Genomic DNA, 57,671 nt, shown 5'->3' with positions numbered 1-57,671 from the left:
GTTTTAAACCTGAAGATATTATTGGAAAACGCGTAACTGTTTTAGTAAACTTAGCACCAAGAAATTTACGTGGCGTAGAAAGCCAAGGTATGATTTTGATGACTACCAATGCAGAAGGCCAACTCGTTTTTGTTAATCCAGATGCGGAAGGAGTTACTAACGGAGAAACGATAAATTAATTACCAGTAACTATAACAAAACTTTATACTTTGTTCCCAAAACTTTTTGGCAAACTTTGTAACTTTGCAGTCAAAATTTAACTAAAAATTAAAAGATATGTATCCACAAGATATGGTATTACCCATGCAAGCTGAATTAACTTCGGCAGGTTTTCAAGATTTACACAATGCTGATGACGTAAATGAAGCCATTAAAAAAGAGGGAACTACGCTAGTTGTAGTCAATTCTGTTTGTGGTTGCGCAGCTAGAAATGCACGTCCAGGAGCCATTTTGAGTATCGATGGAGCAAAAAAACCAGATCAATTAATCACTGTTTTTGCAGGTGTTGATAAAGAAGCGGTTGATGCGGCCAGACAACATATGTTTCCTTTTCCTCCTTCTTCACCTTCTATTGCTTTGTTCAAAAATGGTGAGTTGGTACACATGCTAGAACGCCATCATATTGAAGGTCGTCCAGCCGAAATGATCGCCGACAACTTGAAAGATGCTTATAACGAAGTGTGCTAAGTACGTTCAACATAAAACAAAAAAACATCCTTTTAACGGGATGTTTTTTTGTTTTATAGCGTTTGAATTATTTAATTCCAACCTCCACCAAGCGCTTTGTAAAGTTGCACCATAGCGGTCAATTGACGTTGCGACAATTGTGACAAACTAATTTCGGCATCAAATAAAGAACGTTGAACATCTAATACTTCTAGATAGGATACATAGCCATTATAATATCTTGCATAAGACAATTCATAGTTCTTCTTGGCAGCTGCCACTTGTCGACTTCTGGCTTCGTACTCTTCTTTAAAAGTGGTGGCGTTTTGAATAGCGTTTTCCACTTCAGCAATCGCTACCAAATAGGTCTTTTCATAATTCAATTTGGATTGTTCCGCCAATTGTCTATTAATTTCTACACGTCTTCTATTTTTACCAAATTGAAATAATGGTCCAGTTATTCCGACTGAAGCATTATCTCTATACGCACCACTATCAAACAAATCACCAATTTTTGGAGTTGCAAATCCAGCAATAGCAGCAATGTTAAAAGAAGGAAAGCGCATGGCTTGCGCCACTCCAATGCGTTCGTGAGCTGCCACATATTGCAATTCTGCTCTTTTTACATCGGGACGATTTTGCAACAACGAAGACGGAATTGCTGTTGGTAAGTCGCTAACCATTAATTGGTCCTTGTTTTGCTTACCTCTTTCAATAGGTCCAGGCATTTGACCCAGCAGAATTGAGATCGTGTTTTCTAGTACCGTGATTTGTCGTTTTATGTTAGGAATTGCAGCTTCAGCAATAGCCACCTGTTGTTCGATTTGCACTTTGTCCAATTCAGAAGTATACCCGCTATTGAAACGATCTGAAATAATTACGTAAGAATCCTGGCGCGTTTTTAGCGTTTGTTTTGTGATTTCTAACTGATTGTCTAGATCTCTTAATTGAAAATAAGCGGTGGCAATATCGCTAACAATTCCAGCCATGACCGTTTTGCGTGCTTCTTCAGTAGCTAACAATTCATTTTGAACCGCTCTATTTTCGTGGCGTAATTTGCCCCAGAAATCAATTTCCCAGGACATACTTCCAATTAATGATGAATTTTGAATGAAATTTTGAGCCGTATTAACTCCAGCACTATACTGAAAAGATGGAAAAACATTGGCTTTAGTAAATCCTAAATTAGCTTTGGCTTGCTCTAAACGAGAAACTGCGGTTCTTAAATCAAAATTATTTTCAATGCCTTTGTTGATCAATCCTTTTAGTACATCATCATTAAAAATATCAAACCATTTTACATTAAGTACTGTTCTTGTAGTATCCGCATTTTGTGAAAATCGATATTTGCTTGCTTCCTGTAACTCTGGCGCTTTGTACTTTGGCCCTACCAAACAACTTACTGGTAAAAACGCAAGCAGTACTAATAGTAGCCCTAATTTAAATTTATTCTTCATGACTGATAGATTTTGTAGATTCAACCGCATTTTCTTGATGTTTCTTTTTTCCAATTCTTTCCACAAAAACGAAAAGCACTGGAATAAAACATACACCCATTATAGTAGCGACTAGCATTCCGCTAAACACGGTCATTCCCATTACTTTTCGCGCTTGAGCTCCCGCTCCAGAAGCAGTTAACAAAGGAACAACTCCCAAAATAAAAGCAAAAGCGGTCATCAAAATTGGACGAAATCGGAGCTTAGCTGCGGTTAAAGCTGCTTCAACCAATGGCACTCCTTTTTCATACTCAGCTTTGGCAAACTCAACAATAAGAATAGCATTTTTGGCAGCTAATCCAATAAGCATCACCAATCCAATCTGTGCAAAAACATTGTTCACATAATCAGGACTAAACAACTTACAGAGGTATAATCCCAAAAAGGCGCCAAAAACAGCGAAAGGCGTTCCTAACAATACACTAAAAGGTAATTTCCAGCTTTCATATTGGGCAGCAAGAATTAAGAAAACGAATAAAATGGCCATAATGAAAACGGTAGCTCCTTTTCCTTCAGCTTGTTTTTCTTGATAACTCATCGCCGACCATTCGTAGCCCATATCAGAAGGAAGTATCTTGGCAGCTGTTTCTTCTAGCGCTACCCTTGCTTCAGAAGAGGTGTATCCAGGAGCAGGTGTCCCGCCTATTTCAGCAGATCGATACAAGTTGAATCGGGTAGTAAACTCAGGACCACTTTCTTTTTTGATAGTAGCAATACTAGAAATAGGGATCATCACATTGTCTTTGTTACGAACAAAGATTTTGTTGATATCGTCAGGATTTAAGGTAAAACTTGGAGCGGCTTGAATCAATACTATATATTGACGACCGAACCTGTTGAACTCATTAACATATTGTCCTCCCAAACTCGCACCAATAGCCAAATTCACATCCGAAAGCGACAAATTCAACTCGGTTACTTTTTCACGATCAATATCCAAACTAATTTGCGGCACATAAGGATTGAAAGTCGTTCTTACACTACCGATTTCAGGTCGTTTTCGAGCTTCAGCCATAAAACGTTGCGCATTATCAAAGAGATATTGCGGTGTTTTTCCAGCCCTATCTTGTAGCATCATAGAAAAACCTGCCGCATTTCCAATTCCACTAATAGGTGGTGGTCCAAAAGCAAAAACCGTTGCTTCAGGAACAGCGTACACTAATTTCCCATTTAACTCTTGAATGATTTGGAATACGTCTTTTTCTCTTTTTTTCCACTCCTTTAGAGAGATAAAAAAGAATCCATTATTAGTAGCCATAGAGTTTTTTAACAAACTGTATCCTGATACGGTGGTATAATATTCGATACCTTCTGTAGTTCCTAAAATAGCTTCTATTTTTTTACAAACGGCTTCAGTCCTGTGCAAAGAAGAAGCCCCTGGCAATTCAACATTTACAAATAAATACCCTTGATCTTCCTCTGGAACGAAACCTCCTGGTATTTTAGTCCCCAAGATAGCGATAGCTCCTATAATTATTCCAATAAAAATAAAGCTACGAGCCATCTTCTTGATCAAAAACCCAGTAAATCCAGTATACTTATTGGTAAATGATTCGAATTTTTGATTAAATACTTTGAAAAACTTTCCTAACCAACCTTTGGATTCTTGGTTAGGTTTTAATAATATTGAACATAAGGCTGGACTTAAAGTCAATGCACTTATCGCAGAAAAGATTACTGAAATAGCAATTGTAATGGCAAATTGTTGGTACAAACGCCCCGTAATTCCAGGAGTCATAGCCACAGGAATAAATACGGCGGTCAACACCACAGCAATAGCTATTACGGGACCAGAAACCTCTTTCATTGCTTTGTTGGTCGCTTCACGCGGCGAGAGTCCATGTTCGATATGATGCATTACAGCTTCTACTACAACAATAGCATCATCAACCACAATTCCAATAGCCAAAACCAAACCTAAAAGTGACAATACGTTTACTGAGAAACCTAACAAAGGAAACAACATAAATACTCCAATTAACGACACAGGTACCGTAAGTAAAGGAATAATAGTCGCTCTCCAATTTTGCAAAAAGATAAACACCACGATAATTACCAGCAATATCGCTTCCAAAAGGGTATGCATAATTTCGCTAATTCCCTCTGTAATGGCCAAAGTAGTATCCAATGAGGTATCGTATTTAAGATCCTCTGGGAATTTTTTACTCAATTCGTCCATCGTTTTTTTACAGGCCGCTGCTACTTCTAGCGCATTAGAACCAGGCATTTGCTTGATTCCAATAGTCCCTGCAGGTTTTCCATTTAAGGCACCTTTTGACGCATAACTTTCAGTACCTAACGCTACTGTAGCGACGTCTTTCAATCGAACTTGTTGATTACCAATATTGGATTTTAAGATAATATTTTCAAAATCCTTAATATCAACCAAACGGTCTTTCAAGGTCACATTATAAGTGAACTCATTCCCATCCTCTGCAGGTGGCGCGCCAAATTTTCCTCCTGGAGCAATCGAGTTTTGATCCTTAATCGCACTCATAATATCTGGGATGGTCAACTTGTATTTAGCCAAAATATCAGGCTTTACCCAAATACGCATCGCATAGTTACTTCCTCCAAAAATAACTACTTCACCTACACCTTTTATTCTAGATAAAGCATCTACAATATTGATGTTGGCATAATTCGTTAAAAAGTCGGAACTATACGTATTATTGGGTGAAGAAAGTGAGAATAAAAGCAACGGCATCGACAGGGATTTTTTGGTAGTTACCCCTGTGTTTTTCACATCTACTGGCAAGGTTGAAGTGGCCGATGCTACACGGTTTTGCGTTAACATCGTGGCATTATCCAAATCGGTTCCCATATCAAAAGTTACCGAAAGCGACATACTTCCATCGCCAGTGTTGGTCGATTGCATGTACAACATGTTCTCTACACCATTCACTTTCTGTTCAATGGGAGTAGCAACAGCCTGCTCCACATTCAATGCATTAGCACCACGGTAACTGGTTTGAATTTGAACTACCGGCGGAGCAATTTCGGGATATTGAGCAATGGGAGTGTTTAGTATAGATAAACCTCCTATGATTACCATAAATATGGATAAAACTATGGCTACAATAGGTCTTCTTACAAAAAAATTATCCATAACTATTTCGCTTTTTTATCTTCGGTTACATAAGGAACAGGAGTTACTACGGAGCCAGGTTGAATAAACATACTTCCTGTAATAGCCACTTTATCTCCTGCATTGATACCTTTGGTGATTACCCAATCTTCTCCCACTTTGGTCCCTACTTCAACAATACGAACCTGAATTTTATTTTCCTTATCAATGACTAATACTTGGTAAATTCCTTGTAATTCGGTCACCGCTTTTTGAGGAATTGCGATAGCATTGCGTTGGTTTTCTATCAAAGCTCTTACTTTTGAAAACTGTCCAGAACGCAAATTATTCTCCGGATTAGGGAATGTGGTTTCAATAGTCATGGTTCCTGTAGTAGGATCAATTTTGGCATCCGAAAAATTCAGGACCCCTTTGTAAGGATGAACACTTCCGTCTGAAAGCAAAAGCTCAATATCATTTGCCTTGTTATCGCTACTTAAACTATTCTTTTTACGATACTCTAAAAATTCAGCCTCACTAATGGTAAATCGTACTCTAACTTTATCCAATCTAGAAACAGTGTTCAATTTAGAAGAACTTCCCATTCTAGAGATGTAATCTCCTACTCGAGCATTACTAATACCAATAATTCCATCAATAGGAGATAGAATATTGCAATAACTTCTCTCTAATTCTTGGTTTCGCAATGCTGCTTGGGTACTTTCTAAATTTGATCGAGCAGCTTTTGCTTTGGCCACAGCCGCATCATATTCTCGCTTGCTCACCGCATTCATATCAACTAACGGTTTTATTCGTTTTAATTCCTCTTCTGCATTCACAAAATTACTTTGAGAAGTAGCTACTTGTCCTTTCATTTGTTCCACTTTAGTTTCATACTCCAAAGGGTCTATGGTGTAAAGCAATTGTCCTTTTTTTACTCTTTGTCCTTCGGTAAAATGAATACCCGTTAAAATCCCATCGATTCTCGCTGTCAAAACAATATCCAAATCTCCAAACGTTTGAGCGGCAAATTCTTTATAAATCGGAACATCTTTGGCGACAACAGTAATAAAAGGAGCTGGAATTGGTGGTGGTGCTTGATTTTCTTTTTTATTACAAGAAACAAGAAAAACAAATGAAAAAAACAGTACGATACTCTTTTTATAATCCTTTACGAAGTCCATAGTATTATTTTTTAAGTTGCTAGTGAATTACAATTCTCTCAAAATTAACCAAAAAAACTATACTTAAAGAACACAAAAGGTTAATTTTAAAAAAATTAGGCAATTGTTACGCTTTATTTAAGAAGAATACAAAAAAAGAAATGACACCAAGTCATAGAATAAACTTAATTTTTTATGAAATCTTATCCTACAACATTCAATTTCATCCATTTCCAGTCCAAGTAGTTTTTTATTACCCTTAAAGAGAACCATTTTATAGCTTACCTTCTTTTTTAGCTATTTTTTGTGAGAATTTGATTTGTTTTTTATTGTATAATTTTTGAGACAACAAAGGCTTCAAGAAATTAAAATCTAAAAAAAAACGCGGAAGCAGCATAATACTGACCTCTTTTTTATAGCAATTTCTCGCTATCAAATCAAGTTCATCACACACAACATATGGTTTACTGAAAAAAAAACACTACTTTTGCGCCCGAATTCTTCCAATTAGAGTTCACTAAAATATTCTCACTTAAACGTTTATAGCATGCAACTGTATAACACCTTAAGCGCAGAAGAAAGAGCCGAGCTTATTGACCAAGCCGGAAAACAACGCCTCACGTTGTCTTTCTATGCGTATGCCAAAATTGAAGATCCCAAAAAATTTCGCGACGATTTATTTATCGAATGGAATAAACTCGATGCACTAGGTAGAACCTATGTAGCCAAAGAAGGAATCAACGCCCAAATGTCTGTACCTGCCGAAAATTTAGAAGCTTTTCGTGAAACGCTAGAAGCTTATGAATTTATGCGCAACATTCGTTTGAATGTAGCTGTAGAGCACGATGATCATTCGTTTTTGAAACTCACTGTAAAAGTGCGCGACAAAATTGTGGCCGACGGATTAAATGACGAAACATTTGATGTAACCAATATTGGAGTACACCTCAAAGCCAAGGAATTCAACGAAATATTAGAAGATCCCAACACGATTGTAGTTGATTTTAGAAACCATTACGAAAGTGAAATTGGACATTTTAAAGGCGCTATTACTCCTGATGTGGAAACGTTTCGGGAATCATTGCCTATCATCAACGAACAATTACAAGATTTTAAAGAAGATAAAAATCTAGTGATGTATTGCACTGGAGGAATTCGCTGCGAAAAAGCTTCGGCTTACTTCAAACACCAAGGTTTTAAAAATGTCTTCCAGTTAGAAGGAGGCATCATCAATTACGCCAAGCAAATCAAAGAAGAAAATCTGAAGAGTAAGTTTATCGGAAAGAATTTTGTTTTTGACCATCGTTTGGGTGAGCGCATCACAGACGACATCGTTTCGCAATGCCACCAATGTGGAAAACCTTGCGACAATCATACCAATTGCGAAAATGTAGGCTGTCATTTGTTGTTCATTCAATGTGACGAATGCAAAGAAGCCATGCAAAATTGTTGTTCCAACGAATGTTTAGACATCATCAACTTGCCATTAGTTGAGCAAGGAAAACTGAGGAAAGGAAAACAAGTAGGCAACAAAGTCTTCCGAAAAGGAAAATCGGATAAATTACCCTTCAAGCATTCTGGCGAGCTTTCGGATACACCATTGGCAGTCGCCACGACTCCAGTCAAGATTCGTCAAAGAATAAAAATCAAAAAAGCACTTTTAGGTAAAGCCGAACATTATTTTGTAAAAGCCCAAGTTGCTCTTTTCGTGATTGAAAATAATGAACTACAATTAGGCGATACCATTATAATTTCGGGTCCAACTACAGGAAACGAACAACTTGTGCTCGAAAAAATGTTGGTCAACGGCACCGAAAAAACGGTCGCACAACCTGGCGACAAAGTAACTTTTGAAGTGCCCTTTAGAGTGCGTTTATCTGATAAATTGTATAAGATTTTAAAATAGTTTTTCGAAACTTTTACCCATCACATTTGTCAAAGTTCTAAACTTTGACAAAGGTTCATAAAATAAATTAGACACAGATTTCACAAATTCACACAGATTAATATGTGAAAATCTGTGTCAAAACAATTCACACAATGACAACAAACAACAAAATAGAATTAATGGCGCCTGCTGGGAATTTCGAATCCTTGCAAGCCGCTTTAGATAACGGATGTGATTCCGTTTATTTTGGAGTAGAACAACTCAATATGCGAGCCCGCGCCTCGGTAAACTTCACTATGGATGATTTAGCCGAAATCGCCAAACGCTGTGAAGCCAAAAACGTTCGCAGTTATTTGACCTTAAACACCATCATTTATGACCACGACTTATCTGTGGTCAAAACCTTAATCAATAAAGCCAAAGAAGCCAACATCACTGCGGTGATTGCTTCCGATCAAGCTGTAATTGCAATGGCTCGAAGCGTGGGGATGGAAGTTCATATTTCTACGCAATTGAATGTGACCAATATCGAAACTATTAAATTCTACAGCCTTTTTGCCGATACTATGGTGTTGAGTCGCGAATTGAGTTTGCGTCAAGTAAAAAAAATCACCGAACAAATCGAAAAAGAACAAATCAAAGGCCCTAACGGGAATCTGGTTGAGATTGAAATCTTTGGTCACGGCGCATTGTGTATGGCCGTTTCGGGTAAATGCTATTTGAGTTTACATTCCAACAACTCTTCTGCCAACCGCGGCGCTTGCAAACAAAACTGCCGTAAAAAATATACCGTAATCGACCAAGAAACCGGTTTCGAAATCGAATTGGACAACGAATATATGATGTCGCCCAAAGATTTATGCACCCTAGATTTCCTAGACCAAGTCATCGATTCGGGCATTCAAGTCCTCAAAATCGAAGGTCGTGGTCGTGCTCCAGAATACGTAGCCACCGTAATCAAAACCTACCGCGAAGCTATTGATGCCTACTATGACGGCACTTTCTCCAAAGAAAAAGTTGCAACGTGGATGGAAGCTTTGAACACCGTGTACAACCGCGGATTCTGGTCGGGATATTATTTAGGACAAGAGCTAGGCGAATGGAGCGATGTTTCCGGTTCTGTGGCTACGCAGAAGAAAGTGTATGTTGGCAAAGGCACCCATTTCTTCCCCAAAGCTGAAATTGGCCAATTCAAAATCGAAGCCTACGACATCAAAGTGGGCGATAAAATTTTGGTAACAGGTCCAAGCACGGGTGCACAAGAAATGATTATCGAAGAAATGTTTGTCAACGATACTTCGGCTGAGCGCGCTACCAAAGGAGACGATTGCACCCTCAAACTGCCGTTTAGAATCCGTATGTCCGACAAATTATATAAAATAGTAGAAGCCTAATGGTCATCATCACCCTGCAAAGAGACAAATGCATCGGATGCAATTACTGCGTAGAAATGGCACCCGTACAGTTTCAAATGTCCAAAAAAGACGGTAAATCGGTACTCATTAAAAGTGTCAATGCCAAAGGTTTTTACACCCTAAAATCACCCGACCACACCATCGTAGAAAGTTGCGAACTCGCCGCAAAGGCTTGTCCCGTAAAAATCATTTCTGTCAAAGAAACCTAGCTTCTAGCTGATTTTTAGGAGCAGAAAAAATAGGTTTTTTTAAGGAACAATGGTCCCGCTATCCGTTGCAATCTTTTTTTTACACCCGAGCGATAGTGAACTAGCAAAGCAATCGGGCTAAAGAACCACAATTCGATTCTTTGTAGTCAATCATAAATCAAATAACACAAACCATCACAATCCTTTTTGTGATGGTTTTTATTTTACCCCAAACTTATATGTCCTTAAATACCTTAAATGGTACAAAAACATAATTATTTTGGAATTGAATCCAAAAAAAACATAATAATTTTGGAATTGAATCCAAAAAAAAGATAATAATTTTGGAATAGAAACTAAAACAACTACCTTTGACTTCTTAAAATCAATACTTTATGGTAACAAGAGAACAAGCCATATATGCCAAAGCCCGTTTATTCAAAGGCAAAGCCTTACTTATATTTGGTCCAAGACAAGTAGGCAAGACCACTTTTGTTCAACATCTAATTGCAGATCTAAACAAAAAAACACTTTTCTTAAACGGAGACGAATCGGATGTACTTACTTTATTCGAAAATCCTAATGTAACCAAACTCAAAAATATAATTGGCGACAACGAAATTTTAGTGATTGACGAAGCGCAACGAGTAACAAACATTGGCATTGTGCTCAAAATCATCGTCGATCAAATCAAAACCGTACAAGTCATTGCAACCGGATCCTCCAGTTTTGAATTAGCTAACAAACTCAACGAACCCCTAACAGGCAGAAAATATGAAATGTATTTATTCCCTATTGCCTTCTCGGAAATGGTTACCCACAATGGGCTCTTAGAAGAAAAGAGAAATATAGAACAACGTCTTATTTACGGTAATTACCCCGAGATTATCAACAATCCCGTTGATGCTAAAGAACACATCAAACTCATCGCTAATAGTTATTTATACAAAGATTTGTTTCTATTGGAGCAAATAGCAAAACCTGTCGTACTGCAGAAAATAGTAAAAGCATTAGCACTACAAGTAGGCAGCGAAGTAAATTACAATGAATTGAGCAAGCTCATACAAATAGATAATAAAACCGTTGAAAAATATATTGATTTATTAGAAAAAGCTTTTGTGATATTCAAACTACCCGCATTTTCAAACAATGTTCGAAATGAAATTAAAAAAGGGAAGAAAATATATTTCTATGACAATGGAATTATCAATGCAGTTACGGGGAATTTCAATGCCATAAACCAAAGAAACGACATAGGAAACTTGTGGGAGAACTATATCATAAGTGAGCGAATAAAACATTTAAACATCCAACAAGAAGAGGCAGATTGTCATTTTTGGAGAACCACGCAACAACAAGAAATTGATTATGTCGAAAAAAGAAATGACCAAATTTTAGCTTGTGAAATCAAATGGAATAGGGCTGCGAAATATAAAATTCCTACTACGTTTTTAGACAATTACAACAATGTAACGACAACAATAATAAACCCCGACAACTACGAAGATTTTTTATTAGCCAAGTGATACAATTTAAATTAGTTGATCCCATTCAAAAAAAAGAGTACTAATTAACCCCAATTATTTTAGTACAATTTTAAGAAGTATCCTTCATTTTTACGGTTGTAACATACAATTAAAATATACTATCTTTACGGATTAAATTTCAGTATGAACTCAAGTTGCTTTTTTGGCAACATCACAATATAATTATGGCTTGTACAAGTTGTTCAACTTCCGATGGTGGCGCACCAAAGGGGTGTAAAAATAATGGGACTTGCGGCACCGATAGCTGCAACAAATTAACCGTTTTTGATTGGCTTTCGAACATGAGTTTACCCAATGGCGAAGCGCCTTTTGACTGTGTCGAAGTACGTTTCAAAAACGGAAGAAAAGAATTTTACCGCAATACCGAAAAACTAACCTTAAGTATGGGAGACATCGTGGCAACGGTAGCTTCACCTGGTCACGATATCGGAATTGTGACGCTAACTGGTGAGTTGGTAAAAATTCAAATGAAGAAAAAAGGAGTCAACCATAACAGTGGAGAAATTCCAAAAATCTATAGAAAAGCCTCTCAAAAAGACATCGATATTTGGTCTGCTGCTAGAGATAAAGAAGAACCTATGAAAGTTCGTGCACGTGAATTAGCTATTCAGCACAAATTAGAAATGAAAATTTCGGATATCGAATTTCAAGGTGATGGTTCCAAAGCTACTTTTTACTACACCGCCAACGATCGTGTCGATTTCCGTTTATTAATAAAGGATTTTGCCAAAGAATTTAGCACCAGAGTCGAGATGAAACAAGTAGGTTTCCGTCAAGAAGCTGCTCGTTTAGGAGGAATAGGTTCTTGCGGAAGAGAGCTATGTTGCTCGACTTGGTTGACCGATTTTAGAAGTGTAAACACTTCAGCTGCTCGTTACCAACAATTGTCTTTGAATCCACAAAAACTAGCAGGACAATGTGGAAAATTGAAATGTTGTTTGAATTATGAACTAGACACCTACATGGATGCTTTGAAACATTTTCCAAATTTCGACACCAAATTAGTGACCGAAAAAGGAGATGCTATCTGTCAAAAACAAGATATTTTCAAAGGCTTAATGTGGTTTGCTTACACGAATAATTTCGCCAATTGGCATGTGCTAAAAATTGAACAGGTTCAAGAAATCATTGCCGAAAACAAACTAAAAAACAAAGTTTCATCGTTAGAAGACTATGCCTTAGAAGTGGTAGCCGAACCAGAGAAAAACTTTAACAACGCTATGGGCCAAGAAAGTTTGACTCGTTTTGACCAACCCAAAGCCAAAAAACGTCCCGCTAAAAAACGTAAAGCAGGAGCTGCCATAACCCCTAACACTTCGGTGAATGCGCCAAAAGCTCCAGCAAAAAATCCAGTTCCAGCAGGCAATACCAATAAACCAACTGGGTCAACGGGCAACAAAAAACGCCCCCAAAACAACAGAAACAGAGGAAATAATTCTGAGAAAAAGCCAAATACAAATCAACCTAATGAACCAAGAAAACCTATAATCATTACAAAAAATGGGGATAAGAAATAGTTGCCTTTTATTTTCAATTGTTATGCTTTTTTTGGCCTGTGACAAGAAAAGAGTTTTTGATGAATACCAATCAGTCGGCGAAGGCTGGAACAAAGACAGTATTGTTTCCTTCGATTTGCCTGTATTGGACTCCACGCAACAATACAATTTGTTTGTGAATTTGAGAGCCAATGACGATTACAAATTCAATAACATCTTCTTGATTGTGGCCATCGAAAAGAAAAATGGCTTTACCAAAGTAGATACTTTAGAATACCAAATGGCCAATCCAGATGGTACCTTGCTAGGCGATGGTTTCTCAGATTTAAAGGAAAGCAAGCTCTTTTATAAAGAAAAAATTAAGTTTAACGGACAATTCAAAGTTTACATTAAACAAGCAGTAAGAGAAAACGGTAAAGTCCCTGGGGTTCCTGTTTTGGATGGAATTACCAATGTGGGCTTTAGAATTGAAAAAACAGAATAACATTATGGCTGTCAAAAAAAACAACACATCGACTAAAGGAATTGATAAAGACATCAATTACTATAAAAAGAAATTTTGGAAAATCTACTTTTATGGTTTGGGGATAATTGCCCTGTTTTTCCTTTTTGCTTCATGGGGACTTTTTGGATCTATGCCTTCTTTCGAAGATTTAGAAAATCCAGACTCTAATTTAGCTACGGAAATCATCTCATCTGACGGAGTAGTTTTGGGTAAATATTTCCAAAAGAATCGTTCGCAATTAAAGTATTCTGATTTGCCTCAAAATCTAGTACAAGCCTTGGTAGCTACTGAAGATGCACGTTTTTACGAACATTCCGGAATTGATGGCAGAGGTACTTTAAGAGCTATTTTGAGTCTAGGAACCAGTGGTGGTGCCAGTACTTTATCCCAACAATTAGCCAAACAATTATTCCACGGAGAAGGATCGAAATTCTTGCCTTTCCGAATCGTACAAAAAATGAAAGAATGGATTATTGCCATTCGTTTGGAGCGCCAATATACCAAAAACGAAATCATTGCCATGTATTGTAATGTCTATGATTTTGGAAACAACTCGGTTGGAGTAAGCTCGGCAGCGAAAACTTATTTTTCAAAAGCGCCTAAAGATTTAAGCATTGAAGAATCGGCTATTTTGGTAGGTATGTTCAAAAATTCAGGATTGTATAATCCTATTCGTAATGCACAAGGCGTAAAAAATCGTCGTAATGTGGTTTTGCACCAAATGGAAAAAGCCAAAATTATTACTGAACAACAAAAATTGCAATTACAAAGTTTACCGATAAAACTCAATTTCAAACTAGAAACTCATAAAGACGGTATTGCTACTTATTTTAGAGAATACCTTAGAGATTATATGAAAAAATGGGTAGAAGAAAACAAAAAACCAGATGGTACAGATTATGATATCTACAAAGATGGTTTGAAAATTTATACTACCATCGACTCAAGAATGCAAACTTATGCAGAAGAAGCCGTAAATGCACACATGGCCAATATGCAAGAGGAATTCTTTTTACAACAAAAAGGAAACAAAAACGCTCCATTTATTAATATTACTGAAGCCGAAACACAACGCATTTTAAAACAAGCCATGAAATCCTCTAGCCGATGGAGCATCATGAAAGGCATGGAAAAATCTGAGGATGAAATAATCGCTTCTTTTAATGTAAAAACCAAAATGAAAGTGTTCTCTTGGAAAGGAGAAATTGATACCGTAATGACACCTATGGATTCTATTCGTTATTACAAACACTTTTTACAATCTGGTTTAATGGCTATGGAGCCACAAACTGGAAGTATCAAAGCTTGGGTGGGCGGCATCAATTATAAATACTTTCAATACGATCACGTAGGACAAGGAGCGAGACAAGTAGGCTCTACTTTTAAACCGTTTGTTTATGCTACGGCCATCGAACAATTGAACATGTCGCCTTGCGACTCTATCATCGACTCTCCTTTTATGATTCACAAAGGACGTCACCACGTTACTGAAGATTGGGAGCCAAGAAACTCTGACAACAAATACCGTGGAATGGTCACTTTAAAACAAGGTTTGGCCTACTCTATCAATACCATTTCGGCAAAATTAATTGATAAAACAGGTCCAGAAGCAGTAGTTGAATTGACCCATAAATTAGGCGTAAAATCTGAAATCATTAACCAACCTTCCATTGCCTTAGGCGCCGTAGAAATTACTGTAGAAGATATGGTGGCTGCCTACAGCACTTTTGCTAATCAAGGGGTTTATGTGAAACCGCAATTTTTAACAAAAATAGAAGACAAAAGTGGCGTAGTGATTTACGAACCTATTCCAGAATCGCATGATGTGTTGAATAAAGATATTGCCTTTGCCGTAATTAAATTACTAGAAGGTGTAACCGAAAGCGGATCAGGTGCTCGATTAAGAACCGAAGGTGGTGGTTCAGGCGATCATCGTTGGACAGGTTATCCATACATGTTCAAAAACCCAATTGCAGGTAAAACAGGAACTTCTCAAAACCAATCTGACGGGTGGTTTATGGGAATGGTACCCAACTTAGTTACAGGTGTATGGGTAGGTTGCGAAGATCGTTCGGCACGTTTCAAAACCTTAACCTACGGACAAGGTGCTGCAACCGCATTGCCAGTATGGGGTTATTTTATGAAAAAATGTTACGAAGATGCAACCCTTCAAGTATCTAAAGATCCTTTCGAAAGACCGGCTAACTTATCTATCAAAGTAGATTGTTATACCCCAAGAAAAAAAGTGGTAGTGGACACGACCGCTGTAGAACAAAGTACAGAAGAATTTGAACTGTAATCCATAATAAACAACGACAGTTCATCAAGTGGACTATCGTTGTTTTCATTTAAAATTAACATTACTTTCCTTTTACTCATTTTAAGCTAATTCGAAATCAAAACACGAAATCGATTTCGCGTGTAGCTACCTTTTAAACTATTACTTATGATAAATAAAACCGTTTCAAATGTTCAAGAAGCCCTTTCGGGGATTGAGAGCGGAATGACCTTAATGTTAGGCGGCTTTGGCCTTTGTGGTATACCCGAAAATGCCATTGCTGCTTTAGTCCAAAAAAAGACCAAGCAACTAACTTGTATCTCCAATAATGCTGGCGTAGACGATTTTGGCCTTGGCTTACTCTTGCAAAACAAACAAATCAAAAAAATGATTTCTTCGTATGTAGGCGAAAATGCTGAATTTGAACGCCAAATGCTTTCTGGAGAATTAGAAGTTGATTTAATTCCGCAAGGTACTCTAGCCGAACGATGCCGAGCAGCTCAAGCCGGAATTCCTGCTTTTTTCACCCCAGCTGGTTATGGAACTGAAGTAGCGGAAGGAAAAGAAGTACGCGAATTCAATGGTAAAATGCACATCATGGAAGAAGCTTTTAAAGCAGACTTTGCGATTGTCAAGGCTTGGAAAGGCGATACAGCAGGTAATTTAATCTTCAAAGGAACAGCTCGAAACTTTAATCCTTGCATGTGTGGTGCCGCAAAAATTACCATTGCCGAAGTAGAAGAATTAGTCGAAGCAGGCACTTTGGATCCGAATCAAATTCACATTCCTGGAATTTTAGTTCAACGTATTTTTCAAGGAGAAAAATATGAAAAACGAATAGAGCAAAGAACGGTTAGGAAAAGATAGTGGTCAGTGGTCAGTCCCGAAGTATCGGGATTAGTGTTCAGTCTGAAGCTAAAACTTAAATGTTCCAAATTCCTTATCTGATTCAAAACTATTTAGTAGGCAATACTAAACTTATATGACTTTTATGTTTCAAAAAACAAAATTATGCTAACAAAAGAAGATATAGCAAAACGCATTGCAAAAGAAGTACAAAACGGTTACTTTGTAAACCTTGGCATCGGGATTCCAACCTTGGTAGCCAATTATGTAAGAGAAGATATTTCGGTAGAATTTCAAAGCGAAAACGGGGTGTTAGGCATGGGACCTTTCCCGTTTGAAGGCGAAGAAGATGCCGATTTAATTAATGCCGGAAAACAAACCATTACCACCTTACCAGGCGCTAGTTTCTTTGATTCGGCCACAAGTTTCGGAATGATTAGAGGGCAACATGTTGATTTAACCATTTTGGGAGCTATGGAAGTTGCCGAAAACGGCGATATTGCCAACTGGAAAATTCCAGGAAAAATGGTCAAAGGAATGGGCGGCGCCATGGATTTAGTCGCCTCTGCGGAAAACATTATTGTGGCCATGATGCACGTAAACAAAGCAGGCGAAAGCAAAATTCTCAAAAAATGTACCTTACCACTAACCGGCGTAGGTTGTGTAAAAAAAGTAGTGACCGAGTTGGCCGTTATGGAAATCACACCTAAAGGTTTTAAATTATTAGAACGAGCGCCAGGAGTGAGCATCGAAGAAATAATCAAAGCAACGGAAGCCTCCTTAATTATAGAAGGCGATATCCCAGAAATGAATATCGCGTAATCACAGCACTTTTTTCAATAATAAATCATCAAATCCAAAGCAAAGAATCGTCTCATGCTTTGGATTTTTTTATGGCACTTGAATCATCTTTCAAACTCAAAAAAAACGAAATAATGCGATACTATTTTTTTTAAGTCAAAAATTTGATTTTATTAAAAAATTACATCGTTTTCGTTATTAATTAAGTATATTTTAATAGATTAAGCTAGAAAGCCGAAAGACAAAATAGTTTATCTTTGTGAGATAAGATTATAATTTACAATTAAATACTTTATATAATGAGAACATTAAACGATTTCAATTTCAAAGATAAAAAAGCGATTATCCGTGTAGATTTTAATGTGCCATTGGATGAAAATTTCAATGTAACAGACGCTAACCGTATCGAAGCTGCCAAACCTACAATTGACAAAATTTTAGCCGATGGTGGAAGCGTAATATTAATGTCACACTTAGGAAGACCAAAAGGAGCGGAAGACAAATATTCGTTACGTCATATTGTAGCAAAAGTTTCTGAAGTTTTTGGAGTACCTGTTCAATTTGCTTCAGATTGTATTGGTGAACCAGCAACAACAGCGGCAGCCAACCTACAACCAGGACAAGTACTATTGTTAGAAAACTTACGTTTTTACAAAGAAGAAGAAGCTGGTGATGTTGACTTTGCTAGACAATTAGCCGCATTAGGAGATATCTATGTAAACGATGCTTTTGGAACAGCTCATAGAGCACATGCCTCTACGACCATCATTGCACAATTTTTTGCAACTAGTAAATGTTTTGGAACGTTATTGGCTAAAGAAATTGAAAGCTTAAACAAAGTATTGAAAAATAGCGAAAAACCAGTTACTGCTGTTTTAGGTGGTTCTAAAGTATCTTCTAAAATTACAGTTATTGAAAATATTTTGGATAAAGTGGACCACATGATCATTGGTGGAGGTATGACCTTTACTTTTGTAAAAGCCTTAGGTGGTTCTGTTGGAAATTCAATTTGTGAAGATGACAAACAAGAACTAGCACTTGAAATTTTGCGTTTAGCGAAAGAAAAAGGAGTGCAAATCCACATTCCTGTTGACGTGGTTGCTGCAGATGATTTTTCAAATACAGCCAACACTCAAATCGTGGATGTAAAAGCAATTCCTGAAGGATGGCAAGGTTTGGATGCAGGTCCAAAATCATTAGCCAACTTCAAAGAAGTTATTTTAGCCTCAAAAACGATTCTTTGGAATGGACCACTAGGAGTTTTCGAAATGCCAACTTTTGCAGCAGGAACTATTGCATTAGGAGATTATATCGCAGAAGCTACTGCTAATGGCGCTTTTTCTTTAGTAGGTGGTGGAGATTCAGTTGCAGCAGTGAAACAATTTGGTTTCGAAGAAAAAATGAGCTACGTTTCTACAGGAGGTGGCGCCATGCTTGAAATGCTAGAAGGAAGAACTTTACCGGGTATCGCCGCTATTTTAGAATAAGATTATACTGCACAGCAGCAAATCAGAAGCTAAATGTGCTATTGAAAAATCTTACTTTAACTCTGTTTTTTAAAATAAAAGCACCTTAAAAACCATAAATGTTGTATATTTAACAATATTTATGGTTTTTTTTAGTTCTTACCAAGTATTTTTGCAATTGTCGTATGTTAAGCATTTGGAAAAAAGCACTTTGAATATAAAATCTATGAGTTTTAAAAATACCACATTAGGCTTCTTTTTTCTTTTTTCACTAACTGTATTTTCGCAGCAAGTTGAAGAAGTAAAAACAGCACCAATGATTGAAAAACCAGTGAGTTATCTCGATTCTATCAAACAAACTTTTGTGAGCCATTCCAAAACAGAAGTAATGGATAGCCTTTGGATGAAAGAGTTAGCAACCAGCGACATTTACAATGACTTAGCGACCGATATTCAGACTCTAAATACCGATGTAACCATCGATCAAGAATTACCAACGGCTTTACTTAAAGAACGGTTAGCCGCCTTGGATGCCAAATCACCCTTTCATATCGAATACAATCAAGGTCTTGAAAACTTAATAAAATCATTCTTAAAAAACAGACGGCATGCTTTTGGCAAATTAATGGCCACCTCCGAATACTATTTTCCCATTTTTGAAGAAGCATTAGCCAATAAAAACATTCCATTAGAAATAAAGTATCTTGCCGTTGTAGAATCGGCCTTAAATCCAAAAGCCGTGTCGAGAGTTGGCGCGACTGGACTGTGGCAGTTCATGTATCATACGGGCAAACAATACAATTTAAAAATTGACTCCTATATCGATGAACGATCGGATCCGTTAAAATCATCTGAAGCAGCAGCCCAATACATGGCCAACATGTATCCTCTATTTCAGGATTGGGATTTGGTACTAGCCTCCTATAATTCAGGACCTGGAAATGTAACCAAAGCCATAAGACGCTCTGGCGGTTATCACAATTTTTGGAAAATTAAAACCCATCTTCCAAAAGAAACACAAGGCTATGTTCCTGCCTTTTTGGCGACCATGTACTTATACGAATACCATAAAGAGCATGGGATAGTTCCACAACGTGCCAAATTAAAGCACTTTGAAACGGATACGATTCGTATTCAAAAAGAAATCACTTTTAAACAAATTGCAGATTTAATAGACGTTTCCATAAGCGAATTACAAGTACTTAATCCGTCTTATAAAATGAATGTCATTCCAGTTTACGACAATCAAGCGCATTATTTAAGACTACCTCATAGCAAAATTGGCCTTTTTACTTCGAATGAAGAAAAGATATACGCCTACACAGCATATGACAATGAAAAAAGGAAAAATCCAGTACAATGGAACACTCCTAGCGCTATTGCCGCAAATACCACTACTAAAGAAGCCACTACCACTATCAACGAATGGTATAAAATTAAAAAAGGGGATAATTTAAATACAGTCGCCGCCGATTACAAAGTATCGGTTGCCAATTTGAAAAAGTGGAATAATATCAAAGGGAATACCGTGGCAATGGGTAAAATTTTAAAAATAAAATCGACACGTCCAGCCCTCAACACTCCCGTTTTTACAACCCAGCAATCCCTAGCGGAAAACAAAACTACTAAAGATGATAAGTCAATAGACTCGCTGTTGGTCGCAGAAAACCCAACGCAACATATTGTTCAAAAAGGTGATAATCTCAATACTATTGCTACTAAATACAATATTTCTGCTGAGGATTTAAAAAAATGGAATCCAATTACAGCTACTAGCTTTACCCCTGGCGCAAGGATTAACATAACCAACTCCAATGCTGTAGTGGCACAAGTAGGCGTAAAACCTGAATTAAAAGACATTACGTATGTGGTGCAAGAAGGTGATAACTTGGGCACCATTGCAAAGAAATTCGGGACACCTACTACTGATTTAATTTCATGGAATTCAATTGTTAAAAATAAAATCACAGCAGGTAAGACACTAATTGTAGCTAAAAATGAAATTGCTATTGTAACCAATAACGCCACGGCTGATTCCTTTAAAAAGAGAGAAATTTATCCTTCAAAACCTAAAGGAATTACTAACGACTATTATGTTAAAAAAGGTGACTCATTGTATAGCATCTCAAAAAAATATCCAGGAGTTACTATTTCCGACTTAGAAAAATGGAATGGAATTAATGCAAGCGATTTAAAGCCCGGAATGAAGTTGAAAATAAACGGATAATACAATAAATTAGGTTACTTTTGGGTTTTATTTTTAATTTTAAAATTATGAATAAAGCCCATTTTTTATACCTCCTCTTTTTCACATTTATAATTTCTTGTTCCAAAAAACAAGACAACGTATTGCGCGAATCCTCTGGAGACATCAATACAATCTCGGTGATCATGAATGATGCGCTATGGAATGGTGAAGTGGGTGACACCTTGCGCAATAAATTTGCAGCTCCAGTTATAGGGCTTCCGCAAGAAGAACCACTTTTTACCCTGAATCAATACGCAGATAAATTAGTAGAAGGATTTATTACCGATAGCCGTTCTATTATCGTCATCAAAAAAGGAAAAAACACCTTTTTCGAAATCAAAAAAAACAAATACGCTACTCCCCAAACCGTCTTTCATTTGTCGGGCTCTACCACGGATACACTTTTATATCTTCTAGAAAAACACGCTCCCGAAATGATTCAAACGCTAAAGAAAGGCGAAATTGAAGTCGTTCAAAAAAACAATCGAGAGGCGCTATTAAACCCCAAAATATTCAAAAATAAATTTCAAATCGAAATAGAGGTTCCCGAAACCTTTACCTACGCATTGCAAAAACCTCGATTAATTTGGTTGAAAAAAGAAATCACTAGTGGAAGCATGAGTTTATTACTCTATCATGTACCGTTGGAAACCATTTCTAGCAAAGACCCCATTGGATCTATTATAAAAATGCGGGATTCAATTGGCAACTTATATATTAAAGGTAAGGACATTCAAATGCCCATGATTACCGAAAAAGGGTATGCACCTTATTTATCTACCATACAATTAGACAACTGCACCACCTATGAATCAAAAGGAACCTGGGAGTTAAAAAATGATTTCATGTCGGGACCATTTATCAATTATGTTATTTTTGACAAAGAATATAGGAGATTGATGGTGATTGAAGGCTTTTGTTATTCGCCAGCAGATGATAAACGCGATGTTATGTTTGAGCTGGAATCTATTATCAAATCGGTAAAAATTATTAAAAGAAAAAAATAAAAAATGGGGTTACACTGGCAAATTAAAGCATTTCATGATTTGACCGTAGACGAATTGTATGATATCTTGAGACTACGAAGTGAAATTTTTGTATTGGAGCAAAACTGCGTCTATTTGGATTTAGACGGAAAAGACAAAAAGGCACTCCATCTTTTTGGAACCTACGAGGACAAAATTGTAGCCCACGCCCGTTTATTATCACCAGGCATAAGTTTTCCAGAAGCTTCCATCGGACGTGTAGTGGTGGATTCCAATTATAGAGATAAAAAATGGGGACAAGAGCTCATGCAAAACGCTATTGCAGGCATTGCATCTCATTTTAAAGAAACTGTCATTACGATTGGCGCACAATTGTACTTGAAAAAATTCTATGAAAGCCATGGCTTTGTGGCCATTAGCGATATGTATTTAGAAGATGATATTCCACATATTGAGATGAAAAGAGGGTAATCCTATATATATTGACCACATTACCGGCTTTAAACGATTGCTATTTTTTGTCACCTCAAGCGCAGTCGAGATGCGGCAATGGTTCTCGACTGCGCTCGAACTGACACTAGTACTGTTTTTAAACTAGAGTTATGTTTTGTAAAACATTAAGAGAAGAATTTAATATCCATTAAAACTAACTTATATGACCTTAAATTTCTTATATGGTTCAAAAATTTCAGACATTGACTTGAATGCTTATATGCCTAATATGTTTAAGAATAGATGCTGATTTCTATTGGGTATTTCTTTTACATCTTCAAGATACTATTGTACTCCGCCGAAGTACTCAACACACTTACTGCCTTTTTGATTTCAGAATTATTTTTAATGTAGTATTGATACAATCCTTCTTGGTATTGGTAGCGCTTGATAATCTCATCCAGCAATAAATTTTTGATTTCTTTTTGATTTTTGTCCAAAGCGGTCCATTCACTTTTTTGGATGGCGTTTAACAATTGTTGGTATTCTGCAGTAATCGCTTCGTCAATTTTTTCTTTTTTGGCCGCTGCCAAAGTCTTTTTCAAATTCAACTCGGTTTCGGTATCCAAATTGAATTTTTTGGTTTTCAAAAATTGCTTAAAATCTGCATAATCTGCGTCGGTTATCGTAGGAATGGTAGTCCCGAGATTGGGATTTTTGTAATAATAAGTGGTAGCATAATCAAAGATAGCATCGTTTTTAATTACGGCATTGGCTATGGCACTCACTTGCGTTTCTGAAAGCTCAACATCAGGTTGAATGCCTCCTCCATCGTACACGGTTCTTCCTTTACGCGTTTTAAAAGCAGTGTAATTTTTTTCTTCGGTGCGTATGGCCGCTCCATTTTTATCTTTTCGAGCATAATCCAAGGCTTGGATGCAACGTCCTGAAGGTGTGTAGTAACGAGAAATAGTCACTTTTATTTGCGTACCGTAGGTCAGATCAATCGGGCGCTGAACCAGCCCTTTACCGAAACTACGGCTCCCCACTACTACCGCACGATCCAAATCCTGCAACGCACCTGCTACAATCTCTGAGGCAGAAGCGCTTCGTCCATTGACAATAACTACTACAGGTATGTTCAAATCTACAGGTTCGCGAGTGGTTTTATAGGTATTATTATATTTTTCTACTTTCGATTTGGTGGTAACTATAATCTCATTTTTGGGAACAAACAAATTGCAAATATTCACCGCTTCATTCAACAGTCCGCCGGGATTATCGCGTAAGTCCAAAACAATACGATCTGCCCCTTCTCTTTTGAGTTGTTCCAAAGCTTCTTTTACTTCCGAAGAAGCTTTTTTGGTAAAGCTAGTCAACACAATATAACCCGTTTTAGCGTCAATTTTTCCGAAAAAAGGTACCGCTTTAAGATCTACTTCATCCAAAACCAATTGCGTACTCAACGTTTTGCCTTGACGAATGTATTTGATGTCGATTTTGGTGTTTTTGGCACCTTTAAGCAATTGAGAGGCATCATCTTTAAAATCTTTCAGCATTACGTCACCAATTTGAATAATGGCATCACCTGCTTTGAGTCCCGCTTTATCAGCAGGGAAATTTTTATAAGGTTCTTTGATAATCAACTGTTCTTCTCTCCTACTGATTAACGCACCGATTCCAGTATATTCGCCCGTATTATTAATTTTGAATTTTACTACATCCGCCTCATTAAAATAATTGGTATACGGATCCAAACTGGCCAGCATTCCTTTAATGGCTTTATCCATCAAATCGCCGGGGTTTGTCTCGTCAACATAATTAGCGTTGACTTCTTTAAAAAGAGTAGTGAAAATTTCGATTTGCTTGGCGATTTCAAAAAAATCATTTTTGAAACTCACTCCAACAAACAAAAAAGCAGAAGCCAAAACAGGAATGATATATTTTTTTTGAAAAAAAGCGTTCATAAGTAAAGCGTTGATTGATTAATAGACTTCTAATTTAATAATAAAAGGGGAATAAATACTCGACCTGTTATTTTTGAGAGATATCAGTACAAGGTGAATCAGTACTTTGGGTAACTTTCTTCTGTGCAAGCTGTGCTACAAATTTTTCAAACAATTGAATGGTTTTGGTATTAATTTCTTCATACGTCAATCGCTCTTTGGTTTGATAAAAAAACATAAAACCATAAGGTTCTTCCAAAGCATCTAAAAGCAAATGTTTATTCAATCGATACGTTTCACGTAATACTCTTTTAAAATAATTGCGATCAACAGCTTTTTTAAAATACTTTTTGGATACTGACACTCCCATTTTTATAGGCTCTTGCTCGGTGTTATTCAAAGGACAATACACCAAACGCAACGGATATTTGGATACGGATTTCCCTTCGGAAAACAATAAACCGATAGTGATTTTACTTTTGAGCTTTTCTTCTTTTGGGTAGTTGAAATCCATTAAATTCAAATAAAAAGGGGATAATTTGTCTGCAAAGTTACAATTAAAGCCCAAACAGATTATTGTTTACGAATTAAATAGCATTAAATAATTTAATTTGTACTTTTGACGCTTATTTTAATCGCATGCAAAAAATAATTTCGTACCCCATATCCATAGTTTACTATTTGTGTTTTGGTTTGTGTTTAGTAATTTTCCACCCTATTCAGTGGCTTTGTTTCAATATATTCGGCTATCAAGCCCATAAGAAAAGTGTAGATTACTTGAATTTTTTTCTAGTGAAATGCACCAATTTATTAGGAACAACCTATCAGTTTAATAATTTAGATCACCTACCTAAAAACGTTCCTCTTATTATTGTAGCCAATCATCAAAGCATGTATGACATCATTGCCATGATCTGGTTTATGCGTCGTTTCCATTGTAAATTTGTAAGCAAAAAGGAATTGGGTAGTGGAATACCAAGTGTATCCTATAATTTACGCCACGGAGGTTCGGTGTTGATTGATAGAAAAGATCCTAAACAAGCCATTCCAACTATTAAAGGTTTGTCAGAATACATAGAAAAGAATACTCGTTCAGCCGTTATTTTCCCTGAAGGCACCCGAAGTAAAACAGGAAAACCAAAGGAGTTTGCACAAAGCGGATTAAAAATATTATGTAAATATGCCCCTTCGGCTTATGTGGTGCCTGTAACTATAAATAATTCTTGGAAAATGGTGCGTTTTGGCACTTTCCCAATGGGATTAGGCAACCGACTAACTTTTACTATACATGAACCCATGGCCGTAAAAGACTTTGCTTTTGCAGATTTAATTCAAAAAACCGAAGCAGCTGTCGTTAGCGAAATACGCTACTAAAATATAAAACCAATACCTAAATAATAAATACCATGTCAATAAAAAACATCCGATTAGAAGTGATGCAGTTTTTAGAAAAAAACGTCGACAGTTTTGTGGACCAATTTCTAATTCCGGTAGAAAAAATATGGCAGCCTTCTGATTTTTTACCAAACTCTGAGAGCGATACCTTCTTAGATGAAGTGAAAGAATTGAGAGAAATTGCCAAAGATTTACCTTATGATTTTTGGGTAGCGCTTGTAGGTGACACCATTACTGAAGAAGCTTTACCAACTTATGAATCCTGGTTGATGGAAGTAGAAGGAGTAGACAATCAAGAACGCAACGGTTGGTCCAAATGGATCCGTCAATGGACAGGCGAAGAAAACCGTCACGGTGATCTATTAAACAAATATTTGTATTTGTCTGGCCGAGTAAATATGCGCGAAGTAGAGGTTACTACGCAACATTTAATCAATGACGGCTTTGATATTGGTACTGGAACCGACCCTTACAAAAACTTCGTGTACACTAGTTTTCAAGAACTAGCTACTTATGTGTCGCATAACCGTGTATCGCAAATTGCTAAAAATTTTGGTGACAAAAAACTATCCAAAATGTGTAAAATGATTGCTGGCGATGAAATGCGTCATCATCATGCGTATAGTGAATTTGTAAACCAAATTTTCAAAGTAGACCCAAGCGAAATGATGTTGGCTTTTCAATACATGATGAAGCAAAAAATTGTGATGCCAGCTCATTTCTTGAGAGAATCTGGACAAAAAATAAGCTCAGCCTTCGAACAATTTTCAGATTCGGCACAACGAATTGGAGTCTACACCGCTTCTGATTATGTAGAAATAATGCAGAAATTGATTGATAAATGGGAAATTGATAAAATTGGTGGATTAACAGACGAAGCCGAAAAAGCTAGAGATTACCTAATGAAACTTCCTTCTCGAATGGCCAAAATATCCGAACGATTGGTGATTCCATCCGAGTCTTATATTTTCAAATGGGTTGAACCAGCTAGATTATAATCCTTCATTTTTAACTAATACAGATTAAAATTAAGCTCATAAAAACTGATTTTGAAGAACATCACTTTGAAATCAGTTTTTTTTTCAAATCAAAACAACTCCTATGAATCACGCCAAACTAATTCACGATACGATTCTTTTTGTAAAACAAACACTTGCCGATGCAGAGGGAGGACATGATTGGTTTCATATAGAAAGGGTCTATAAAAACACTTTACTTATTGCTTCATCGGAAATCTGTGACACACTTGTCGTCCAACTTGGGGCTTTACTACATGACATTGCCGATAGTAAATTTCATGGAGGCGATGAAACTATTGGACCCAAAACGGCTCGGAAGTTTTTAGAAGAACACCAAGTTTCTCAAGAAATCATTGAGCATGTGGTACAAATTATTGCTAATATTTCATTTAAAGGCGGCAAAACGGAGCGTACTTTTTCATCCATTGAATTGGATATTGTGCAAGATGCCGATCGTTTGGATGCCATTGGTGCGATTGGAATTGCGAGAGCATTTAATTATGGTGGGTTCAAAAATAGAGCTTTATATGATCCTGAGATTGCGCCTAATTTACGTATGTCCAAGGAAGAATATAAAACAAGCCAGGCACCAACCATCAATCATTTTTACGAGAAATTATTGTTGCTAAAAGATAAAATGAACACCAAAACCGGTGCAGCATTAGCATCGAAAAGGCATAAATACATGGAAAATTTCTTATCTCAGTTTTATGCTGAGTGGGAAGGCGAAATCTAGTGTTCAGTTGGCAGTTTTTAGTATTCAGTGATTATAGTACTGTAATAAGGTAAAACCAAAGAACACCAAAAATTACTTATTTTCACTAGCTTTTAATTCTAGCATAACATCCGAAGCATTTTTAAAAGTAGGCTCGCTTTCTGTCAAACTGCCTACTCTTTTTTTGTTCAATTTGAATGTCAAATCCATTTCTGAAGTAAAAAGCAAGGCGGTCAAAAAGGGATTATTCATGTACGGACTCAACACGAAAAACGTTTCGTCTATCGAATGAAAACTTTCAATTTCTTCAGTTTTATAGCGGGCAATTATTGAGAATTGCAAGCTGTTATCTTCTGCAATTATCGGTCGCGCGTAGATGTTTTTTAATTCCGTATCCCCAATGGTTTTAGCCAAAGTTAATTTAGCAAAAGAACGATCTTCAATACTGGCAATTACTTTTTGCCAAAATTCAGCAAATACAGGTTGAAAGGACATGACAAATAAGTTTATTTAATTTATAAAATGGGCTAATAAGAATTTGACATTCAAATATCAATAAAAAAAAATCTGATAGTTGAATGTCAAAAATGCAATAAGGTATATGAAAAACAAAAGGGGCTATTTAGCGTTACTAATCACCAAAAAAAGGCCCTTTACTCCCTGATTATTTACCGGTAAAATTGGCTTTTCTTTTTTCTAAGAATGCGGTAGTTCCTTCTTTAAAATCAGCTGTTCCAAAACATTTTCCAAAGTTTTTGATTTCGATTTCAAAACCATTTTTACCATCTTTATAATTAGCGTTGATGGCTTTTATTGCTCGACCAATAGCAAAAGGAGAATTTTTCATGATTTTTTGAGCAATTCCTTTGGCGAACTCCAATAATTCTGCTTGTGGTACAACATGATTTACCAAACCATAGTTTTTGGCGGTTTCGGCATCGATCATACTAGCAGTCATGATTAATTCCATAGCGCGACCTTTTCCGATGAGTTGTGGCAAACGTTGTGTTCCTCCATAACCCGGAATGACTCCTAAAGAAACTTCTGGAAGTCCCATTTTGGCATTGTCTGAAGCAATTCTGAAGTGACAAGCCATCGCCAATTCTAATCCACCTCCTAAAGCAAAACCATTGATAGCTGCAATAACTGGTGTTTTTAAATTTTCAATCAAGTCAAACAACTGGATTTGACCATCACTAGCCAAACCGGTTCCTTCTTCAATAGTAAATTCGGAAAATTCGGCAATATCTGCACCCGCAACAAATGCTTTTTCCCCACTTCCGGTGAGTAAGATCACTTTAACTTCCTTATTTTTTCCAAGAGTTTTTATGGCTTTATTTAAGTCATAAATGGTATTAATATTTAAGGCATTAAGCTTTGACGGCCTATTGATGGTAATGGTAGCGATATTATTTTCAACGTCAATTAAAATATTTTCGTAGTTCATAGTTTAGTTTTTTAGGGTTGAATGATGGGCAAAGTCACCCTAAAAGTGGTGCCTTTTCCTAATTGTGTTTCAAAGGTAATGGTTCCGTTGTAATTTTCTATAATGTTTTTAATAATTCCTAATCCAAGTCCCATACCACTAGATTTTGTGGTAAACTTTGGCTCAAATATTTTTGATATTGCATCTTGGGACACTCCTACTCCATTATCTTGAACTGAAATAACCACTTGATCTTGCGTTCTTTTTACGACTACTTTGATGGATTTTTCTTCCTGCATTTCTGGAATAGCTTGGATGGCATTTTTGACCAAATTGGTTATGACACGTATGAGTTGCGAGCGATCCATACTCGAAATAATTGCAGGATACTGACTCTCAAAAACAATATATTCTTCATTGAAAATATCCAAAGCCAATTCAACAACCTCAACCACATTCAATGTTTCGTTTTGCTGGGCAGGCATCGAGGCAAAGTTCGAAAAAGCCGAAGCTACAGCACTCATAATATCAATTTGCTGGATTAAAGTCTCAGAATATTCGTTGAGTTTTTGTTTGACATTATCGGCATTAGGGTCAAATTTTCTTTGGAAACTTTGTACCGTTAATCGCATAGGTGTTAATGGATTTTTAATTTCATGCGCCACTTGTTTGGCCATTTCGCGCCAAGCACCTTCTCTTTCGCTTTGCGCCAATTTCAGTGCGCTTTTCTCTAATTTATCGACCATTTCGTTGTAGGAACGAATCAATAAATTAATTTCACGGCTATTGGCATCCAAGACAATTTTTTCGTTTTTCTGCTCAATATTAGTTTGGCTCATTTTATCGGCAATAGTTTTCAGCGATTTGGTAATGTAGGTCGCCAAGAAATACGCCAAAGCAAAAGCGACTATGAGCATGAAGGAATACACTTGTCCCAAACGAATTAGAAAGCTTTGCAATTCCTTTTGATAAAAACTATCGTCTTCTGTATAGGGCAAATTCAACACCCCCAGCGGTTTGAATTTATCATCTTTAATTTGACTATAAGACGATCGCTTCTTGACTCCATCGACTGATTTGATATCCACAAAACGTTTATCAATAGAGGAACGCACTAACTTAAGTATGTATTTCGGAACTGGTGGCGCTTTTTTATCAATAGAAAATGATTCCTTGGAGGATTTCAAAAGATGTCCTTCTAGACTGTAAATATTGATCTCTACATTATGAATTTGAGACAATTCATGGATCTTATCTTTAAAAATTAAGGGTAAGTTATTCTGAATTAGCGGATAGGTTGTGGTCGATAACACATAATTGATATGCTCTTTTACTGCGGTTTCTTTCCGCTCCAAACGCTCTTGATGGTAATCTCGCGCTTCGTTTTTAAATTGTAAAATCGAAATTGACGCTAATAAAACACTTGAAACTACAATAACAACAATCATCGATAGGAAAATCCTAGTCCGTAAGGAAAGCATCGAAATGTTGAAGTTGTTTAGCATAATTTTATAGTATTCAGTGCTCAGACTGTTAGTGTTCAGTTATTTTGCAAACGAATAATTAGGTTTTTAAATTTACAAACAGGCAAAATTTTAACAGGCGCAGATTGGAAACTGATCACTAAAAACTGAATTCTGACCACTATTTCCTTTCTCTTATTCTTTTGTAAAAACGAAAGCCCAACATGATAATGATTGAAAATAAAAAAATACCAATCACGCCATACACCCAGTTGAAGGCATTTTTGAGCACTACCAAAAACACCACTGCAAATAAAATAAGTGTTGCTCCTTCATTCCAAATACGCATATAATTGGTGGTGTATTTTACTTCATTGCGTTGTAATTGTTTAAAAATTTGATGGCATTTAAAATGATACAAATACAATAAAAAAACAAAACCTAGTTTGACATGCATCCAAGGCATTTGCAACCAGCTTCGACCTAAATCGGTAAAAAGTAACAACCAAAAGGCCACAAAAAAAGTAATCACTGCCGAAGGCCAAGTAATAATGTACCACAACCGATAGGCCATAAGGTTGTATTGTTTTTGCAAAATCTCTTTCTCGGGAGAGGGTTTATCAGCGGCTTCTATTTGGTACACAAACAAGCGTACAATATAAAAGAGTCCCGCAAACCAAGTGACTACAAAAATAATGTGCAAGGATTTTAGGTAGTTGTAGAGTTCCATTTATTTTGATTTCAAGTTCAAGGTTTAAAGGTATTATAGCAACTTCAAACCTTAAACAAATTTAAACTTTCTTGAATTCGTTAATCCAATTTGCTACCACACCACACCATTCGTCTTCATCATTCATACAAGGAACGGCCATAAATTCTTCACCACCATGATGTAGGAACTGCTCATTGGCTTCCATAGCAATCTCTTCTAGCGTTTCTAGACAGTCGGCCACAAAAGCTGGGGTTACAACGGCTAATTTTTTAATCCCTTGTTCTGGCATTTTATTGATTTCAACATCAGTGTAAGGAGTAAGCCATTTGTCTCCTGCCAAACGAGATTGAAAGGTTTGACTGTATTTGCCTTCTGGAATACCTAATAATTTCACTACTTGTTTGGTCGTTTCATAGCATTGATGACGGTAGCAAAACTCATGTGCTGGCGAAGGCGTGTTACAGCAAGAACCATCAATTTTACAATGCGAATTGGTTACATCTGTTTTGCGAATGTGACGTTTTGGAATACCGTGATACGAGAATAATAAATGGTCATAGTCAAATCCTTCCAAGTGTTTTTTGATGGAATTTGAAAGTGCTTGAACATAATCGGGTTTGTTGTAGAATGCTGGAACATTAGTAAACGTCATTTCTGGGAAATACTTTTGACGTAATTCTTCAGCCAAAACGACAATAGTTGTTGTTGAAGCCATAGCGTGTTGCGGATACAAAGGAAAAAGCATCACTTCTGTTACGCCTTGGTCTTTGAGTTCTTGCAAGCCTTTTTGAATGGTCATGGTTCCATAACGCATTGCTAAAGCCACGGGTATGTCTACCAACTGTTTTACTTTTTGATGCATCTTTTTCGAAAGTACAATCAAAGGAGAACCTTCACTAGTCCAAATTCTGGCATAAGCTTCTGCCGATTTTTTAGGTCGGGTTTGTAAAATAATGCCTCGAACGAGTAAGGCACGCAATAAATAAGGAACATCTATTACGTATTTGTCCATTAAAAATTCGTCTAAATATGGTTTTACGTCCTTTGCTGTTGGACTTTCTGGAGAACCTAAGTTGACTAATAATACACCTTTCATGTTTTTTATTTTATTTTTTTGGGATGAAAACTAGCATTTATTGCTTTCAGTTTCAAAAATAAAGAAACCTTGTTTTTATCGGTTATGGTACTTATTCTTTTTTTTTCTGAGAGATAGTTAAAACTGATGGTTTATGGTATGGAAGAGTTAATCGACATCAAATATTTCTTCGGCGTGGTACCAAATTTCTTCTTGAAAGCAGCTATGAAATGACTTCCGGTACTGTAGCCAATTTTTAAACCCACCTCGTTCACATTATAAGAACCACTATCTAACAATTGACGGGCATAATCCATTTTGTAATCAAACAAAAAGCCGTAAACAGTATCGCCGTAAATTTGTTTGAAACCCATTTTTAGTTTTTTCAAATTCAAGCCAATTGTATCGGCAAGTTCTTGTAAACCCGGTGGTTCAGCCATATTGGCAATAATAATTGCTTTGGCTTTTTTAATTTTCAAGACATTATCTTCGTCTATTAAAAAAGGACATTGTTCCGCATCAGGATCTTCGGAACGATTAAAATACAAGCTCAGCAATTCATATCCTTTGCCTTTATAATACAAGTTTTTGATCGAAGGATTTAAATTGTAATGGAACAATTGCGTTAATACGATCGCCATCGAAGGACTAATATCACCTTCTTTATAATATTTTTTATCCTTGTTTTCGTCACTCAAAAAAGGAATGTGACTGGCTTCATTAGAAAATAGTCCATGAAATTTTTGTATCGAAATCAGAATCGAAATCATCCAAGTATTGGGAGCCAATTCTAGATTAAGCGGTAATTCTTTCTGTGGATTGTAGAACAGATAGGACTTTTCTTCATTCATTTCTAAAGCATAACTGCCTTGATTGAATAAAAATTTTGCTTTTCCTTTTAATCCAAAATGAAATTGAATTAAACCATTACTCACTTCATGTTGCATATGAAAGGGTATTGCACCGTCGTTTTGAAAGCGCAATAAAATAAAATCTTCTTCTATTTTTATGATTTCTTGTGAACCCATAGCGACATTTTTTTATTTGAAAAAAGTTTTTAACGAATCTTATTTATTTAGAATCACTCTAAATAAATAACTAGTTAAGCCTTGTAATTGCTACAAAAATAAACGTTTTTGCATTTAAATAACGAAATAAATCCAAAAAAGCATTGAGCGACACAAAAAGAACTTTTAGCGTTGTTTTTATACAAGCGATAGTTCTAGATTTGTTCCACTTTTACAGGAACTGTATTTATGGAAAAAAATCAAAGCGCTAAGCACCACTACTTTTACTCGGTTGGATTAAGCTATAAAAAGGCCGATGCTGCAATTAGAGGTAAATTTAGTTTGGATGCCTTAGCCAAAAACAATTTGCTACAACAGGCAAAAAACGAGGGAATTCCGGCATTAATCGTTACTTCCACTTGTAACCGTACCGAAATTTATGGGTATGCAGAGCATCCTTTTCAATTGATCAAATTGTTGTGTGAGAACAGCCAAGGTACCGTTGAAGAATTTCAAAAAGTAGCGTACGTTTTCAAAAATCAAGACGCTATTAATCATATTTTTAGAGTAGGAACGGGATTAGACAGCCAAATCTTAGGCGATTTCGAAATCATCAGTCAACTAAAAAACGGCTTTACCGAGTCGAAAGCCATGGACTTAACCAATGCTTATTTAGAAAGATTGGTCAATTCTGTCATTCAAGCTAGCAAAAAAATTAAGACCGATACTGATATAAGTTCTGGCGCTACTTCGGTTTCTTTTGCCTCAGTACAATACATTATGAAAAACGTTCCAGATATCGGGAACAAGAATATTTTACTTTTTGGTACCGGAAAAATTGGTCGTAATACCTGCGAAAATTTGGTAAAACACACCAAAAACGAGCACATTACACTCATTAACAGAACCAAAGACAAAGCCGAAAAATTAGCCGGAAAACTGAATTTGATTGTAAAAGATCATTCCGAATTGCATCTCGAATTGCAAAAAGCCGATGTGGTCGTAGTGGCTACAGGCGCTCAAAATCCTACGGTGGACAAAGCCATTTTGAATCTGAAAAAACCCATGCTGATTCTAGATTTATCCATTCCTAAAAATGTACATGAAAATGTTACCGAAATAGAAGGAGTGACCTTGATTCATTTGGATCACTTGTCGCAAATGACCGATGAAACTTTAGAAAACAGAAAATTACACATTCCAGCCGCCGAAGCTATCATTGAAGTCATCAAAAATGAATTCATGGTGTGGACCAAATCCAGAAAATTTGCGCCAACGATTCATGCTTTGAAAGAAAAATTGAATGGAATCAAAGAAGCCGAGTTGAATTTTCAAAGCAAGAAATTAGCCGATTTCAACGAAGAACAAGCCGAAATCATCAGCAATCGCATCATTCAAAAAATCACAACCCATTTTGCCAATCACCTAAAAGATGAAGACACCATGGTAGATGAAAGCATCGAATGGATAGAAAAAGTATTTCAAATAGAAACTAATGCGAAATAAAATTTTACCATTAAGGCATTAAGAGAATTAAGCAAAGCATTTTAAAAATATAATATAGAAAAAAATCAATCAACTTAATATCGTGAAGGTAAGAACAAAACAAAGCCTTGACTTAGAATATTTTTTACCATTAAGGTATTAAGAGAATTAAGTTTATGTGTTTTAAAACTTAATTAACTTACATTCATCGCAAAGCTTAATGCCCCTTAATACCTTAATGGTTAATAAACAAAGCCTTGGTTTAGAAATATTTTTATCATTAAAATATTAAGAGAACTAAGCAAAGCATTTTAAAAATATAATATACAAAAACTTAATTACCTTAATATCTTAATGGTAAAAACAAAAAAATATACGACAAAAAAAGAGGTTACTCAATTAGCATATGAAATTACAGGTCTTGCCATAAAAGTGCATAAAGCTTTAGGACCTGGACTTTTAGAAAGTATCTATGAGCAATGCCTTAAATATGAATTAGAACAAAACGGATATGATGTTAAACAACAATTAGTCGTCAAAATAGATTATTACGATCTTGAATTAGAATCTGATTTGAGAATAGATTTACTTGTAAATGATTGCGTAGTAGTTGAATTAAAAGCAATAGAAAATCTTTTACCAATTCACGAAGCACAATTACTTACGTATATGAAATTATTACAAAGACCTCAAGGGTTGATAATTAATTTTAATACTTTGAATATAACAAAATCGATGAAACCTCTTGTTAATGATTATTTTGCAAGATTAATAGATTAAATATAAATAGTATCGTGAAGAAATTGAACCATTAAGTGATTAAAAAATTAAGTCTAAAAGTTTTAAAACTTAATTTTCTTATATACAACACAAAGCTTAATGTCCCTTAATACCTTAATGGTAAAAAAACGTAAAATGGCAGAAAAAACAATACGTATCGGAACCCGCGATAGCGAACTCGCGCTTTGGCAAGCCCACACGGTCGAGAAAAAACTAAACGACTTAGGTTACAAAACAGAGATTATTGCTGTGAAATCAGAAGGCGATATCATTTTGGACAAACCATTATACGAATTAGGAATTACCGGAATTTTCACCAAAACTCTTGATGTCGCAATGATTAGCGGTCAAGTTGATATCGCGGTACATTCTATGAAAGACGTGCCTACCGCCTTGCCACAAGGCATTGTGCAAGCCGCCGTTTTAGAGCGAGCGAACACCCTAGACATTTTGGTACACAAAGGCAATCTAGATTTTCTAGAAGGTAGCGGCACCATCGCCACCGGAAGTTTGCGTCGTCAAGCCCAATGGCTCAACAAATATCCCAATCATCAAGTGGTAGACCTGCGAGGCAATGTCAATACTCGTATGCAAAAATTGCAAGACAATGACTGGAGTGGAGCCGTTTTTGCCGCTGCAGGATTAGAGCGCATCAATTTAAAACCAACGGATTTTATCAATTTGGATTGGATGATTCCTGCACCAGCACAAGGTGCAATGGTAGTGGTAGCCATGGCCGAAGACGAGTTTTGTCGCGAAGCTGTATCCGAATTGAATGATATCGAAACCGAGGTGTGCACCCACATCGAGCGTCAATTTTTACGCCGTCTCGAAGGAGGTTGTACCGCACCCATCGGAGCTTTGGCAACATATAACGAGGAAGAAGATACCATTCATTTCGAAGGCGTTCTTTTTTCCATCGACGGACAACAAAAAATAGCCATCAACAAAGTCGTACCCATCGAAGAGTGGAAAAACCTAGGCTACCATTCAGCCGAAGAAATCCTCAATAATGGCGGCACCGAATTGATGAAAACGATAAAAGAAAAACTAAAGAAATAATGAATTCAAAAGCAGTTATTTTATCAACTAAAACACTTTCGGATACGCAGCGTCAGCAACTGTTAGTAGCTGGTTTTGAAGTATTCGAAGAGGATTTTATTGCTATAAACAAGCAAGAATTTGATCTCAAGAACCTCAACGACAATTTGATTTTTACCAGTCAAAATGCAGCGCAGCGCATACTTGAGCTGGAAAACGTTGATCATTTAAAATCAAAAAAAGTATTTTGCGTTGGACTTAAAACAAAGATTCTTTTGTCGGAAGCTGGATTCAATGTGGTGGCCTATACCGGATATGCAGCTGATTTAGCCGAAATTATTGCTTTGATTTACGGTCATGAAAGCTACACCTTCTTTAGTGGTAATTTACGGAAAGAGACTTTACCAAAGGCCTTAAAAGAGGCTGGAGTAACATTCAATGAGATTCAAGTTTATGAAACCGTTTTAACACCTTGCAAGATTCTTGAAAAATTAGATGGCATACTTTTTTTCAGCCCATCGGGAGTAGAAAGCTACCTAAAAAACAATGTCATTAAAAAAGAAAACTGCTTTTGTATAGGAGAAACCACTGCTGAAGCTTTAGAAAAACACAAGATTAAAAACATCATCGTGGCTGATGAGCCCACTATTGAATCAGTGATCGACGATGTCATTTCAGAATATGAATAAACAAAAACCCCTTCCCGTTGAAAGGGTTCAGATATAAAAATAAAATCAATAATAGCAAGTGTCTTTTTAAGGAACAGCCCGAAAACAGCACACTGAAAACCGAAAACTATGTTAAAGAACGACCTATTTTTAAAAGCATTACGAGGAGAAACTGTAGAACGTCCACCAGTTTGGATGATGCGTCAAGCGGGAAGATATTTGCCAGAATTTCGTGCTTTGCGTGATAAATACGATTTTTTCACGCGTTGCGAAACGCCAGAATTAGCTGCTGAAATTACCGTACAACCTATTCGTATCGTCGGACCAGATGCTGCAATTTTGTTTTCGGATATTTTGGTAGTGCCACGTGCTATGGGAATTCACGTAGAATTGAAAGATAATTTAGGGCCGATTATTCCAAATCCTATTCGTACCATGGAACAAGTCAATCAAGTGATTGTTCCGGATGTTAATGAAACCTTAGGTTATGTTTTTGATGCCATCAAATTGACCAAAGAAATGCTAAATGATGAGGTGCCTTTAATTGGTTTTGCAGGTTCACCTTGGACGATTTTCTGTTATGCGGTAGAAGGAAAAGGTTCTAAAAGTTTTGATACAGCAAAAGGTTTTTGCTTCTCTAACCCAGTTGCCGCGCATACCTTATTGCAAAAAATCACTGACACCACTATTTTATACTTGAAAGAAAAAGTAAAAGCTGGCGTAAACGCCGTTCAAATTTTTGATTCTTGGGGTGGAATGTTGTCACCTGTGGATTACCAAGAATTCTCTTGGAAATACATCAACCAAATCGTTGAGGCTTTGGCTGAAGTGACTCCAGTAATTGTTTTCGGAAAAGGATGCTGGTTTGCTTTGAACGAAATGGGAAAAAGTAAAGCTTCTGCTCTTGGAGTAGATTGGACGTGTACCCCACAGCATGCTCGTTATTTATCAGGTGGAAATATTACTTTGCAAGGAAATTTTGACCCTTCAAGATTATTGTCACCTATTCCGACCATCAAGAAAATGGTACATGAAATGATTGACGAATTTGGAACCGATAAATACATCGCCAATTTAGGACACGGAATTTTACCAAACATCCCTGTAGACCACGCCAAAGCGTTTGTCGATGCGGTAAAAGAATATAGAAAGAAATAGAAAGTGGTCAGTTGGCAGGATTTAGTGTTCAGCAAAAAAGACACATAACTTATACTTTTTTCTTTTTGAAAAAGTTCCGTAGGAACGACTAATCTTGTAGTAACGGATTTTAATCCGTTGATTAGGAGCAAGAATTCAATTACAACGGTTTTTAAACCGTTGAATATTAAAAATCAGAAGAAAATGCTAAGCAAAGGATTGCGAGATAAAGAAAGTACCCGAATAGACAATTGTCTAAAGCAGTTACATTCTCTAGTATTGCCGCCTTTGGATTGGAGTCTAGACCGAAAAGAGGCACTCGAATTGGAGCTGAAAGATTTCGCAATGGATTTGGAAAGTCTGAATGATTTTTCACCAGAGGATTTGGTTCTTCATTTGCAACGCCTTCATTTCGATTGGAACCAAATGGAATCCTTTGCCGATTTTTTAATGGCGTTTTCTCCAGCAAGTCCCTTTTCTTTTTCTGAAAAAGCACTTGCTATTTATCGTTTTATTCAAAAAGAAAGTAAAGTGTTTTCGTTTGGGATAGCTAATAAAGTAAACGTTTTGAAAGCCAACTTATCATGAAGATACTAATCCAAGAAAACATTAGTGTCGATAAATTAAAACCGATTGATGCAGAACAATTACATCGTTTTATGATTGAGAATACCGAACGATTGACAAAATTTTTTCCCGTTACACTTTCCAGTAATGAAACACTTGATAAATCCATAGAATATATCAAAAATAAAGAGAAAGAGATACAACAGAAAGTCAATTTTACTTTTGCAATTAGAGAAATTGACTCTCAAAAAATCATCGGATTAATTATCATTAAAAAAATTGATTGGACTAATAAAATAGGTGAATTCGCCTATTGTATCGGAAACAGCTTTGAAGGAAAAGGCTTGGTTTCTAAAGTAGTAAAAGCAGTGTCAAAATTTGCTTACGATGTCTTAGAATTAAAAACGCTTCAAATTATTGCGCACAAAACGAATTTAGGAAGCATTAAAGTGGCCCAAAATAATGGTTTTATTTGGCAAAGAACTTTGATTGCAGAGTTTACACCTACTAACGGACTTCCTTTAGATATGGAATTATTTGAATTAAAAAATGAAAAATAAATTTTACACTTACATACAAAACCTTCAAGACCAAATCGTAGCCGGATTAGAAGCGGTTGATGGTCAGGCCAAATTCAAAGAAGACCTTTGGGAACGCCCAGAAGGTGGAGGCGGAAGAACACGCGTAATCGAGAACGGCGCTGTTTTCGAAAAAGGCGGCGTCAATATTTCGGCAGTACACGGTAAACTACCAGACAGTATGCAGCAATTATTCAAAGTTGGTGAAGCCGATTTTTTTGCTTGCGGATTGAGTTTGGTGTTGCATCCCAAAAATCCAATGGTTCCCACAGTACACGCCAATTGGCGTTATTTTGAAATGTATGATGACAACGGAAACGTAATTCAGCAATGGTTTGGAGGCGGACAAGATTTAACCCCATATTATCTGTTTGAAGAGGATGCTGTTCATTTTCATCAAACCTGCAAAACCGCTTGCGACAAGCACAATCCTGAGTTTTATCCAAAATATAAAAAGCAATGCGACGCCTATTTCTGGAATGCACATCGCAACGAAGCGAGAGGCATTGGCGGTTTATTCTTTGATTATTGCAAAGCTTCTGAAACGATGAATATGGAAGATTGGTACAATTTCGTAACCGAAGTAGGCAATAGTTTTCTTCAAGCTTACGTTCCCATTGTAGAAAAAAGAAAAGAGTTACCTTTTTCAGCCGAACAACGCACTTGGCAGGAAATTCGTCGTGGGCGCTATGTTGAATTCAATTTGGTACACGACAAAGGCACTTTATTTGGCTTGAAAACCAACGGAAGAATTGAGAGTATTTTGATGTCTTTACCACCGCACGTGCAATGGGTGTACGACCATCATCCAGTTGCGGGAAGCGAGGAAGAAAAATTAATTACCACTTTAATGCAGCCAAAAGAATGGGTTTAAAAAAAATAGTACTTTTTTGGTTTGTTGGACTTTTGTGTTGCAAGGCACAAGAACCATCGGCGCAAAAAAACTATTTTAAATCCTATGATGAAAAAGTAATTGCGAGCCTCTATTTTTATACTACTTCAAATGATTTTCAATTTGTTTCTAAGGTGAATGGAATAGACAATTATGTCAACTTAGTTCCCAACAGAAAAGAACAAATTGGATTTAGTCTGAGTTACAAGTTTATTGATGTAAGCTACGGCATTTCTCCTGTTTTTTTTGCTGTAAATAAAGACAACTCCAATTCGCGATTGGTCAACTTCAATACCCGTTTTATCATCAAGCAATGGATGCAGACGCTATTGTATTCCAATCAAAAAGGATTTTATGCCGCTTTGGATAATTTTGATATTGCATTACCAAATATGCGCTCTGTTAAAATAGGAGGAACAACTTCTTATATTTTTAATCCCAAATTTTCATTCAAAACTATAGCCAATCAAAACCAATGGCAAACCAAAAGTTCAGGTAGTTTTATCCCTACCCTTTCAATATATCACACCAGTATAAATTTGAACGACGGCAATGACGAAAATAGAGTTAAAATCCTTGTGGGCACTCTTGCTCCCTCCTATTATTACAATTGGGTAATAAGCAATCATGTTCTAGTATCCTCTGGAATTGCAGTTGGAGCGGGATTCAATCATGTTGATGGCGATTTTTCCAGCGTAATTCAGTCTACTATTAACCTAAAATTAGGCTATAACTCAGATTCCTTTTTTACTTTTGTAAATGTAAACTATACTAATTTTTCACAAGACGTGAATAGCTCGATTCGTTTCAATGAAGACATTAGCACTTTTAGAGTAACAGCAGGCTATCGATTTGATCCGCCCAAAAAAGTAAAACAACTGTACGACAAAGGAGCCAAGGCTATTGGTCTTTAGTTAATTTTTGAAAATATAAACCATAACAAAATATGTTCCCACTACACAGAAACCGTCGCTTAAGAGTGAACGAATCCATCCGAAGCTTAGTTAGAGAAACCACTTTAAGTCCTACCGATTTTATGTTTCCAATGTTTATAGCAGAGGGTGAGAATGTACAAGTCGAAATTCCCTCTATGCCGGGAATCTACCGCCGTTCGATTGATTTAACAGTTGCAGAGGTCAAAGAAATTTATGCATTAGGCATTCGTGCGGTCAATATTTATGTAAAAGTTAGCGAAGCGCTAAAAGACAATACAGGTAAAGAAGCTTGGAATCCCAACGGATTAATGCAACAAGCCATTCGCGCCATCAAAGCGGCTTGTCCAGAAATGATAGTGATGCCCGATGTGGCTTTAGACCCTTATTCTATTTATGGTCACGACGGAATCATTGCCAATGGCGATGTAGAAAATGACGCTACCAACGACGCTTTGGTAAAAATGGCTGTTTCGCATGCAACCGCAGGAGCCGATTTTGTAGCACCAAGCGATATGATGGACGGACGCGTATTGCGTTTGCGTCAAGGATTGGATGCCGCAGGCTATCATCACGTGGGGATTATGAGCTATTCGGCCAAGTATGCTTCTGCATTTTATGGCCCGTTTCGCGATGCGCTAGACAGTGCTCCAAGAGAAGCCGAAATTGAAGTACCAAAAGACAAAAAGACCTACCAAATGGATTATGCCAATCGCATCGAAGCTATCAAAGAGGCCTTGTCTGATGTTGAAGAAGGTGCCGATATGGTGATGGTCAAACCTGGAATAGCCTATTTGGATATCGTGCGCGAGGTTAAAAATGCCGTGAATGTACCCGTTACAGTTTTCCATGTTTCGGGCGAATATGCCATGATTAAAGCCGCAGCAGAGCGAGGTTGGCTCGATCATGACAAAATTATGATGGAACAATTAATGTGTTTCAAGCGAGCTGGCGCGAGTTTAATCTCAACTTATTTTGCCAAAGAAGCCGCGATACTTTTGAAACAACAAAACCAATAATTTAAGCAACCAAGCCAAAAAATAATGACCAATTAAGAACCCCCTGTAACACTACTTACTATGAAAAAAATTGTCATTTTAGCCACTGCTGTAGTTTTCCTTTCTTGTAAAAAAGAAAGTCAAGAACCCTTTGGCACCACAGCAACTCCAGCTGAAACACCAACCGAAACCACAGCAACAACAGCTTCAACTCCAGCGGCATTAGGAAAAGAAATTTTTGAAGGCAAAGGCGCTTGTATTGCTTGCCACCGTGTGGATGCCAAACTTATTGGTCCAAGCGTTCAAGACATGGCCAAAACTTACAAAGAACAAAACGGCAATCTTATCGCTTTCCTTAAAGAGGAGGCAAAACCAATTATGGATCCTGCGCAATATGAAGTAATGAAAGCCAACTTTGCCATCACCAAAGCCATGTCCGACGAAGAATTAAAAGGATTAGAAGCCTACATCTATTCCAATTTGAAATAAGAACAATCCTAAGCTAAGTCGAAGGATTAGGAGCTACTTCCTGCTCTACACTATATCTTTCCCGCCGAACCCCGGCGGAAAAGGATGCCGTTACGATCAGGGCTCACCACACAAGAACCATTTGTACAAACGAATGGTTCTTTTTTTTAAACATATTAGACATATAAGTATTCCAGTCAATGTCTAAAATTTTTGAACCATATAATAAAGTTAAGGCCATTTAAGTTTTTTTTAAATCCGTTTCATCCGTTCAATCCGTGGGGCAATCACTGCAATTTTGACCAAAAACAATTTGCGAAAATTTGCGGTTACTTTTTTTCTTTAACCATAGAAGTTCATTTAAGTTTTTCTTTGTGAACCTTGCGGTTATCTTTTTCAACCATTTAAAGCATATAAGGTCATTTAAGTTATTTCTTTGCGAACTTTGCGTAAATCTTTGCGCCTCTTGCGGTTAACTTTTTCAACCATTTAAGGTCATTTAAGTTATTTTTAAAATCCGTTTCATCTGTTCAATCCGTGGAGCAATCACCGCCATTCATCCAAAAACTTTTAGTACTTTGCGTTTCAATTCACACCAACTTATGGAAACCGTTGCTATCAATACACCACTAGGAATCGCCCAAATTACAGGCACCGAAAAAGGCATTTCTCAAATTTCCGTTGCCGATGAGGGACAGGTTTCCGTTGAAATTCCATCTGTTTTGCAAGAAGCCGTTACCCAGCTTAGTGAGTATTTTCAAGGCAATCGCACCCATTTTGATTTCAAACTTAATCCCAAAGGAACCGAATTCCAACAAAAAGTGTGGCAAGCCCTACTCGAAATTCCGTACGGAAAAACAACAACTTATCTAGCACAATCTAAAAAACTAGGCGATGTCAAAGCCATTCGAGCAGTCGCTTCGGCTAACGGAAAAAACCCGCTATGGATAGTCGTGCCCTGTCACAGAGTCATTGGAACTGATGGCTCCCTTACCGGTTATGCTGGCGGATTGTGGCGCAAAAAATGGCTACTCGAACACGAAAGTCCATCCGGTCAACAAATACTTTTCTGAAAATATAGCCACAAATTCACGAATTTTATTTTCAATTATTTAAATTCGTGAATTCGCGACTAAATCACTTACAAAATGATCGAAAAAATAAACCTCAATAACATTCTTTTTCTAGACATAGAAACCGTTCCTGAAGTTGCTGATTTCAATACTTTGGATGACGAAATGAAAGCCCTTTGGGACCACAAAACACTATACCAACGCAAAGACGATTTTACGCCAGAAGAATTTTATGACCGCGCAGGAATTTGGGCCGAGTTTGGAAAAATTGTTTGCATTTCGGTAGGTTTTTTTATCATCAAAGGTGACATTCGTAATTTTAGAGTGACCTCTTTTTTTGGAGAAGAAAAACAGTTATTGAAAGACTTTTGTAATCTCATCAACAATCATTTTAATCAGCCACAACACCTGTTGTGTGGTCATAATGCAAAAGAATTTGATATTCCGTTTTTAGCCCGCCGAATGATCATCAACCAAATGCCTATTCCTGATAAACTCAATTTATTTGGCAAAAAACCTTGGGAGATTCCGCATTTGGACACCTTAGAATTATGGAAATTTGGCGATTATAAGCATTTTACTTCCCTAAAACTAATGTGTAAAGTGCTCGGTATTCCTTCGCCAAAAGGCGATATCGATGGCAGCCAAGTCGGACATGTTTTTTATGTTGAGAAAGACATCGATCGCATCGTAACCTATTGTGAGAAAGATACTATTGCCGTGGCGCAGATTTTCCTTCGTCTTCGTAGAGAAGATTTGCTGATTGACGAGGAGATTATTCATGTGTAAACAATGTCAAATTCAAAAGTCAAAAGTCAATTTCAAAAGTCAAAATCAAAGGTCAATTTATAATGCTGGAATCAAATCCTTTTAAAGAGAAAATTTTTAATTTAGACGACAGATTAATTCGTTTTGCGGGAGAATGTATTTTCTTTACACGAAAATTGGAAAAAAGCTATGAAAACGAATAGTACAAGAATCAACTTATCCGTTCATCCGGGAGTTCAGCTTTAAACTTTGGCGAATCGCAAGGAGCTGCATCCGATAAAGATTTAATCTTTAAGCTAGCATTAGTTGTAAAAGAGCTAAAAGAATCTCGGAATTCTTTAAAAATATTAAATTATATAAATGAAGGTAGTCAAGATTTTAGAACTCTTCTTTTAATTGAAGTTGAAGAATTAATAGCAATTGCATCTAAAATAATAATTAATAAAAAATAGTAAGTAAATCAAAGGTCAAATTTTTGAATTTGATTTTTGAATTTGATTTTTGAAATTTAAACATAAAAAAAATGGTATTGAGTAGATTTTGGTTGGTTATATTTATTTCTTCCATCCTTTTTGTAGTAGTGAGTTTGTTTTCTGGCAATAGTTATACTATAGATCATGTTTTGAATGGCAAAAAAGACGATCCTATTTTACTATCGGAACACTATCTAGAGCAAATGCCTGTTTTTATCAAAGACAGTCTTAAAAAGGCACCTGATCAAACCATGGTCATCAACCGAGATACCCTAAATGCCGACACTACTTATGTGTATAAAAACAAAGTGGTAAAAGTATTTAGCGGCGTTCAAAAATCTGATGGGCTCTTGCCAACATGTAAAAGTACCTTGCTCGATTTGATTTTACCATTGATGGCTTACCTGGCTTTTTTCTGTGGATTAATGGAATTATTAATCATTTCGGGTGCTTCCGAAAAACTAGCGAAAGTATTAAGTCCAGTATTCGTAAAAGTATTTCCTAGTATTCCTAAAAATCACCCTTCGATTTCCTATATGACCTTGAATTTTGCTGCTAATTTCTTAGGGTTAGATTCGGCAGCCACGCCATTTGGATTAAAAGCGATGGAAAGCTTGCAAACCATCAATCCCGAAAAAGATAAAGCCAGTGATGCGCAGATCATGTTCATGTGTTTGCACGCATCGGGACTTACATTGATTGCTACTTCTATCATTGGTTATCGTGCAGCAGCAGGAGCTAGCAATCCAGCCGATGTAATGTTGCCTTGTATTATTACTTCTTTCATCGGAACCATTGCGGCTTTCTTAATTGTAGGTATAAAACAAAAAATCAATTTTAAAAGTGCTTCGTTAGTGTTAGGATTAATGGTTTTAATCGCCGCTATTGTAGGTTTATTGATGTATGTGAATCACTTGGATTTAATTGGTAAAAATTATTTTACTTCTAATCTTTCAGCTTTAATATTAGTAGCTATTATTGCTTTTACGCTGATTTTATCTTTTGTAAAAGAAAAGAAATTTACAGAGGCTGGCACCACCGTTTACGAAGCGTTTGTAACGGGAGCCAATAATGGAGTGAAAACAGGAGTAACCATTTTTCCTTATGTTTTGGGTATGTTGGTTGCTATTTCTTTGTTCCGAAATAGTGGTTTATTCGAAATTGTGAGCAATTGGGTTGCTTTTGCATTTTCTAATATGGGAGTTAACAAACAAATCACCGATGCGTTGCCAGTAGCTTTGCTTAGACCGTTTAGTTCGGCAGGATCACGCGGCTTTTTGATTGATTCCATGAATACGTTTGGAGCCGATTCGATGACCGGAAGACTCAGCAGTATTTTTCAATGTAGCGCCGAAAGTACTTTTTATGTGATTGCCGTTTATTTTGGTTCGGTAAATATCAAAAATACCCGTTATGCTTTAGGAACGATGTTGTTGGTAGATGTGATTTGTGTGATTACGGCTATTTTCGTAGCGAGCTGGTTTTTTTAGATTATTGTAATAAAATAAAAACAAACGTTCAACGGATTAAAATATTGCTACAAAATGAAACATACAATCAACGGATTGAAAATCGTTGCTACAAAATGAAACACGCAATCAACGGATTAAAATCCGTTGCTACAAAATGGACCGAGCCGATGGCTCTTTTTAACTCACAATAGTTCCGGAGGAACGACCTATATTGTAGCAACGGATTTTAATCCGTTGATGATTATATGTAATGAAAAAATATAAATATATGGCCAACACCTATCATCAAATATATATTCAAGTAGTTTTTGCGGTGAAGTATCGTGAAGCGGTTATTGCTGATGATTGGAAAGCTACATTATTTGGTGTAATTGGAAATTTGATTAATGAAACTGGCTGCAAAACGATCATTGTAAACGGTGTTGAAGATCATGTTCATTGTTTCTTAGGATTAAAACCCACGGTTTCCATTTCGGAATTAATGAAAACGGTAAAAGCAAAATCATCAAAATACATCAATGATCAAAAATTAACCATCTCAAGATTTGAATGGCAAGAAGGCTATGGCGCTTTTTCGTACAGCCAATCACAAGTGGCTTCCGTTTATAAATATGTCGCCAATCAAGAACAACATCATAAGAAACAAACCTTCAAACAAGAATATTTAGATTTTTTAGATAAATTCAACGTCCCTTTTGAGGAACGCTATGTTTTTGAAGAATTGATTTGATATCTGTGTGATTAAAAAAATATAACTAACCGATCAACGGATTAAAATCCATTGCTACAAAATGGACCGTATGCCATCAACGGATTAAAATCCGTTGGACGAATGTAAATATTGCAGCTATCGGGAAATAAAAACAAATCTATCCATAATGATGTTTTAATTTATACCCATTCTAAAAGAGAAGCTGACAAAAATCAATAGGCTGTATTTCAACAATTCTTATCTTTACCTTTCATAAAAAATTACACTATGGACTTTATATATCAGGATCCTTATCCAATTTTGAAAGACGAAACGCAATACCGAAAAATTACTTCCGATTTTGTAAAAGTGGAACAATTAGGCGAACGCGAGATTTTAACCGTTGATCCAAAAGGTTTGGAGTTATTGGCGCAAGAAGCCATGAGAGACGTTTCTTTTATGCTACGTACCTCACATTTAGAAAAATTGAAAGCCATTTTGGACGATCCAGAAGCAACCGATAATGATCGTTTTGTAGCCTACAACTTACTACAAAATGCTGCTGTAGCGATCGAAGGTGAATTGCCTTCTTGTCAAGATACGGGAACAGCTATTGTGATGGCCAAAAAAGGTGAAAATGTATACACCGGCGTTGATGATGCAGAATATTTGTCTAGAGGAATTTTTAATACTTACCAAGAAAGAAACCTCCGTTATTCTCAAATTGTCCCTATTAGCATGTTTGAAGAAAAAAATTCAGGATCGAATCTTCCGGCTCAAATTGATATTTATGCTAAAAAAGGGGCTTCTTATGAATTTCTGTTTTTAGCTAAAGGTGGAGGCTCGGCGAATAAAACCTATTTATACCAACAAACGAAATCCTTATTAAATGAGAAATCGTTAGATGCTTTTATTCGTGCTAAAATTATGGATTTAGGTACGTCAGCTTGCCCACCTTACCATTTGGCTTTGGTGATTGGAGGAACTTCTGCTGAAGCTAATTTGGCCGCTGTAAAAAAAGCTTCTGCAGGTTATTTTGATCATTTGCCTACTTCTGGAAACATGGCAGGTCAAGCTTTCCGAGATTTGGAATGGGAGAAAAGAGTGCAACTAATTTGTCAACAAAGTCAGATTGGAGCACAATTTGGAGGTAAATATTTTACACATGATGTTCGTGTCATTCGTTTGCCGCGCCATGCTGCTTCTTGTCCAGTGGGATTAGGCGTTTCTTGTTCTGCGGATAGAAACATCAAAGGAAAAATTACGAAAGACGGTATTTTTGTTGAACAATTGGAAGTGAATCCAAAACGATTATTACCAGAAACACCACCACATTTAGAAGCCGCTGTTGAGATTGATTTGAACAAGCCTATGCCAGAAATTTTGGCTGAGTTATCTAAATATCCTATCAAAACTAGATTAAAACTAAACGGTACCTTGATTGTAGCTCGTGATATTGCACATGCTAAAATCAAAGAGTTGTTAGATGCCGGAAAACCAATGCCAGAATACTTTAAAAACCACCCAATATATTACGCAGGGCCTGCTAAAACACCAGAAGGAATGCCTTCAGGAAGTTTTGGCCCCACAACTGCAGGTCGTATGGACGTGTACGTTGAGGAGTTCCAAAAAAATGGGGGAAGTATGGTAATGTTGGCCAAAGGTAACCGAACAAAAGACGTAATGAACGCTTGCAAAACCTATGGTGGATTCTATTTGGGATCAATCGGTGGACCAGCAGCTATTTTGGCAAAAGAAAACATTCTCTCGGTTGAAGTAGTCGATTTTGAAGAATTAGGTATGGAAGCCGTTCGTAAAATCACCATCAAAGATTTCCCTGCATTTATTATTACAGATGATAAAGGAAATGATTTCTTTGCGAATTTGTAAAGAAAAGTCTTTACTACAAAAAACCGCTCAGTTCTAAAGAATGAGCGGTTTTTTTATGCCTATTCTATTTTGGAACACAGATTTAAAAAACTACATCAACCGCAAAAACCAATCAACACAAGATAAAAAATCATCAAAATTCAACGGATTAAAATCCGTTACTACAATATAAAATCGTTCCGAAGAAACTATAACAATCACATAAAAGAGTCGTAGAATCGGTACATTTTGTAGGGCTGGAATGAATTCCAGCAAGCCAAATCATAGCGCTAAAATCCATTGCTGTAAAACACAGTCATTTTGTAATTTCAAATCATCTTACATGACCTTAAATGCCTAACATGGTTTTTAAAAATAATCCATGGAATGCTAACCAACTAACTAATCGTTCACAGGATTTTGGGTACAAGGACAGTTACTAGAGCCTTGGAAGAAATCAAAACCTAGGGTGAGCATATGTGTTCCTGAATTGGCGGCAGCAAAATCATTCATGGTGATTTGGTACGAATAGCCAAAATAGAATTTAGATTTTTGAAAACCAACCATAGGTCCAACATTCAAGGGTTTCCCGATTTGATCATTTAGAAAACGGTACGAAGCACCTACCCAATAGTAATCATCATAACTGTTGTATTTACGGTATTTGATATTGATATCCGTACTCGAACGACGATCCGATTCAAAATATTGGAAGTACATTGAAGGTTCAATCTCGGCACGGTTGTAGCCTCCGTCAGAAAAAACATAGCCAGTATATACTTGATAGTTACGCACCAAATCGGGTTCTAAAGCGATAAATTTATCCAGATCTTTGGGCAGCAAGTTACTCGCATTAAAACTCACATAAAATTTATTCAAACGATACAAAAGACCCACATCAAAGTTATTGTTGGATGTAAAACGATTGTTATTAATAGCGGCATCAGGATTGGTTGGATCCAAATTGTCAATATCAACACGGAAATTATTGATATTAAAAGACAAACCGAAAGACAAATACTGTTTGGAATAATAATCCAAAATGATGTGGTGCGCAAAAGAAGCCTTGGCACCGGTTTGCCTTGTGTTTCCATTTCTATCATTATACACTGACAACCCAACTCCGGATTGATCGGCTATTCGAAAATCGGCAAAAACAGATTGGTTGTTGGGGGCGTCTTTGATCCCTACCCATTGCGTTAAACCGTTGAGTCGGATTCTGAAATTATCTCCAATACCAGCATAAGTAGGCGAAAGCATAAAAGGATTATCCGCTAAATATTGTGTCCAAACCGGCAAATTCAACTCTTGCCCTTGCCCTGCTAAACCAATTAAAAGTAAACATGAAACTAATATCTTCTTCATTATAGTAGATTTTTTTGGTGTATTCCTTCTTCTTTTTGGGGAAAAGAAGGAATAATTAACCCATTGGGGGATTCTTTTTCTTATGTGCTACACGCAATCGTGCGGGTTTTAAAAATTTAACATTTAAATTATAAAATTTACCATTAAGGCATTAAGGTTCATTAAGTTTTGCTCTATTTTCTTACGCTCATATTGGTAAAAAAATGTATCTTCTTTTAGTTAACCCTCAAGACAGTAAGGTCAATTAAGCTCTAAAAACCTTCATTTTCTTAATCTCTTAATGATAAAAATTTTAATTGCTTTTAATTCACCAGTAAGAAATTAAGAGGCATTAAGCTCTAAAAACCTTCATTTTCTTAATCTCTTAATGATAAAAATTTTAATTGCTTTTAATTCACCAGTAAGAAATTAAGAGGCATTAAGCTCTAAAAACCTTCATTTTCTTAATCTCTTAATGATAAAAATTTTAATTGCTTATAATTCACCATTAAGAGATTAAGTTGCATTGAGCCCTAAAAACCTTCATTTTCTTAATCTCTTAATGGTAAAAATTTTACTTTCTCATCACTCATTATTCCTTTCCCTTAACGCATCAAAGTAAAGTGACCTACAAATTCTCGATCATCTTGCTCATTTTTCAATTTCAAAATGTACCAATAATCACCCGTTGGCAATTCGAGACTATTGTATCTTCCGTCCCAACCTTGACCTACTCTAAGGTTAGCTATTTTTCGGCCGTAACGGTCAAAAATACTAATCGTCAAATCTTTGTAATTGATCGTATTGGTTGGCAACCAAGTATCATTATTACCATCACCATTTGGCGTAAACACATTTGGTATTTTGATATCAATAAATTCAAAATAACGCGTTGCCGTAGCTTCACATCCATTGGCATCACGTACCATTACCGTATAATCACCAGATTTATAGAAAATAAATTTATTGTTGGTGCTAAAGCTATTTCCTCCATCGAATGAATACTTATAATTACCTGCTCCAGCTGCACCCGTAGCAACAATTTCATTCAAGCCTCCGTCAGCTATAGTAAGCGTCAATTGTGTATATCCAATTACTTCAAACGAAGTCGTGATTTTTTCACACGTATTCAAGTGTCTTGCCGTGATGGTATGGAAACCTGGCGCAACATTTTTGAAAATATTGCTCGCTTGGAAAACCGTTGAACCATCTAAAGCAAAATCTACCAAAGTAGGGTCTACACTAGCATCTAGTGCAACCGTTACCGTATTGCTTGGCGAATTGAACTCACAACCATAGACCACGCTAGCTTTTGGATCTAGATTTACAGATTTATCTAAAGCCACCAACCATTCAGCTGTACAACCGTTGAAATCTTTGATGTACACTGTATGATCGCCACCAGTTAATCCGTTAAAGGCAAAAACGTTTTGAGTCGCTGTTCCAGTGAAATACGTTCCATTGATATTGTCAATACTTACGCTATAAGGCGCCACACCACCAGTGATGTTGATATCAAAAGCTGCATTTCTATCTCCAAAACATACCTCTTGTATTTCAGAACCTGCCACGGTATTCACAAAAATAGGTTGTGGCTCGGTGATTTCTTCGGATAAAAGAGTGAAACAACCATTGGCATCTTGTACTATGATTTGGTAAGTACCTGGGGCCAATTGATCAAAAACACCGGTATCAAAGAACTGATCCATTCGTGGTGAAATCGCATACTTAATGGCTCCCGTTCCGCCAGATGCGGTTACAGTGATGACACCATTGGCCGCTCCGTTACAAGTAATTGGCGTAGGTACTGCACTTGCCGTCAATGATGTTAATGGCTCTTCTATCACTTCAGAAACGGATACTACTTGACAATCTACTCCACTATTCACACGAACACTATAGGTTCCAGCAGGCAATTGCGTAAAATTACCTGGAGTGGTTTGTACCGGAGTAAATGCTATTGGATTACCTGTACCATCTAATAAAGTATAAATATAATTGCCCAAACCACCCGTTGCGGTTGCTACAATTACGCCATTCGTATCTCCTTTACAATTGATTTTCGCATTTTGTACATCAAGATCTACTTTCAAAACAGGTAGCGGTTCAATCTTAACATCATTAGAAACCACACTAACACATCCGTTCACATCACGTACGTAGTAACGGTAAGTGCCTACAGGTACATTGAGTATCGTAGTTGTTGTCGCAAAAGTGCCATACAAAAGTGGGTTAGCAGAAACCGTAAAAGCACTGTCTGCACTATACGTGTACGTTCCTGTACCACCAGTTGCACTTAAGGTTATACTAGATAAAATATTACAAGTTGGTGTAGTAGCCAATACTAAACTTGCCACAACTTCTGTAGGCTCATTGATTACAATCGGTGCCGAAGGCGTACCACAACCCCAACCATCGGTTACCGTTACGGTATAGGTTCCTGCGCCTAAATTACTAAACACTGGATCTGCTTGTGGCCCTGAGCTGATCATTGGCACAGCCGAAGTCGTATTTAAGGTGTATAAGTAGTTCCCGTTTTGACCGCCTGTTGGAGCACTTACAGTTATGGTTGCAGAGGTATCTCCTTTACAAGTCAACAAAGTAGTGCTTGGTATAGCGTTAAAAGCAATTGGCGTTGGATTAGTCAAAACTACTGTTCTGAACACTTCACATCCTCTTGGATCTCTCGCTTTCACTACATAATTTCCAGCGGTCAAGCCGTTAAAAGTACTAGTTGTGCTCCAAGCTGAAATAGTCGTTCCAGACAAGGTTTCTTCCAATTGGAATTCATAGCCTCCTGGCCATCCACCAGAAGCTGTTGCAGCAATTGAACCGTCATTGTTACCTGTTACGCAAGTAATTTCAGTATGAGATCCGCCAATAACTAAAGCTTCATTTGGACCTCCAATCGTAAAGTTTTTACTTACAGTACAGAATGGTGTGTTGGTCAAAGTTGCAGTAATCGTATAGGTTCCTTTGGCTAAGTTGGTCAAGTTCACCGTGCCTGTTGCTGTTGAAGAACCACCTGGTAATGAATTCCCAAGAGCATCTACTAAAGTATAATCAAATGGTCCAGCATTATCAAATGGCGAAGGTACTCTATCTATTAAAGTCACTCTCGCACTTCCGTTAGTGTCATTTAAACAAGTTACATCTACTACATTGTCGATAGTCAAGTCGAAAGTGTTCGGTTCGTTTACGTAGTGTACCCCGATGATTTCGCAATTCGTATCTAAGTTCTTAACTGTGATTAAGTAATTAGCCACAGGTAAATTGGCAAAGTTTCCTGTTGTATTGGTTTGTTGTGGATAAAGTCCACCTTTTAATCCAGTAGCAGCATCAATGTCTACCAATGTATATTCTAAATTAGTTGCTGGTCCGCCAATAGTAGTAGCCGAAACAGTAATATCTTCTGTGGTAGGATTACAAGTTATCGGACGCGTAACATTCACATTCACTTTATCCAATTGCACAAAAGGATCAATGTCAATTGCAGCCGAAGTACCTGGACAACCATTCTCATCATACACATTTACGATATAAGAACCTCCTGAAAAATCCGCTTCAATATAAATAGGATTGTCACTTTTTTGAACAGGAATAGGATTACCTACTTTAATAAATTCATATTGTAAATAGGTATTTGAACCACCTGTTACTCCAGTAACGGTAATGGTAGCATTTTTACTTGAATTTCCTGTGGCACAACCAAATGGAACTACTGTTGGAGTTGGTACCAGAATTGGATCAGGTTCATCAACATCTATAGGTTGTGAAACTGAACAACCTCTTCCTGAAGTAACGGTGACAGTATACGTACCCGCTGCTAAACCGCTGAACAATGGAGAGGTTTGAAGGGGAGCACCCGTTGCAGGTATTGTAACTGGAACACCACCTATAGTTGTTCCTTTTAAAGCATAAGTATAAATTGGATTATCATTTACTCCTAGTGTTGAAGGAGCCATGTTAACCCTAATCGTACCATCCGAATCTCCGTTACAAGTAACTGGAGTTGCAACTGGAACAAAATCAATATTTTGATTGGGCAAGAACATAATCACGTCCACCCATTTTTCACAAGATGGCACTGTGGATATATCTCTTACATAAAAAGTATAAGGAGTAGCACTTGCTGCTAAACCACCAAATACATTGGAAGAACCATAAGTACCACCAAATCCAATTTTATATTCATAATTTGCCGGAAGAGCAGATCCACCACTAGCCGTTAGGGTTACCACACCATCTGCATCTGTACAAGTCGATAAGGCAACATCAGCATATAATTGTAATGGTTCGAAAATCTTTACTTTACCAGTTGTTTTTGCAATACAATCATTGGCATCTTTTACCCAAACATCATAATCACCTGGAGAAGTTACACTTAATGAAGATGATGTTCCAAAACTAATACCATCCAAACTGTATTCTAACGTACCTACACCACCTGTACCTACTGCATTAATCGTGTAACCCGCTGGAGACGGACATTGACTAGCTACACTTGCTGTTACAGTTGGCATTGGATCTAATGAAATCGGTACTCTTACAAAACTGTAACATCCGTTAGCATCTTTTACCCAAACCACAACCGTATCCGTTGATGCTACAGTTGTGGCAAATGTTGCCGTTTTTGTAGATTTGAAATCACCAGCTGGTGGCAATGCTCCCGAACCATTGAGTACAAAAACATACGTATAATCACGTTTGCCACCCAAAATTTTAGTATCATCAACAGTAACTACTGCTCCTGTGGTGTTACAATTTTGATTTTTAACAGTAACAAAAGGACGAGACAAATCTAAAGCCGCCGGCTGAGTAATGATAACAGTATTAGAAGGTTTTATACAACTTGGATATGCTGTTTGGGCAATGCTTACAGTGTAATCTGTTCCTGCAACTAAACCATGATTGAGTACCATTGGATTAGTTGTTGTATTTCCTGCACCTGTAAAAGTTGTAGAAACCCCACCTTTTAAAATGGTATAAGTATAAGCACCGGTATAGTTACCAATATTAATTTCAATTTGACCCGTTGCCGAATTATAACAATCTACATTTTTAAATGCACTAGCTGTTACGGTCATGGTATTGAATACTGGAACGGTGTACGCATTTGAAATAATACTACAACCTGTTGTATTATCCGTTATTTTAAATTCATAAAAACTCCCTATTGATGTAGCAGGATAAGTGAATGAAGTAGCACCAGCGGTAATTGGTACTAACGCACCATAATTTCCTCCATCAATTGCAACTTGATAACTGAAATTTGTAGGTGTTGAACCACCCGTAATAGCTACATTAATAATTTCTGTAGGCGTGTTACAATCGGCTTGAGTACCTAAAGTAGCATTGGCTGAAATTAATTTAGGGAATGGGGTAATTGGAACTATAATATCATCAGTACAACCATTCGCATCCTTAGTATAAAACGTTACACTTGAAACACTTGTGTCTATGACATCAAAGGCATACTTATTATCAGCCGGAATGCTATTGCTTGGGAAATAACTGATTCCGTCAGAACTAAAGGTATAGGTTCCACTTCCGCCTGCTGCACTAACAGTTACTATTGTAACGTTTGGTGTATTGGTTGGAGAACAAGTAAAGGCAGAAGCCGAAGCCGAAGCTACAACTGGAGATGGATCATCAATAACAACCGTATCTGGAATTGAACAACCCCTAGCTGATGATACAAGAATATCATAAGTACCCGCAGTCAATCCTGTAAATAACCCTGTATCTTGGGTAACAGTAGCCAAAGGCGTTGGTAATGTTCGAGTAATTGAATAAGTATACGGTGGATTAACATTGGTTGCATCCAAAACGATATCGATAGTACCATTTGCACTATTTCCTTGCGTACCTGTACAACTTGGAGCTGTTGGAGTAGCTGTATAAACAACTGCAGTTGGTGCACTTAAAGTAACCTCTGTAGTAGTGGTACAATTGGTTGGCGTAGCCGTATCCCTCATTGTTATGGTATAAGTACCATGTGGCAAAGCACTAATCACAGCTCCAGTTGGAGTATTTGTAATTAATCCCGCTACAGGTAGAATACTATAAGTATAAGTTCCTGCACCAGTTCCGCCAGAAGCAGTTAAGGTCACCTGACCATCATTATTGGCACAAGTAGGTAAGGCATCGATAAACGGTGTCACTTTTAACGGAGCTGCAATAGTTATATTTTTGGTGTCAGTACAACCATTCGCATCTTTAATTATAACCTTATGCGGACCTGAATTTAATCCTGTAAAGGTATGAGGAAGTGTTATACTTGCAAAATCACTATCATCTAAGCTTATAGTATAAGCGCCTGTACCAGCCGTGTTTTCTGTAACTAAAATTTCAAAAGCACCCTCTGCAACACATTTATTTACAACTGTCAAAGCAATAACTGGTGAAGGATCTAGTATAACATTTACTGGTTCACCAACAATACAACCTCTACTATCTTTAACCCAAACGTAATAACTTCCTGACTCCACATTAAATGTACTAGGTGAATTCCATAAAGGATTCCCAAGAGCTGGCGCTGTACTAGAAGAATTAAGGATAAAACTATATGGCGCAGTACCTCCATTTGCAACCCCAACAATTTGACCTGCATTAGTATTACAATTGTCCTTTTTAGTTGCAGAAGCATTTAAATCTAAAAGTACTGGAGATTCAGTAATTGAAAAAGTTGCTGACGCACTTGTACAACCATTATATGATCCGCCAACTTCTGTAAACTTAACGTAATAAGTTCCCGGTTTTAAACCAGTTGTCACGTTAACTGTAGTAGGTGCAATTGTTGTTACTGTACCCTTTACATTCGTAGAAACATTGGTTTGATTGGTGAATATCTCCCAGTTTACAGTAGTTGCATCATAATTACTAAGAGTGAATGTAACACCTCCTGTATCAGTTCCTGTACAAGTGACATCATTTTCAACTGGAGTACTAACTATCATTTCTGTTAGTGGATCTACAGCTCCCGGAGCAGTTTGGAAATAATAGCAGTCTGTATTTTCGTCATAAACAACAAATGTATACGTAACCCCTGGAGTTAAACTAGTAAATGTTCTCTTAAACGGATCAGTAAGATCTGGTGGTAACAAATTGGTTGTAAACGGTGCAGTTGTTGCGTCATAGATTCCAAATTTATACTTAGGAGTAGCTGGTACAACAGTTGGTTTCACCT

48 protein-coding genes (2 of these 48 running past the window's edge) are annotated in these 57,671 nt (G+C 36.8%); 35 read left to right on the top strand and 13 right to left on the bottom strand.

The genetic code is table 11. From position 1 onward, the window contains the following. Both metG and AO58_RS0104935 read left to right on the top strand, forming a co-directional pair. On the top strand, positions 1–179 hold the end of the coding sequence (metG, locus tag AO58_RS0104940; protein WP_024980641.1) for a methionine--tRNA ligase. It extends 1,876 nt beyond the left edge of the window; 179 of the gene's 2,055 nt are visible here — the last part of the coding sequence; the start codon falls outside the window, past its left edge; the stop codon is at positions 177–179. Positions 180–276: 97 nt separating this feature from the next. Next, on the top strand, positions 277–687 hold the full coding sequence (locus tag AO58_RS0104935; protein ID WP_024980640.1) for a BrxA/BrxB family bacilliredoxin: 411 nt from the start codon (positions 277–279) through the stop codon (positions 685–687). A gap of 71 nt (positions 688–758) precedes the next feature. Here AO58_RS0104935 and AO58_RS0104930 read toward each other — a convergent pair whose 3' ends face one another. Genes AO58_RS0104930 through AO58_RS0104920 form a run of 3 tightly spaced genes read right to left on the bottom strand, consistent with a single transcriptional unit; the run spans position 759 to position 6,413 of the window. Then, the gene (locus tag AO58_RS0104930; RefSeq protein ID WP_024980639.1) at positions 759–2,123 is read right to left on the bottom strand and encodes an efflux transporter outer membrane subunit; all 1,365 of its coding nucleotides are present in this window, start codon (positions 2,121–2,123) and stop codon (positions 759–761) included. After that, entirely contained in the window at positions 2,113–5,271 is a 3,159-nt protein-coding gene (locus AO58_RS0104925; RefSeq protein ID WP_024980638.1) for an efflux RND transporter permease subunit, read from the bottom strand. The genes AO58_RS0104930 and AO58_RS0104925 overlap by 11 nt, the downstream gene beginning before the upstream one ends. 2 nt (positions 5,272–5,273) lie before the next feature. Beyond that, positions 5,274–6,413: an efflux RND transporter periplasmic adaptor subunit gene (locus tag AO58_RS0104920; RefSeq protein ID WP_024980637.1), complete on the bottom strand. Its 1,140-nt coding sequence runs from the start codon at positions 6,411–6,413 to the stop codon at positions 5,274–5,276. Between the two features lie 526 nt (positions 6,414–6,939). Between AO58_RS0104920 and trhO the strand changes: the two genes are divergently transcribed. The 13 genes from trhO to AO58_RS0104845 all read left to right on the top strand — a co-directional run bounded on the left by trhO (position 6,940) and on the right by AO58_RS0104845 (position 22,527). Further along, positions 6,940–8,298, top strand: a complete 1,359-nt coding sequence (trhO, locus tag AO58_RS0104910; protein WP_024980636.1) for an oxygen-dependent tRNA uridine(34) hydroxylase TrhO — start codon at positions 6,940–6,942, stop codon at positions 8,296–8,298. Positions 8,299–8,432: 134 nt separating this feature from the next. Beyond that, a complete protein-coding gene (locus AO58_RS0104905) occupies positions 8,433–9,674 on the top strand; it encodes a peptidase U32 family protein (protein ID WP_024980635.1) in 1,242 nt (413 codons plus the stop codon). Further along, positions 9,674–9,904: a ferredoxin gene (locus tag AO58_RS0104900; protein ID WP_024980634.1), complete on the top strand. Its 231-nt coding sequence runs from the start codon at positions 9,674–9,676 to the stop codon at positions 9,902–9,904. The genes AO58_RS0104905 and AO58_RS0104900 overlap by 1 nt, the downstream gene beginning before the upstream one ends. Positions 9,905–10,278: 374 nt before the next feature. Next, positions 10,279–11,409: an ATP-binding protein gene (locus AO58_RS0104890; RefSeq protein ID WP_024980633.1), complete on the top strand. Its 1,131-nt coding sequence runs from the start codon at positions 10,279–10,281 to the stop codon at positions 11,407–11,409. 185 nt (positions 11,410–11,594) lie between these two features. Continuing rightward, positions 11,595–12,947, top strand: a complete 1,353-nt coding sequence (locus AO58_RS0104885) for a regulatory iron-sulfur-containing complex subunit RicT (protein ID WP_024980632.1) — start codon at positions 11,595–11,597, stop codon at positions 12,945–12,947. After that, positions 12,931–13,410, top strand: a complete 480-nt coding sequence (locus tag AO58_RS0104880) for a gliding motility lipoprotein GldH (RefSeq protein WP_024980631.1) — start codon at positions 12,931–12,933, stop codon at positions 13,408–13,410. The genes AO58_RS0104885 and AO58_RS0104880 overlap by 17 nt, the downstream gene beginning before the upstream one ends. Positions 13,411–13,414: 4 nt before the next feature. Further along, on the top strand, positions 13,415–15,730 hold the full coding sequence (locus AO58_RS0104875) for a penicillin-binding protein 1A (RefSeq protein WP_024980630.1): 2,316 nt from the start codon (positions 13,415–13,417) through the stop codon (positions 15,728–15,730). A gap of 147 nt (positions 15,731–15,877) precedes the next feature. Next, a complete protein-coding gene (locus AO58_RS0104870) occupies positions 15,878–16,576 on the top strand; it encodes a CoA transferase subunit A (RefSeq protein WP_024980629.1) in 699 nt (232 codons plus the stop codon). Between the two features lie 144 nt (positions 16,577–16,720). Next, on the top strand, positions 16,721–17,377 hold the full coding sequence (locus AO58_RS0104865; RefSeq protein WP_024980628.1) for a CoA transferase subunit B: 657 nt from the start codon (positions 16,721–16,723) through the stop codon (positions 17,375–17,377). Between the two features lie 278 nt (positions 17,378–17,655). After that, complete coding sequence (locus AO58_RS0104860) at positions 17,656–18,843, top strand: phosphoglycerate kinase (protein ID WP_024980627.1); 1,188 nt, start codon at positions 17,656–17,658, stop codon at positions 18,841–18,843. 205 nt (positions 18,844–19,048) lie between these two features. Then, a complete protein-coding gene (locus AO58_RS0104855; RefSeq protein WP_024980626.1) occupies positions 19,049–21,049 on the top strand; it encodes a LysM peptidoglycan-binding domain-containing protein in 2,001 nt (666 codons plus the stop codon). A gap of 47 nt (positions 21,050–21,096) precedes the next feature. Continuing rightward, entirely contained in the window at positions 21,097–22,077 is a 981-nt protein-coding gene (locus tag AO58_RS0104850; RefSeq protein WP_024980625.1) for a DUF4837 family protein, read from the top strand. A 3-nt stretch (positions 22,078–22,080) separates the two neighbouring features. After that, the gene (locus AO58_RS0104845) at positions 22,081–22,527 is read left to right on the top strand and encodes a GNAT family N-acetyltransferase (protein WP_024980624.1); all 447 of its coding nucleotides are present in this window, start codon (positions 22,081–22,083) and stop codon (positions 22,525–22,527) included. Between the two features lie 290 nt (positions 22,528–22,817). On the opposite strand, the gene AO58_RS0104840 is transcribed toward AO58_RS0104845, so the two are convergent. Both AO58_RS0104840 and rnpA read right to left on the bottom strand, forming a co-directional pair. Continuing rightward, complete coding sequence (locus AO58_RS0104840; RefSeq protein ID WP_024980623.1) at positions 22,818–24,455, bottom strand: S41 family peptidase; 1,638 nt, start codon at positions 24,453–24,455, stop codon at positions 22,818–22,820. A 67-nt stretch (positions 24,456–24,522) separates the two neighbouring features. Then, on the bottom strand, positions 24,523–24,948 hold the full coding sequence (gene rnpA, locus AO58_RS0104835) for a ribonuclease P protein component (protein WP_024980622.1): 426 nt from the start codon (positions 24,946–24,948) through the stop codon (positions 24,523–24,525). A 125-nt stretch (positions 24,949–25,073) separates the two neighbouring features. On the opposite strand from rnpA, the gene AO58_RS0104830 reads away from it, so the two are divergent. The 3 genes from AO58_RS0104830 to AO58_RS0104820 all read left to right on the top strand — a co-directional run bounded on the left by AO58_RS0104830 (position 25,074) and on the right by AO58_RS0104820 (position 27,584). Then, a complete protein-coding gene (locus tag AO58_RS0104830) occupies positions 25,074–25,808 on the top strand; it encodes a lysophospholipid acyltransferase family protein (RefSeq protein WP_024980621.1) in 735 nt (244 codons plus the stop codon). Between the two features lie 32 nt (positions 25,809–25,840). Next, complete coding sequence (locus AO58_RS0104825) at positions 25,841–26,827, top strand: acyl-ACP desaturase (protein ID WP_024980620.1); 987 nt, start codon at positions 25,841–25,843, stop codon at positions 26,825–26,827. 103 nt (positions 26,828–26,930) lie between these two features. Further along, the gene (locus AO58_RS0104820) at positions 26,931–27,584 is read left to right on the top strand and encodes an HD domain-containing protein (RefSeq protein WP_024980619.1); all 654 of its coding nucleotides are present in this window, start codon (positions 26,931–26,933) and stop codon (positions 27,582–27,584) included. Positions 27,585–27,656: 72 nt separating this feature from the next. On the opposite strand, the gene AO58_RS0104815 is transcribed toward AO58_RS0104820, so the two are convergent. The 6 genes from AO58_RS0104815 to AO58_RS0104790 form a co-directional block, all read right to left on the bottom strand. After that, positions 27,657–28,058: a hypothetical protein gene (locus tag AO58_RS0104815; RefSeq protein ID WP_024980618.1), complete on the bottom strand. Its 402-nt coding sequence runs from the start codon at positions 28,056–28,058 to the stop codon at positions 27,657–27,659. Between the two features lie 169 nt (positions 28,059–28,227). Beyond that, positions 28,228–29,010: an enoyl-CoA hydratase/isomerase family protein gene (locus tag AO58_RS0104810; RefSeq protein WP_024980617.1), complete on the bottom strand. Its 783-nt coding sequence runs from the start codon at positions 29,008–29,010 to the stop codon at positions 28,228–28,230. An 11-nt stretch (positions 29,011–29,021) separates the two neighbouring features. Then, positions 29,022–30,494 carry a sensor histidine kinase gene (locus tag AO58_RS0104805; RefSeq protein WP_024980616.1) on the bottom strand — a complete coding sequence of 491 codons (1,473 nt, stop codon included), beginning with the start codon at positions 30,492–30,494 and terminating at the stop codon, positions 29,022–29,024. Between the two features lie 139 nt (positions 30,495–30,633). After that, positions 30,634–31,182 (bottom strand): CopD family protein, encoded by a 549-nt coding sequence (locus tag AO58_RS0104800; RefSeq protein ID WP_024980615.1) that lies wholly within the window; start codon positions 31,180–31,182, stop codon positions 30,634–30,636. Between the two features lie 61 nt (positions 31,183–31,243). Next, entirely contained in the window at positions 31,244–32,260 is a 1,017-nt protein-coding gene (gene hemH / locus AO58_RS0104795) for a ferrochelatase (protein ID WP_024980614.1), read from the bottom strand. 131 nt (positions 32,261–32,391) lie between these two features. Next, entirely contained in the window at positions 32,392–33,267 is an 876-nt protein-coding gene (locus AO58_RS0104790) for a helix-turn-helix domain-containing protein (protein ID WP_024980613.1), read from the bottom strand. Positions 33,268–33,495: 228 nt separating this feature from the next. Between AO58_RS0104790 and hemA the strand changes: the two genes are divergently transcribed. From hemA to AO58_RS0104705, 17 genes are all read left to right on the top strand, one after another. Next, positions 33,496–34,752 (top strand): glutamyl-tRNA reductase, encoded by a 1,257-nt coding sequence (gene hemA, locus AO58_RS0104785; RefSeq protein WP_024980612.1) that lies wholly within the window; start codon positions 33,496–33,498, stop codon positions 34,750–34,752. A gap of 333 nt (positions 34,753–35,085) precedes the next feature. Then, positions 35,086–35,511, top strand: a complete 426-nt coding sequence (locus tag AO58_RS0104780; protein ID WP_024980611.1) for a GxxExxY protein — start codon at positions 35,086–35,088, stop codon at positions 35,509–35,511. Positions 35,512–35,646: 135 nt separating this feature from the next. Next, complete coding sequence (hemC, locus tag AO58_RS0104775; RefSeq protein ID WP_024980610.1) at positions 35,647–36,573, top strand: hydroxymethylbilane synthase; 927 nt, start codon at positions 35,647–35,649, stop codon at positions 36,571–36,573. Next, the gene (locus tag AO58_RS0104770; RefSeq protein WP_024980609.1) at positions 36,573–37,241 is read left to right on the top strand and encodes a uroporphyrinogen-III synthase; all 669 of its coding nucleotides are present in this window, start codon (positions 36,573–36,575) and stop codon (positions 37,239–37,241) included. Before hemC ends, AO58_RS0104770 begins: the two co-directional genes overlap by 1 nt. Positions 37,242–37,349: 108 nt before the next feature. Beyond that, positions 37,350–38,378 carry a uroporphyrinogen decarboxylase gene (hemE, locus tag AO58_RS0104765; RefSeq protein ID WP_024980608.1) on the top strand — a complete coding sequence of 343 codons (1,029 nt, stop codon included), beginning with the start codon at positions 37,350–37,352 and terminating at the stop codon, positions 38,376–38,378. 183 nt (positions 38,379–38,561) lie between these two features. Next, on the top strand, positions 38,562–38,945 hold the full coding sequence (locus AO58_RS0104760; protein ID WP_024980607.1) for a PH domain-containing protein: 384 nt from the start codon (positions 38,562–38,564) through the stop codon (positions 38,943–38,945). Beyond that, complete coding sequence (locus AO58_RS0104755; RefSeq protein WP_024980606.1) at positions 38,942–39,484, top strand: GNAT family N-acetyltransferase; 543 nt, start codon at positions 38,942–38,944, stop codon at positions 39,482–39,484. The genes AO58_RS0104760 and AO58_RS0104755 overlap by 4 nt, the downstream gene beginning before the upstream one ends. Then, positions 39,474–40,376 carry an oxygen-dependent coproporphyrinogen oxidase gene (hemF, locus tag AO58_RS0104750; RefSeq protein ID WP_024980605.1) on the top strand — a complete coding sequence of 301 codons (903 nt, stop codon included), beginning with the start codon at positions 39,474–39,476 and terminating at the stop codon, positions 40,374–40,376. Before AO58_RS0104755 ends, hemF begins: the two co-directional genes overlap by 11 nt. Then, entirely contained in the window at positions 40,367–41,308 is a 942-nt protein-coding gene (locus AO58_RS0104745; RefSeq protein WP_024980604.1) for a DUF4421 family protein, read from the top strand. Before hemF ends, AO58_RS0104745 begins: the two co-directional genes overlap by 10 nt. Before the next feature lie 32 nt (positions 41,309–41,340). Beyond that, positions 41,341–42,345: a porphobilinogen synthase gene (gene hemB / locus AO58_RS0104740; RefSeq protein WP_024980603.1), complete on the top strand. Its 1,005-nt coding sequence runs from the start codon at positions 41,341–41,343 to the stop codon at positions 42,343–42,345. A 60-nt stretch (positions 42,346–42,405) separates the two neighbouring features. Beyond that, positions 42,406–42,813 (top strand): c-type cytochrome, encoded by a 408-nt coding sequence (locus tag AO58_RS0104735; protein ID WP_024980602.1) that lies wholly within the window; start codon positions 42,406–42,408, stop codon positions 42,811–42,813. A 581-nt stretch (positions 42,814–43,394) separates the two neighbouring features. Beyond that, on the top strand, positions 43,395–43,865 hold the full coding sequence (locus AO58_RS0104730; protein WP_024980601.1) for a methylated-DNA--[protein]-cysteine S-methyltransferase: 471 nt from the start codon (positions 43,395–43,397) through the stop codon (positions 43,863–43,865). Positions 43,866–43,940: 75 nt separating this feature from the next. After that, positions 43,941–44,654: a 3'-5' exonuclease gene (locus AO58_RS0104725; protein WP_024980600.1), complete on the top strand. Its 714-nt coding sequence runs from the start codon at positions 43,941–43,943 to the stop codon at positions 44,652–44,654. A gap of 197 nt (positions 44,655–44,851) precedes the next feature. Continuing rightward, positions 44,852–45,085: a four helix bundle protein gene (locus tag AO58_RS18250; RefSeq protein ID WP_244530681.1), complete on the top strand. Its 234-nt coding sequence runs from the start codon at positions 44,852–44,854 to the stop codon at positions 45,083–45,085. A 71-nt stretch (positions 45,086–45,156) separates the two neighbouring features. Then, on the top strand, positions 45,157–46,596 hold the full coding sequence (locus AO58_RS0104715) for a spore maturation protein (protein WP_024980599.1): 1,440 nt from the start codon (positions 45,157–45,159) through the stop codon (positions 46,594–46,596). A gap of 250 nt (positions 46,597–46,846) precedes the next feature. Continuing rightward, positions 46,847–47,308: an IS200/IS605 family transposase gene (tnpA, locus tag AO58_RS0104710; RefSeq protein WP_024980598.1), complete on the top strand. Its 462-nt coding sequence runs from the start codon at positions 46,847–46,849 to the stop codon at positions 47,306–47,308. A gap of 249 nt (positions 47,309–47,557) precedes the next feature. Continuing rightward, positions 47,558–49,159, top strand: a complete 1,602-nt coding sequence (locus tag AO58_RS0104705; protein WP_024980597.1) for a fumarate hydratase — start codon at positions 47,558–47,560, stop codon at positions 49,157–49,159. Positions 49,160–49,540: 381 nt separating this feature from the next. Here the strand turns inward: AO58_RS0104705 and AO58_RS0104695 are convergent, their stop codons facing one another. Continuing rightward, entirely contained in the window at positions 49,541–50,503 is a 963-nt protein-coding gene (locus tag AO58_RS0104695) for a PorP/SprF family type IX secretion system membrane protein (protein WP_024980596.1), read from the bottom strand. Positions 50,504–51,087: 584 nt separating this feature from the next. After that, positions 51,088–57,671, bottom strand: partial view of a T9SS type B sorting domain-containing protein gene (locus AO58_RS0104690; RefSeq protein WP_024980595.1) — the 3' end only. Its footprint extends 7,861 nt past the window's final position; only the last 6,584 of its 14,445 coding nucleotides appear in the window; its start codon lies beyond the right edge, outside the window — the gene reads right to left on this strand; it ends in the stop codon at positions 51,088–51,090.

Source organism: Flavobacterium succinicans LMG 10402, from assembly GCF_000611675.1.
GTDB lineage: Bacteria > Bacteroidota > Bacteroidia > Flavobacteriales > Flavobacteriaceae > Flavobacterium > Flavobacterium succinicans.
The sequence above is the reverse complement of the archived record's forward strand: the minus strand, read 5'-3'. Positions and strand labels throughout refer to the sequence as shown.

Coding starts and splice junctions, on each gene's coding strand:
- AO58_RS0104935 (WP_024980640.1), top strand. CDS start 277: ATGTATCCACAAGATATGGTATTACCCATGCAAGCTGAATTAACTTCG.
- AO58_RS0104930 (WP_024980639.1), bottom strand. CDS start 2,123: ATGAAGAATAAATTTAAATTAGGGCTACTATTAGTACTGCTTGCGTTT.
- AO58_RS0104925 (WP_024980638.1), bottom strand. CDS start 5,271: ATGGATAATTTTTTTGTAAGAAGACCTATTGTAGCCATAGTTTTATCC.
- AO58_RS0104920 (WP_024980637.1), bottom strand. CDS start 6,413: ATGGACTTCGTAAAGGATTATAAAAAGAGTATCGTACTGTTTTTTTCA.
- trhO (WP_024980636.1), top strand. CDS start 6,940: ATGCAACTGTATAACACCTTAAGCGCAGAAGAAAGAGCCGAGCTTATT.
- AO58_RS0104905 (WP_024980635.1), top strand. CDS start 8,433: ATGACAACAAACAACAAAATAGAATTAATGGCGCCTGCTGGGAATTTC.
- AO58_RS0104900 (WP_024980634.1), top strand. CDS start 9,674: ATGGTCATCATCACCCTGCAAAGAGACAAATGCATCGGATGCAATTAC.
- AO58_RS0104890 (WP_024980633.1), top strand. CDS start 10,279: ATGGTAACAAGAGAACAAGCCATATATGCCAAAGCCCGTTTATTCAAA.
- AO58_RS0104885 (WP_024980632.1), top strand. CDS start 11,595: ATGGCTTGTACAAGTTGTTCAACTTCCGATGGTGGCGCACCAAAGGGG.
- AO58_RS0104880 (WP_024980631.1), top strand. CDS start 12,931: ATGGGGATAAGAAATAGTTGCCTTTTATTTTCAATTGTTATGCTTTTT.
- AO58_RS0104875 (WP_024980630.1), top strand. CDS start 13,415: ATGGCTGTCAAAAAAAACAACACATCGACTAAAGGAATTGATAAAGAC.
- AO58_RS0104870 (WP_024980629.1), top strand. CDS start 15,878: ATGATAAATAAAACCGTTTCAAATGTTCAAGAAGCCCTTTCGGGGATT.
- AO58_RS0104865 (WP_024980628.1), top strand. CDS start 16,721: ATGCTAACAAAAGAAGATATAGCAAAACGCATTGCAAAAGAAGTACAA.
- AO58_RS0104860 (WP_024980627.1), top strand. CDS start 17,656: ATGAGAACATTAAACGATTTCAATTTCAAAGATAAAAAAGCGATTATC.
- AO58_RS0104855 (WP_024980626.1), top strand. CDS start 19,049: ATGAGTTTTAAAAATACCACATTAGGCTTCTTTTTTCTTTTTTCACTA.
- AO58_RS0104850 (WP_024980625.1), top strand. CDS start 21,097: ATGAATAAAGCCCATTTTTTATACCTCCTCTTTTTCACATTTATAATT.
- AO58_RS0104845 (WP_024980624.1), top strand. CDS start 22,081: ATGGGGTTACACTGGCAAATTAAAGCATTTCATGATTTGACCGTAGAC.
- AO58_RS0104840 (WP_024980623.1), bottom strand. CDS start 24,455: ATGAACGCTTTTTTTCAAAAAAAATATATCATTCCTGTTTTGGCTTCT.
- rnpA (WP_024980622.1), bottom strand. CDS start 24,948: ATGGATTTCAACTACCCAAAAGAAGAAAAGCTCAAAAGTAAAATCACT.
- AO58_RS0104830 (WP_024980621.1), top strand. CDS start 25,074: ATGCAAAAAATAATTTCGTACCCCATATCCATAGTTTACTATTTGTGT.
- AO58_RS0104825 (WP_024980620.1), top strand. CDS start 25,841: ATGTCAATAAAAAACATCCGATTAGAAGTGATGCAGTTTTTAGAAAAA.
- AO58_RS0104820 (WP_024980619.1), top strand. CDS start 26,931: ATGAATCACGCCAAACTAATTCACGATACGATTCTTTTTGTAAAACAA.
- AO58_RS0104815 (WP_024980618.1), bottom strand. CDS start 28,058: ATGTCCTTTCAACCTGTATTTGCTGAATTTTGGCAAAAAGTAATTGCC.
- AO58_RS0104810 (WP_024980617.1), bottom strand. CDS start 29,010: ATGAACTACGAAAATATTTTAATTGACGTTGAAAATAATATCGCTACC.
- AO58_RS0104805 (WP_024980616.1), bottom strand. CDS start 30,494: ATGCTAAACAACTTCAACATTTCGATGCTTTCCTTACGGACTAGGATT.
- AO58_RS0104800 (WP_024980615.1), bottom strand. CDS start 31,182: ATGGAACTCTACAACTACCTAAAATCCTTGCACATTATTTTTGTAGTC.
- hemH (WP_024980614.1), bottom strand. CDS start 32,260: ATGAAAGGTGTATTATTAGTCAACTTAGGTTCTCCAGAAAGTCCAACA.
- AO58_RS0104790 (WP_024980613.1), bottom strand. CDS start 33,267: ATGGGTTCACAAGAAATCATAAAAATAGAAGAAGATTTTATTTTATTG.
- hemA (WP_024980612.1), top strand. CDS start 33,496: ATGGAAAAAAATCAAAGCGCTAAGCACCACTACTTTTACTCGGTTGGA.
- AO58_RS0104780 (WP_024980611.1), top strand. CDS start 35,086: ATGGTAAAAACAAAAAAATATACGACAAAAAAAGAGGTTACTCAATTA.
- hemC (WP_024980610.1), top strand. CDS start 35,647: ATGGCAGAAAAAACAATACGTATCGGAACCCGCGATAGCGAACTCGCG.
- AO58_RS0104770 (WP_024980609.1), top strand. CDS start 36,573: ATGAATTCAAAAGCAGTTATTTTATCAACTAAAACACTTTCGGATACG.
- hemE (WP_024980608.1), top strand. CDS start 37,350: ATGTTAAAGAACGACCTATTTTTAAAAGCATTACGAGGAGAAACTGTA.
- AO58_RS0104760 (WP_024980607.1), top strand. CDS start 38,562: ATGCTAAGCAAAGGATTGCGAGATAAAGAAAGTACCCGAATAGACAAT.
- AO58_RS0104755 (WP_024980606.1), top strand. CDS start 38,942: ATGAAGATACTAATCCAAGAAAACATTAGTGTCGATAAATTAAAACCG.
- hemF (WP_024980605.1), top strand. CDS start 39,474: ATGAAAAATAAATTTTACACTTACATACAAAACCTTCAAGACCAAATC.
- AO58_RS0104745 (WP_024980604.1), top strand. CDS start 40,367: ATGGGTTTAAAAAAAATAGTACTTTTTTGGTTTGTTGGACTTTTGTGT.
- hemB (WP_024980603.1), top strand. CDS start 41,341: ATGTTCCCACTACACAGAAACCGTCGCTTAAGAGTGAACGAATCCATC.
- AO58_RS0104735 (WP_024980602.1), top strand. CDS start 42,406: ATGAAAAAAATTGTCATTTTAGCCACTGCTGTAGTTTTCCTTTCTTGT.
- AO58_RS0104730 (WP_024980601.1), top strand. CDS start 43,395: ATGGAAACCGTTGCTATCAATACACCACTAGGAATCGCCCAAATTACA.
- AO58_RS0104725 (WP_024980600.1), top strand. CDS start 43,941: ATGATCGAAAAAATAAACCTCAATAACATTCTTTTTCTAGACATAGAA.
- AO58_RS0104715 (WP_024980599.1), top strand. CDS start 45,157: ATGGTATTGAGTAGATTTTGGTTGGTTATATTTATTTCTTCCATCCTT.
- tnpA (WP_024980598.1), top strand. CDS start 46,847: ATGGCCAACACCTATCATCAAATATATATTCAAGTAGTTTTTGCGGTG.
- AO58_RS0104705 (WP_024980597.1), top strand. CDS start 47,558: ATGGACTTTATATATCAGGATCCTTATCCAATTTTGAAAGACGAAACG.
- AO58_RS0104695 (WP_024980596.1), bottom strand. CDS start 50,503: ATGAAGAAGATATTAGTTTCATGTTTACTTTTAATTGGTTTAGCAGGG.